62 protein-coding genes (2 of these 62 cut by a window edge) are annotated in these 57671 nt (G+C 31.1%); 60 read left to right on the forward strand and 2 right to left on the reverse strand.

Annotated elements, in window-relative coordinates:
* The 21 genes from CXP39_RS00445 to CXP39_RS00545 all read left to right on the forward strand — a co-directional run.
* Positions 1–1473, forward strand: partial view of a hypothetical protein gene (locus CXP39_RS00445; protein ID WP_027048384.1) — the 3' portion only. 405 nt of this gene lie to the left of the window's left edge; only the last 1473 of its 1878 coding nucleotides appear in the window; its start codon lies beyond the left edge, outside the window; the stop codon is at positions 1471–1473.
* Between the two features lie 15 nt (positions 1474–1488).
* The gene (locus CXP39_RS00450; protein WP_027048385.1) at positions 1489–2439 is read left to right on the forward strand and encodes a DHHA1 domain-containing protein; all 951 of its coding nucleotides are present in this window, start codon (positions 1489–1491) and stop codon (positions 2437–2439) included.
* A gap of 1 nt (position 2440) precedes the next feature.
* Positions 2441–3052 carry a thymidine kinase gene (locus CXP39_RS00455; protein ID WP_051591888.1) on the forward strand — a complete coding sequence of 204 codons (612 nt, stop codon included), beginning with the start codon at positions 2441–2443 and terminating at the stop codon, positions 3050–3052.
* A gap of 16 nt (positions 3053–3068) precedes the next feature.
* On the forward strand, positions 3069–4163 hold the full coding sequence (prfA, locus tag CXP39_RS00460) for a peptide chain release factor 1 (RefSeq protein WP_027048387.1): 1095 nt from the start codon (positions 3069–3071) through the stop codon (positions 4161–4163).
* Complete coding sequence (gene prmC / locus CXP39_RS00465) at positions 4147–5001, forward strand: peptide chain release factor N(5)-glutamine methyltransferase (RefSeq protein WP_036256389.1); 855 nt, start codon at positions 4147–4149, stop codon at positions 4999–5001. The genes prfA and prmC overlap by 17 nt, the downstream gene beginning before the upstream one ends.
* Positions 5002–5013: 12 nt before the next feature.
* Entirely contained in the window at positions 5014–6537 is a 1524-nt protein-coding gene (locus CXP39_RS00470) for a hypothetical protein (protein WP_027048389.1), read from the forward strand.
* Positions 6527–7030 carry an L-threonylcarbamoyladenylate synthase gene (locus CXP39_RS00475; protein ID WP_051591889.1) on the forward strand — a complete coding sequence of 168 codons (504 nt, stop codon included), beginning with the start codon at positions 6527–6529 and terminating at the stop codon, positions 7028–7030. The genes CXP39_RS00470 and CXP39_RS00475 overlap by 11 nt, the downstream gene beginning before the upstream one ends.
* On the forward strand, positions 7030–7731 hold the full coding sequence (locus CXP39_RS00480; RefSeq protein WP_027048391.1) for a hypothetical protein: 702 nt from the start codon (positions 7030–7032) through the stop codon (positions 7729–7731). The genes CXP39_RS00475 and CXP39_RS00480 overlap by 1 nt, the downstream gene beginning before the upstream one ends.
* Positions 7732–7820: 89 nt before the next feature.
* Positions 7821–8738, forward strand: a complete 918-nt coding sequence (locus CXP39_RS00485) for a hypothetical protein (RefSeq protein ID WP_027048392.1) — start codon at positions 7821–7823, stop codon at positions 8736–8738.
* 58 nt (positions 8739–8796) lie between these two features.
* Positions 8797–9525, forward strand: coding sequence for a hypothetical protein (locus tag CXP39_RS00490; protein ID WP_027048393.1), 729 nt, complete (start codon positions 8797–8799; stop codon positions 9523–9525).
* A complete protein-coding gene (cls, locus tag CXP39_RS00495; RefSeq protein WP_027048394.1) occupies positions 9509–11050 on the forward strand; it encodes a cardiolipin synthase in 1542 nt (513 codons plus the stop codon). Before CXP39_RS00490 ends, cls begins: the two co-directional genes overlap by 17 nt.
* 30 nt (positions 11051–11080) lie before the next feature.
* Entirely contained in the window at positions 11081–11674 is a 594-nt protein-coding gene (locus CXP39_RS00500; RefSeq protein ID WP_027048395.1) for a hypothetical protein, read from the forward strand.
* A 3-nt stretch (positions 11675–11677) separates the two neighbouring features.
* Entirely contained in the window at positions 11678–12208 is a 531-nt protein-coding gene (locus CXP39_RS00505) for a hypothetical protein (protein ID WP_101305112.1), read from the forward strand.
* Between the two features lie 116 nt (positions 12209–12324).
* The gene (rpsL, locus tag CXP39_RS00510) at positions 12325–12738 is read left to right on the forward strand and encodes a 30S ribosomal protein S12 (protein ID WP_027048397.1); all 414 of its coding nucleotides are present in this window, start codon (positions 12325–12327) and stop codon (positions 12736–12738) included.
* Between the two features lie 91 nt (positions 12739–12829).
* The gene (gene rpsG, locus CXP39_RS00515; protein WP_027048398.1) at positions 12830–13297 is read left to right on the forward strand and encodes a 30S ribosomal protein S7; all 468 of its coding nucleotides are present in this window, start codon (positions 12830–12832) and stop codon (positions 13295–13297) included.
* A 34-nt stretch (positions 13298–13331) separates the two neighbouring features.
* Complete coding sequence (gene fusA, locus CXP39_RS00520) at positions 13332–15401, forward strand: elongation factor G (protein ID WP_027048399.1); 2070 nt, start codon at positions 13332–13334, stop codon at positions 15399–15401.
* A 135-nt stretch (positions 15402–15536) separates the two neighbouring features.
* Positions 15537–16724, forward strand: a complete 1188-nt coding sequence (gene tuf, locus CXP39_RS00525; RefSeq protein WP_027048400.1) for an elongation factor Tu — start codon at positions 15537–15539, stop codon at positions 16722–16724.
* 105 nt (positions 16725–16829) lie between these two features.
* Positions 16830–20297 carry an ABC transporter permease gene (locus CXP39_RS00530; protein WP_027048401.1) on the forward strand — a complete coding sequence of 1156 codons (3468 nt, stop codon included), beginning with the start codon at positions 16830–16832 and terminating at the stop codon, positions 20295–20297.
* An 89-nt stretch (positions 20298–20386) separates the two neighbouring features.
* Positions 20387–21736 (forward strand): M17 family metallopeptidase, encoded by a 1350-nt coding sequence (locus tag CXP39_RS00535; protein WP_027048402.1) that lies wholly within the window; start codon positions 20387–20389, stop codon positions 21734–21736.
* A gap of 66 nt (positions 21737–21802) precedes the next feature.
* Positions 21803–22489, forward strand: coding sequence for a hypothetical protein (locus CXP39_RS00540; RefSeq protein WP_027048403.1), 687 nt, complete (start codon positions 21803–21805; stop codon positions 22487–22489).
* A gap of 275 nt (positions 22490–22764) precedes the next feature.
* Positions 22765–24798 carry an ABC transporter ATP-binding protein gene (locus CXP39_RS00545; protein ID WP_027048404.1) on the forward strand — a complete coding sequence of 678 codons (2034 nt, stop codon included), beginning with the start codon at positions 22765–22767 and terminating at the stop codon, positions 24796–24798.
* Positions 24799–24891: 93 nt separating this feature from the next.
* Here the strand turns inward: CXP39_RS00545 and CXP39_RS00550 are convergent, their stop codons facing one another.
* Entirely contained in the window at positions 24892–25773 is an 882-nt protein-coding gene (locus tag CXP39_RS00550; protein ID WP_027048405.1) for a Cof-type HAD-IIB family hydrolase, read from the reverse strand.
* A 155-nt stretch (positions 25774–25928) separates the two neighbouring features.
* On the opposite strand from CXP39_RS00550, the gene alaS reads away from it, so the two are divergent.
* The 24 genes from alaS (at position 25929) to CXP39_RS00670 (ending at position 43065) form a co-directional block, all read left to right on the forward strand.
* A complete protein-coding gene (alaS, locus tag CXP39_RS00555) occupies positions 25929–28610 on the forward strand; it encodes an alanine--tRNA ligase (RefSeq protein ID WP_027048406.1) in 2682 nt (893 codons plus the stop codon).
* 48 nt (positions 28611–28658) lie between these two features.
* Positions 28659–29678, forward strand: coding sequence for a hypothetical protein (locus tag CXP39_RS00560; protein WP_027048407.1), 1020 nt, complete (start codon positions 28659–28661; stop codon positions 29676–29678).
* Positions 29679–29837: 159 nt separating this feature from the next.
* The gene (gene rpsJ, locus CXP39_RS00565) at positions 29838–30146 is read left to right on the forward strand and encodes a 30S ribosomal protein S10 (protein ID WP_027048408.1); all 309 of its coding nucleotides are present in this window, start codon (positions 29838–29840) and stop codon (positions 30144–30146) included.
* Positions 30147–30236: 90 nt separating this feature from the next.
* Positions 30237–30938: a 50S ribosomal protein L3 gene (gene rplC, locus CXP39_RS00570; protein ID WP_027048409.1), complete on the forward strand. Its 702-nt coding sequence runs from the start codon at positions 30237–30239 to the stop codon at positions 30936–30938.
* Between the two features lie 11 nt (positions 30939–30949).
* Positions 30950–31576 (forward strand): 50S ribosomal protein L4, encoded by a 627-nt coding sequence (gene rplD / locus CXP39_RS00575; RefSeq protein ID WP_027048410.1) that lies wholly within the window; start codon positions 30950–30952, stop codon positions 31574–31576.
* Entirely contained in the window at positions 31576–31860 is a 285-nt protein-coding gene (rplW, locus tag CXP39_RS00580) for a 50S ribosomal protein L23 (RefSeq protein WP_027048411.1), read from the forward strand. The genes rplD and rplW overlap by 1 nt, the downstream gene beginning before the upstream one ends.
* 64 nt (positions 31861–31924) lie before the next feature.
* On the forward strand, positions 31925–32764 hold the full coding sequence (rplB, locus tag CXP39_RS00585) for a 50S ribosomal protein L2 (RefSeq protein WP_027048412.1): 840 nt from the start codon (positions 31925–31927) through the stop codon (positions 32762–32764).
* 18 nt (positions 32765–32782) lie between these two features.
* Complete coding sequence (gene rpsS, locus CXP39_RS00590; RefSeq protein WP_027048413.1) at positions 32783–33043, forward strand: 30S ribosomal protein S19; 261 nt, start codon at positions 32783–32785, stop codon at positions 33041–33043.
* A gap of 20 nt (positions 33044–33063) precedes the next feature.
* Positions 33064–33402: a 50S ribosomal protein L22 gene (rplV, locus tag CXP39_RS00595; RefSeq protein ID WP_027048414.1), complete on the forward strand. Its 339-nt coding sequence runs from the start codon at positions 33064–33066 to the stop codon at positions 33400–33402.
* Between the two features lie 14 nt (positions 33403–33416).
* Positions 33417–34115, forward strand: a complete 699-nt coding sequence (rpsC, locus tag CXP39_RS00600; protein ID WP_027048415.1) for a 30S ribosomal protein S3 — start codon at positions 33417–33419, stop codon at positions 34113–34115.
* Between the two features lie 2 nt (positions 34116–34117).
* On the forward strand, positions 34118–34531 hold the full coding sequence (rplP, locus tag CXP39_RS00605) for a 50S ribosomal protein L16 (protein WP_027048416.1): 414 nt from the start codon (positions 34118–34120) through the stop codon (positions 34529–34531).
* A complete protein-coding gene (gene rpmC / locus CXP39_RS04095; protein ID WP_027048417.1) occupies positions 34531–34932 on the forward strand; it encodes a 50S ribosomal protein L29 in 402 nt (133 codons plus the stop codon). The genes rplP and rpmC overlap by 1 nt, the downstream gene beginning before the upstream one ends.
* Complete coding sequence (gene rpsQ / locus CXP39_RS00615; RefSeq protein ID WP_084340193.1) at positions 34929–35189, forward strand: 30S ribosomal protein S17; 261 nt, start codon at positions 34929–34931, stop codon at positions 35187–35189. The genes rpmC and rpsQ overlap by 4 nt, the downstream gene beginning before the upstream one ends.
* A 23-nt stretch (positions 35190–35212) precedes the next feature.
* Complete coding sequence (gene rplN, locus CXP39_RS00620) at positions 35213–35581, forward strand: 50S ribosomal protein L14 (protein WP_027048419.1); 369 nt, start codon at positions 35213–35215, stop codon at positions 35579–35581.
* A 13-nt stretch (positions 35582–35594) separates the two neighbouring features.
* Entirely contained in the window at positions 35595–35921 is a 327-nt protein-coding gene (gene rplX, locus CXP39_RS00625) for a 50S ribosomal protein L24 (RefSeq protein WP_027048420.1), read from the forward strand.
* 19 nt (positions 35922–35940) lie between these two features.
* Complete coding sequence (rplE, locus tag CXP39_RS00630) at positions 35941–36483, forward strand: 50S ribosomal protein L5 (protein ID WP_027048421.1); 543 nt, start codon at positions 35941–35943, stop codon at positions 36481–36483.
* 19 nt (positions 36484–36502) lie between these two features.
* Entirely contained in the window at positions 36503–36688 is a 186-nt protein-coding gene (locus CXP39_RS00635) for a type Z 30S ribosomal protein S14 (RefSeq protein ID WP_027048422.1), read from the forward strand.
* Between the two features lie 25 nt (positions 36689–36713).
* On the forward strand, positions 36714–37103 hold the full coding sequence (rpsH, locus tag CXP39_RS00640; RefSeq protein ID WP_027048423.1) for a 30S ribosomal protein S8: 390 nt from the start codon (positions 36714–36716) through the stop codon (positions 37101–37103).
* Between the two features lie 19 nt (positions 37104–37122).
* Complete coding sequence (rplF, locus tag CXP39_RS00645) at positions 37123–37665, forward strand: 50S ribosomal protein L6 (RefSeq protein WP_027048424.1); 543 nt, start codon at positions 37123–37125, stop codon at positions 37663–37665.
* 25 nt (positions 37666–37690) lie between these two features.
* Entirely contained in the window at positions 37691–38041 is a 351-nt protein-coding gene (rplR, locus tag CXP39_RS00650) for a 50S ribosomal protein L18 (protein ID WP_027048425.1), read from the forward strand.
* An 18-nt stretch (positions 38042–38059) separates the two neighbouring features.
* On the forward strand, positions 38060–38716 hold the full coding sequence (gene rpsE, locus CXP39_RS00655) for a 30S ribosomal protein S5 (protein WP_084497587.1): 657 nt from the start codon (positions 38060–38062) through the stop codon (positions 38714–38716).
* A gap of 17 nt (positions 38717–38733) precedes the next feature.
* The gene (gene rplO, locus CXP39_RS00660; RefSeq protein ID WP_027048426.1) at positions 38734–39171 is read left to right on the forward strand and encodes a 50S ribosomal protein L15; all 438 of its coding nucleotides are present in this window, start codon (positions 38734–38736) and stop codon (positions 39169–39171) included.
* Positions 39172–40617 (forward strand): preprotein translocase subunit SecY, encoded by a 1446-nt coding sequence (gene secY, locus CXP39_RS00665; protein ID WP_027048427.1) that lies wholly within the window; start codon positions 39172–39174, stop codon positions 40615–40617. It abuts the gene before it with no gap.
* A 144-nt stretch (positions 40618–40761) separates the two neighbouring features.
* Entirely contained in the window at positions 40762–43065 is a 2304-nt protein-coding gene (locus CXP39_RS00670; RefSeq protein WP_101305113.1) for a lipoprotein, read from the forward strand.
* Positions 43066–43232: 167 nt separating this feature from the next.
* Here the strand turns inward: CXP39_RS00670 and CXP39_RS00675 are convergent, their stop codons facing one another.
* Positions 43233–43778 carry an AAA family ATPase gene (locus tag CXP39_RS00675; protein ID WP_027048429.1) on the reverse strand — a complete coding sequence of 182 codons (546 nt, stop codon included), beginning with the start codon at positions 43776–43778 and terminating at the stop codon, positions 43233–43235.
* A 162-nt stretch (positions 43779–43940) separates the two neighbouring features.
* Between CXP39_RS00675 and CXP39_RS00680 the strand changes: the two genes are divergently transcribed.
* From CXP39_RS00680 to CXP39_RS00750, 15 genes are all read left to right on the forward strand, one after another.
* Positions 43941–44582: an adenylate kinase gene (locus CXP39_RS00680; protein ID WP_027048430.1), complete on the forward strand. Its 642-nt coding sequence runs from the start codon at positions 43941–43943 to the stop codon at positions 44580–44582.
* 2 nt (positions 44583–44584) lie between these two features.
* On the forward strand, positions 44585–45340 hold the full coding sequence (gene map, locus CXP39_RS00685; protein WP_027048431.1) for a type I methionyl aminopeptidase: 756 nt from the start codon (positions 44585–44587) through the stop codon (positions 45338–45340).
* A 10-nt stretch (positions 45341–45350) separates the two neighbouring features.
* A complete protein-coding gene (infA, locus tag CXP39_RS00690; RefSeq protein ID WP_027048432.1) occupies positions 45351–45590 on the forward strand; it encodes a translation initiation factor IF-1 in 240 nt (79 codons plus the stop codon).
* A gap of 90 nt (positions 45591–45680) precedes the next feature.
* Positions 45681–45794, forward strand: coding sequence for a 50S ribosomal protein L36 (rpmJ, locus tag CXP39_RS00695; RefSeq protein ID WP_027048433.1), 114 nt, complete (start codon positions 45681–45683; stop codon positions 45792–45794).
* Positions 45795–45845: 51 nt separating this feature from the next.
* On the forward strand, positions 45846–46211 hold the full coding sequence (gene rpsM, locus CXP39_RS00700; RefSeq protein WP_027048434.1) for a 30S ribosomal protein S13: 366 nt from the start codon (positions 45846–45848) through the stop codon (positions 46209–46211).
* A gap of 18 nt (positions 46212–46229) precedes the next feature.
* Positions 46230–46619, forward strand: a complete 390-nt coding sequence (gene rpsK, locus CXP39_RS00705; protein ID WP_027048435.1) for a 30S ribosomal protein S11 — start codon at positions 46230–46232, stop codon at positions 46617–46619.
* Between the two features lies 1 nt (position 46620).
* The gene (locus CXP39_RS00710; protein ID WP_027048436.1) at positions 46621–47574 is read left to right on the forward strand and encodes a DNA-directed RNA polymerase subunit alpha; all 954 of its coding nucleotides are present in this window, start codon (positions 46621–46623) and stop codon (positions 47572–47574) included.
* Positions 47575–47595: 21 nt separating this feature from the next.
* Positions 47596–47955, forward strand: a complete 360-nt coding sequence (rplQ, locus tag CXP39_RS00715; RefSeq protein ID WP_027048437.1) for a 50S ribosomal protein L17 — start codon at positions 47596–47598, stop codon at positions 47953–47955.
* A 457-nt stretch (positions 47956–48412) separates the two neighbouring features.
* Positions 48413–49279 carry an energy-coupling factor transporter ATPase gene (locus tag CXP39_RS00720; RefSeq protein WP_342744653.1) on the forward strand — a complete coding sequence of 289 codons (867 nt, stop codon included), beginning with the start codon at positions 48413–48415 and terminating at the stop codon, positions 49277–49279.
* 32 nt (positions 49280–49311) lie between these two features.
* Entirely contained in the window at positions 49312–50226 is a 915-nt protein-coding gene (locus CXP39_RS00725; protein ID WP_027048439.1) for an energy-coupling factor transporter ATPase, read from the forward strand.
* Positions 50227–50240: 14 nt separating this feature from the next.
* Positions 50241–51197, forward strand: coding sequence for an energy-coupling factor transporter transmembrane component T family protein (locus tag CXP39_RS00730; RefSeq protein ID WP_027048440.1), 957 nt, complete (start codon positions 50241–50243; stop codon positions 51195–51197).
* Position 51198: 1 nt separating this feature from the next.
* Positions 51199–51945: a tRNA pseudouridine(38-40) synthase TruA gene (truA, locus tag CXP39_RS00735; RefSeq protein ID WP_027048441.1), complete on the forward strand. Its 747-nt coding sequence runs from the start codon at positions 51199–51201 to the stop codon at positions 51943–51945.
* Between the two features lie 229 nt (positions 51946–52174).
* Positions 52175–52900, forward strand: a complete 726-nt coding sequence (locus tag CXP39_RS00740) for a hypothetical protein (RefSeq protein ID WP_027048442.1) — start codon at positions 52175–52177, stop codon at positions 52898–52900.
* A 32-nt stretch (positions 52901–52932) separates the two neighbouring features.
* Positions 52933–57042 carry an ABC transporter permease gene (locus CXP39_RS00745; protein WP_157823746.1) on the forward strand — a complete coding sequence of 1370 codons (4110 nt, stop codon included), beginning with the start codon at positions 52933–52935 and terminating at the stop codon, positions 57040–57042.
* Between the two features lie 431 nt (positions 57043–57473).
* Positions 57474–57671: the 5' portion of a hypothetical protein gene (locus CXP39_RS00750; RefSeq protein WP_027048444.1), read on the forward strand. The gene runs 963 nt beyond the window's last position; the window shows 198 of its 1161 coding nt (coding positions 1–198); it begins with the start codon at positions 57474–57476; the stop codon falls past the right edge of the window.

Consider the following 57671-nt stretch of genomic DNA (forward strand, 5'->3'; position numbering starts at 1 on the left):
CGCAAAATTGACTCAGTAATTTCACACTTTATTGATACAACAAATATTGCTGAGAATAAATTATTGAATAAGTTTAATTCTGAAATATACAAATATGACGTTTCAAAAATCAAACAGCTGTATTCAAAATTTCCTCCTCAAGTTGGAGTTTTGGCTAAAGAAATTTCGCGTATTGAAGCAATGCTTGAAAAGAGCCAAGCAATGCTAACTTTTTCACAAGTTTTATGAGATAACATTTTTGCATTAAACGAGCTTAGAGATTCATGTACATGTGAGTATAATGCCAAAAAGTCATCAAATAAGTATGTTCGTAAGTATTGGAAAAAGTTTTCATATACTCAGACCAAATATATGATAATTAAACAGTTAAAATTTTTGAACTTTAATTTATCAGAATTGCGTTATAGTATTTGAAGAAATAAAAAGTTACATAAGCAGTTAACTAGACAATTTAATCTTGAGCTTAAAAAATTTTATGAGATTGAAAATATTTCTAAAGAATCACAAATAGAAGTTGCTGAGCAACATCTTAAATGAAAACGTGTGGTCTTAGATCAACGTAAAGAGTTTGAAGAGCAACAAAAGGAAATTTTGTTTCAATTGCTGCCTTCTGAAGGTTATATGATTGGTAAAAAGATTACTTTTTTGATTCATGATTATCATAAAAAGTTGCTGAGTGGTAATGTTAAATATGGGAATCAAAATGAATTTTTGATTTTAAAAAAACACTACAAAAAGGAAATTCACTCAACGTTTTCTCAAGCCCTTGAATGAACAGAACAACACTTGGAAAAACTCGACATGAAATTTGATTGATTTATTAAGCAAGGATTTAAGATTTCTTCTTTGAACATTATTTACTTAAAAATTTTGAAAGCCATTAATTTACAGAAAAAGAATATCGTATTTTCAAACATCTTAGACTACTTAAGTCAAAAGGATTTTCATGATTTAATGAATACTATTCAGAAAATTCAAAAAGTTTATCCAGACTTAGCATTTATTACTTTAAATAATAGTCTAGAAACAATTTGGGATTTGCAAGAGCCAATTTATTCAGTAGAAAAAAATGAGCTAAAAAAAATGACAGGCTCAGAAATCTTTGAAATTAATGCAAACCACATTTTTTCAAAAGTTCATAATTCTTCAAATGTTTTAAATTATCGCAAAGTTCGTCAAGGAATTGAAGTTGAAAATAAGTATTGAAATATTACCGACTGATCATTAAATGATAAGGGAAAAATTTTTGTCAATCTTTTTAAAGTCAATTTGGAGCCATCATCAGATCGCGATGATGAATTACCAATTGTTCTAAAAATTATTAAACAAAATAAATATAATGATCCAAGAGTCTATTTGGGATTTAATAAATTCAAGCATTTCATCTTTTTCTACGATGAGCAAGGTGAATATCTTGAGAATAAAGAAGTAATTGTCTATATCAATCGAGAATCAATTAGTAAAATAATATAAAAATTTATAGGAGAAATTATGAATAAACATGCAGCAAAATTGCTATTAAAAAAAATTAAAGAACATCAGAATATTATTATCGTTAAGCATAAAATGCCCGACTGAGATGCTCAAGGAAGTGCTTTGGGAATGGCTAATATTATCGCAGAAAATTTTAAAAATAAAAATGTTTTTGTAGTTGGAGAGCGCTTAACTAAGGACGAAACATTTTTGCCAGAAACATCACTAACAGATGAATTTGTTAGTCAAGCGTTAATTATTACAGTTGATACTGGAAATAAAGCAAGACTAGACTTTGATCGCTTTGATATGGCAAGAGAGTCATTTAAAGTAGATCACCATTTAAATGTTGATCCCTATGCAACAAATGACATTGTTGTTGAAGATGCAATTGCCTGTACGCAAGTTGTCGTATTATGAGCGCAGTTAATGAAACTAAAAATAAATAAAACGGCAGCCCATAATTTATATCTGGGCTTAATTACTGATTCTGGAAGATTCTTATTTCCCAGAACAGACGAAGTAACTTTTAGAGTAGCGGCTTCTTTAATTGAAGCTGGAGCAGACTTAAAGGCAGCTCACGATTTCATATTTGTATCAAGTTTAAAAATGCGTAAATGAACTAACTTTGCTTTTAGCAAACTACAATTAACTAAACATGGAGTTGGTTATATCGTAATTACAAAAGCAGATCAAGATGGTTGAGGTTTAGAATATTCAGAGGTTAAATCAGCATTAGGAACAATGGCTGGAATGGATGAAATTAAAATATGAGCCTTAGTAGTTGAGTTAGATGATATGATTAAGGTTTCTTTGCGAAGCCGAGACTTTAGTGTTAATGAAGTCGCAGAAAAATTTGAAGGTGGAGGGCATAGATTGGCAAGCGGTGCCCAATTATCTTCACTAACAGATGTTTCAAAATTAGTAAAAGCTTTAGATAAGCTTATTGTAAAAGGAGAAAAATAAAATGCTTACAGGTCAAGAAAAAATTTACAGAGAAACGAATTTGGGATGAGTTGAGTTAATTACTGGATGTATGTTTGCTGGAAAAACAGAAGAATTTATTCGCCGTTTGCGTCGTCACGATTATGCTAAACACAATGTAATTGCTTTTAAGCCCTTAATTGATCAACGTTATTCAGTTAATTCAATTGCCTCTCATTCGGGAACAATGCTGCCATCATTTCCTGTTGCCTCAACAAGTGATATTCGTAATATTTTTGAGAGAGAAAATCAAAAACAAAAAATTGATGTTGTGGGAATTGATGAAGTTCAGTTTTTGGACCCATCGATTGTTGATTATATTGATGAGTTAGCAAATCAAGGTATTATTGTTATTGTAACAGGATTAGATAAAGACTTTAAAAGTCAACCATTCCAAAACGTTGACAAACTTTTACCATTGGCAGAATTTGTAGAAAAGTTAACAGCAATTTGTCACAAGTGTGGAAACTTTGCCAATCGAACACAAAGGATTATAAACGGTCAACCTGCTGCAGCTGATTCACCAATTGTATTGGTCGATGGAAAAGATAGTTATGAAGCAAGATGTCGTAATTGTTACAAAAAGCCAGAATAGAAAGTAAGAGGTACAAATGAATCCTAAAACAGTCGAAGCATTAGAAACAATGCAAAAAAGATTAGGTCAAATTAACCATGACTTACAAAGTGAAGAACTCTTAAAAGACATTAAAAAATTTACCGAGTTAAATAAAGAACGTGCTTCCTTAGAAGAAGTTGTTGAAAAGTTTGAACAATATCAAGTGGCTGTCAAAATGATCGAAGAGGCGAAAGAAATTTTGGCAAACGAAAAAGACCCTGAAATGGTTGAATTAGCAAAACTTGAATTAGATGAAAATTCTGCTTTGCTACAGCCTTTAATTTCTGTGATAGAAGAATTACTATTACCAAAAGACCCCAATGATGATAAAAATGTTATTGTAGAAATTCGTGGAGCAGCTGGAGGAGACGAGGCAAATATTTTTGCTGGAGATTTGTTTAGAATGTATAAACTATATGCTGAAGAACAAAACTGAAAAATTACAGTTTTGGATGCTTATTTATCTGAAGCAGGAGGTTATTCTCAAGTATCATTTATGATTAAAGGAGAAAGAGTTTACTCAAAATTAAAATTTGAATCAGGTGCACACCGTGTTCAACGTGTTCCAAAAACAGAAACAAAAGGAAGAATCCAAACATCAACTGCAACTGTGGCTGTTTTACCAGAAATGACCGATGTTGAAATTGAAATTAAAACAGCTGATTTACGAATTGATACATATCGTGCTTCAGGAGCCGGAGGTCAACATATTAATACAACTGATTCGGCTGTGCGTATTACTCATATTCCAACAGGAGTTGTTGCAGCCTCTCAAGATGGGCGTTCGCAACATGATAATAAAGATATTGCTATGACAATGTTGCGTGCCCGCATTCATGAGGCAGAGTCTCAAAAACAACAAGCAGAAGCCGATGCAACAAGAAAATCTGCAGTTGGGACTGGAGCCAGATCTGAAAAAATTCGCACATATAACTATCCACAAAATCGGGTTACAGACCATCGTGTTGGCTTGACATTAAATAAGCTTGATCAAGTTATGGAAGGCAAAATTGATGAGTTCATTACTGCTCTAATTAATGAAGAACAACGTCAAAAAGTAGCTGAGCAATTAAATGAGTCACAAAGTTAATTTTACGATTCGAGATTTATATTATAAATTTATGAGTTTAAACATCAGCCTTAAAAAAGCTGATGTTTATCAAATATTGGAGTATTTACTAAAAATGGACTATTCTGACATTATTAGTAATTTGGAGTTTAATGTTGAAATTGATGAGGAAAAAATTCGCAGTATTATTACCGATTTGCAAAATCAAAAACCTTTGGGATATATTTTAAAATATCAATTTTTTTACAAAAGAAAATTTTACATCGATAATCGAGTATTGATTCCTCGTTCGGACACAGAAATTTTGATTGATGTAGCTTTGAAATGAATCAAATATCGCCAAAATATTTTAATAGCCGATATTTGTACTGGCTCAGGAACTATTGGAATTACTTTAAATTTGGAAACTAATAATCCTGTGATTTGTACTGATATTTCTGAAGAAGCATTAACTGTTGCAAAAATTAATAGCCAAAATCTTCAAGCAAATAATACGAAATTTTATTTGGGGAATTTTTTGAATCCATTAATTGAGCGAAATCTTAAAGTCAATCTTTTAATATCGAATCCGCCTTACATTGATTGTAATGATCAAGACATAAGTTCAAGTGTAAAAAATTTTGAACCTCATTTGGCGTTATATGCTGATAATAACGGATTATGATTTTATCAAAATTTGGTAGATAATTTGAACAATATTGTTGACTTAAATGAGCCATTTGCGGTTATCATGGAATTTGGATGAAAACAAAAAAATCAAATTAATCAGATTTTAAAAAAATCTAAAATAAAAATTGCATGAGAATTTATTAGAGATTACTCAGGCAATTGAAGATGTGTAATAATTACTAATGGATAGAAAGGTAATAATATGGAACAACGATGAGAATTTAAATTAAAAAATCGGCTAAATTTTAAAATTAATGATCAAAATGAAGACTTGAGAAAACGAAATCTGCGTTTGTACTTAATGTCATTTTGATTCGCCTTTATCTTTTTAGTTACCTTATTGCCATTTTATGTTTATATTTACATTACCTTAAATAATGAAACTTTAAGTTATTATTTTGAACATCATCAGACAATTTCTCAATTTATTGATGTACCGAATAAATCAATGATAATGGGAACGTTGTGAAGTTCATTAGCATTAACTTTTTTGGCGTTTGGAATGTTTATGTTATTCAAACCAGTTATAACTTCGCGAGCAATTCATAAAAATAGCAAATTGGCATATATTACTGCGATTATTGGTATTGGAATGGTGGTGTTACTACTAGCTGCTTTGTCACAGTACTTTTATTCAGCTTTTCAAGATTTTTATATTTATGAATCTAAAACAGGTAGCGAGGGCAAACATCCAGCAATGATTGAAATCAGTGATTGATATTTTAATAAAGCCGGTGATGGAGAGTTTGTTCCAATTTTCATGTGACAAACTTCGGATGTTGTTTGGTGAATTATGTTTATTCAAATTATGATTTTATTTGCTATTGGAATTGCCTTGCAAAATATGGCTTTTGGAACTGCTAAATCAGAGGGTATTGATCGCTATGTTAGGTGAATTTCTAAAAATAAAAAAATTACTGGTTCAAAGTTTAAAACACTTTGAAATCGTATTTTTAGAATTGATGATAAAACCTTGTCACTTTGGACGGTTGTTATTACTTTAACAATTGTTTTGCCACAAATTATTTATATTATTTTAAGTTCGGCATCAACAACGGGAATGGGTTCTATCGTCAATTGAACTTATAACGTTGTTAATTTGGTAGGTGACTATGAAGAAGCTCACCGAATTAATGAGCTTTTCAGTAGCGCATTTAACGGATATCAATTAAATCCTTTGTTTATAACATCATTACCTTTAATTGCCTTAGGAATTACAATCTCTTCAACATTCTTTTTTGTTTCAGTGAGTGTTAAAGGAGAAAATGTTTCTAATCGAATCTTTATTACTCAATATGTAGTATTGTTTTTTGAATTAACATTGTTACTTTGTTTAACAACTTACTCTAAATCAGAGATTAATCGCACCACGAATTTATGAAATCATGTGACAGTTTCAGGAGACGAAACTATTGGAATTAAATTATTAAATGAAATAAAAAATGTTGTGACAAATAACGGAGAAGCAATGTATGATTGAGATCGGTTGATAGAAATGTTTCCTTTGAACGGAATCAATGAAGTTAATGGAACTTTTATTTGACTAGGAAAGTATGGAATAATTGCAGAAGCAATAATTAATTATTCATTACTACTTAGTTCATTTGGAATCTTGAGTAATGGAATTTGAAAATCCGCTGAATTCAAAAGCTATTTAAAAAAACAGTTTGTCGCTAAAAAAATTGCTCGCTTAAATGAGATTAGAAAGGGCCGAGATGATGCTTAATTCAGTCCAAATTGACCAAGCCATAAAATCTTTAAAAAAAAATCAAGTCATTATTTTACCAACTGACACAATTTATGGTCTGTCAGCACTTGCGACTAAATCAAACGAAATAAAAATCAATAAATTAAAGCAGGCCAAATTTAGTAAGCCTTTAATTATATTATTTAGTTGTTATCAACAAATTGATTTTTTAAATATTTTTGATCGTAGTTTATATGAACTGCTAGATAGTTCAATTCCGACAACTGTTATTATTGAATACAATCAACAAACTTATGCTCTTCGTAAAGTTATTCGTGAAGATATAAAAAAAATTGTTGATAGTACCGGATTAATTTATTCGACATCAGTTAATATTCATGGGCAGCAGCCACTTTGAAGTGAGCAAGACCTTGAACAATTTAGTGATGATGTTAAAGTTTATTTTGATGAACCACTTTATGGAGAACCATCAAAAATTTATAACTCAGTCACAAAGAAATGAGTACGCTAATGGCTAAGTATCAAATTAGTGACTTAAGTCAGGTTTTAAGCTATAATGAAAAAACTTTTAAATATGATTTAGCAAATTTGGATTGGGAAGTTGATTATCATATTAAACAAATTATTAAAAAAAGTTCAAATCAGGGTGTTTTAGCAATAGCAACTATTAGTGAAATTGTTAATGAAGTTTATCCCTTTGTTGATAAACAAAATACTGAAGTCATCCAAAATTTAATTAATAGGACAAGAAGAATTAAGACATTGGTTTTTCAGGCAATCAAAAATCGCCGCGGAGCTGAATTTTATTTTGAAGAGCTGGATGAAAAGGATAAATTTATCATTAAAATAGCAAAATCAATTGTTCATGATTTAAATAAGTTTTTATATAAATATGAAATTAAGCAGGTATTTTCCAATTTAATTTTAATTAATAATGATGTAAACAACTTGTTTGTTGGGAATATTGATTTTTTGGCTACTAATGGTAAAGAATGATTTTTGGGTAGTTTTAAAAATAGTCGCTCGGGATTTAATCAAAAGTATTCTGCTGAGCTTTATTTGCAAAAACAGTTAATTGAATCAAATACTAACTATAAAATTAATAAAATGTTCATTTTTAATCCACTAGAACAGCGAGTTGTTCTTGAAGCAAATATGCTTTCGAATTACGAACTTTTTAAAATATCTCAAACCGAAATTAAGAAAAGTTAGTGACTTTTGAAAATTTTGTGTTTGTAAAAATACCCCCTAAGTTGTATAATTTAGTAAGATTATTCTAACGAATAGTCGCTGGGGGCAATATGAACTCTTATGAATTAATTTATGATTTTAAAGAAAATAAGCACTATAATAACGAATTATACAATATTATTAAAAAATCGCCAAAATCTTATTTTGAAGATTGAATGCTGAAAGGGCACTGGGATGAAAATTATTATCCAATTGCTTTAATCAATGAAAAAAATGATATTGTAGCAGCAGTATGTATTATTAGACTTAACTTGTCAATTAACGAAGTTAAATGCAATGCAATTCAAGTGGGACGAATTTTTATTCGTGATGGCTACGAAAAAGATGAGGTCGATAAAAAGCTTTTAAATCTTGTTGCTGAAAAGTATTCAAATGTATCTGATTTGATTTACTCTTTTAGTGATTCTGAAACTGATGCACTATTTTATAATAGCGAATTTCAGAAAATCCAAGAATTTATTTATTATATTCCTTGAAACTCATCATTTGAAACTGAAAAGACCGCTATCAAAAAACTTGATACCGATTCAGTTAAGGACATTGAATTTATTCAAGATCATATCAAACATGCAACTAAGACTCCATCAGTAATTGCAAGTAATGGAGATTCAAGCGTGAAACTTTATAATATATTAAAATTTTATCGACGTAATGTATATTACATCTCTGAAATTGATGCGGTGGTCGTTTTTACGATTAATCAAGTCAAAAAGCGTTTTACATTAGTGGCGATTTATTCATCGAACAAAATTGATATTATGGATCTCTTAAAAATTTTAGTTCCTGATGGAATTGAAAGAATTGAATTTATGTTTATCCCAAATTTAAGTTGTGGAGTTAATATCCGTAGATTATCTTTTATTGAAACACCTGAGGGTAATGTTCCTTCATATTTGTATATGAAAGAAATTACAACTGCTCTTGCAGGTAAAAGAATATTTTTCCCTGTTTTGGGAAGAGGAAAATAAGCTTTTTGCTTATTTTTTTTATAAAGAGATATAATTATTTTATAAAGGGAGAATAAAGATGAGAATTAAACGTAATATTACAGCGCGAATTTCTTACATCAAAACCAGAAACAAAAAGTTTGACAAGTTTTTGCAGCGTAATGAAATTAATGACAAAGATTTTAACAATTTTTCTGTTATTGACAGTAAAAATATTCTTTTAAAAAACTTTATTCACTTATTACGTTTGGAAGAATTAAATGAGGAAATTCAAATGGATCATATTAACTTTGTTAAAATATGTTCTCGTTATTTATTTGCAACAACAATTAAGCAAGATAATGAAGAATTAATTCAAAATTTGGAAGCAACTATTTGAAAATTAGTATTGGAAAATAATTACGCATATTTTGTTGAAAATCTTGAGGAAAAAGTTTTAAATGAGAATGAATTTGAATTTTCAAAAATAGAAGTAAAAAAGTATTTTAATTTTCACAAAATTTATGCCTTAATTGGAAACGTATTTGCTGCACCTTTTTCAGTAAAAGAGCGCAAAAGCTATTATGAATATGGTTACTATTTGGCGATGTATTTAAACTTGCATAACTTTATTAATAAAAATTCTGTTCATGACAATGTAGATATGTTTTTAATTAAAATATTAGTTAATAAAAAAACAATCCAAGCAATTTCAGATCTCAGCCCTGACTTTTTTAATTTGTTTGTAATCAAAAATAATAAATGAATTAATCATATAAATAAACGAAAACTCATTAAGGAGGCGCAAGAATATGAAGAAAAAAATTAATATATTTTTAAGTATGTCTTTAATGTTCATTATTGTGTTCTTGGGAGTTATTCTTTTAGCAATTTTTCAAAATTGAACATTCTCACTAATTTTTTTAGGAGTATACGCTGCCTCAATTTTATTTACAATTGTAATTATTAGAAATAAGAGTCGGCGTTTTGAAACTCGCTTACGCTGAAGTATTTTTATTATAGCAGTCCCATTCGTTGGCATGGCATCATATATTTTATTTGGTCGTTCATATAAATATAAAACTGATAATGAATATCGCTACAAAAATTTTAGTGAATTTGCAACTAGTCATGATCGTGAAACATCAAGACATGCCTTAGAAACTTTGGCTAAAGAATCCCCACAATATAAGCGTGCATTTGTTTTAGGAAATAACTTACAAAACGATACAATTTACGACCAAACTAATACAAAATTATTGGATAATGGCGCAGATTTTGTTGTTAGCTTGTTTAGAGATATTAAAAAAGCAGAAAAATATATTTTGCTAAACTTTTATGTGATTAAAGATGGAGAGCTCTTAGATAATTTAGTAGCACTTTTAAAAAGCAAAGCGGCGCAAGGTGTTAATATTTATATAATTTATGATTTTACAGGATGTTATACAGACTTTAAATATGAAACTCAAACCAAGCTGCAAGAAGCTGGAATTCGCTTAGTACCATTTGCACCACTAAACTTGCCATGAATAAATTGAACAGCAAATTATCGTGACCATCGTAAGGATGTTTCTATTGATGGAAAAATTGGTTACATTGGTGGAATTAATTTAAGCGATGAGTATATTAATATGAGTAGCAAATTTGGTTTTTGAAATGATGCACACGTAAGAATTGCTGGAGCAGCTGTTCAAGGAATTGAAAAAATTTTTGCTAGCGATTGAAATTTTTGTCATCGTCAACAAGAACGAATTACAGATTTAGAGCCAAGTGTTGGTACTTTACATTCAATTGAAAATTATTCAAATGACTTAACTCAAATTGTTTCTTCTGGACCCAATCATAATACACCGATGCATTTTGATTTAATGATGAGTTTAGTGAATTCTGCTCAAAAACGAATTTGAATTTCTTCTCCATATTTCGTACCACCAGTAGAGTTGATTAACGCCCTATGTACGGCAGCTAAAAGTGGGATTGATGTTAAACTAGTTATTCCTGGTAAAACAGATAAGAAATTGCTGTTAGAAGTTTCTAAGCGCTGAACACGTCAATTATTTGAAGCTGGAGTAAGAATATACTCAATGAATAATACCTTTAATCATACCAAAGCTTATTTATTTGATGACAATATAGCTTTTATCGGATCAACTAATCTGGATTTTAGAGCTTTCTTTTCAGATCAACAAACTATGGCTCTGATTAAGTCTGAAACTTTTAATAAAGAGCTAGAAACTAGATTTTTGTGAGATTTTTCAAAATCATTTGAGTATACTTTTTTACCAAACGATGAGCTTCCAACAGGAAAAAAAGTATTAGTAGCAATGTTCAATATTATTTCACCATTGTTATAAATTAAACGGTAATGAGAGAGAAGGGATATCATGAAGTTTAAAAAAATTATTTACCAAAAAGTTAATTCAACTTACCATGATTTTAAATTGTTAGATGGTTTAAAATTTTATAAAAGTTATAGATTTTTTTTAAAAAGCAATCAAATAATTACGAATTATTCACAAATCATTGAGGTTTTGAAAATTATTGATAATTTGCGCTTGGAGGAACCTATATTTAAAATGGAACTTGAAAAAATTCACAGTTTATTTTTATCTTACTTAGAAATAATGGTGAGCCTTGATAAATTTTCAACTTTAGAAATAGTCAATAGAAATTATTTAAATAATTTTGCTGTGAGATTTTATGGAAAATATAGTCAGCAATTTCTTGAGTTTGAAATACCGGAATTAACTAATTGAATCACTACGATGTTTAATAATGAAATTGTTGAGTTTGACTTGAGTTATTATTTAAAAATCTATAAGAACTTGAACGAACTAATTAAAGTAAGTTTTCAAAAAGCAACTTTTGATGGGAAGAGTAAATTGGCAAACTTTTATTGGGACTTAGAAAAACAGGTTCCAATATTGAACTTACTTAATAATTTGACTGAAATAAATATACAGCAGGGAGAAAAATAAATAATGCTACAAGAATCTTGCATCAATTGAGGACAAATAATGTGTGAGTATTTTAATGTTCGTGAATATATGTGAAATGATAATTCGACAATTTATTTAGTAGAAGAGGCAAAAACGGATAGAGAACATACTTTGTTTGAATTTGTAGGCGTTCGATATTATTTGTGCGAGAAATGTTATTTAAGTTATCTAGAAATAGATGAAAATTTTTTTAAACTTGCTAAAGCTATTAATTATTCTAAAAAGCTAGATTTGGATAAAATCCCTGCTTTTGCTAAAACATCACAAAGATTTGTTGATTTAAGGCAATGTAAGAAAGTTGTAAATGAGAATTTTAAACTTTTGCGATTTGATATTAAAGAACTAAAAGAACAGCGCAAAAGATTAAGTCAACTCAATGAAGATGATTATCAAAGATTGCTTGGAGAATTTAATGATTCACCATTAAGAATTAATGGACGCGAGGCAATGAACATTTCTTTGAAAGAACGTTTAAAAATCACTGATTTAATTTTAGAAAATTTAATAAAATAATTCTTTTAACAGGATTATTTTTTTGTTAAAAAACTGTTTATCTTGCATTTTATTTCATATATAATATATATTGTGTGAGTTCGATACACACGGCAATGTGAAAGGAGGAATATTCTATGCCTACAATTAATCAATTAGTAAAAACTAACCGTAAAGCTAAAACTTGAAAAACTAAAGCGCCTGCCTTAAACCGTGGGGTAAATACTTTAAAGAAAAAAGTTACTAAAGTTTCAGCTCCACAAAAAAGAGGGGTATGTACACGTGTCGCTACAATGACACCTAAAAAACCCAACTCAGCGTTGCGTAAGTACGCTCGTGTTAGATTGACAAACGGAATGGAAGTAAATGCATACATCCCAGGAGAAGGACACAACTTACAAGAACACAGTGTTGTCTTAATCAGAGGAGGACGTGTTAAAGATTTACCTGGGGTACGTTACCACGTTATTCGTGGAACTTTGGATACTCAAGCTGTAAACAAACGTATGCAATCTCGTTCATTATACGGAGCTAAAAGACCTAAAAAATAATTTTTAAAAATTATTTCATCAAACTATTAATGTCGTGAAAATACGAACCACAATAGTATCAAAACAATAAAAAAAGAAAGGGGACACAATCATGCGTAAAAATAGAGCTGAAAAAAGAGACGTTTTGCCAGATCCAGTGTATAACTCAAAATTGGTTACACGTGCTATCAATAAAATTATGTTAGATGGTAGAAGAGGAACTGCTCAAGGGATTATCTATGAAGCATTTGATCTTATTAAAGAAAAAACTGGTGAAAATCCAATTGATGTTTTTAACAAAGCAATTACAAATATTGAGCCACATTTAGAATTAAAAGTTCGTCGTATCGGGGGAGCTAATTATCAAGTACCAGTTGAAGTTTCAGACGAAAGAAAAGTCACTTTAGCATTACGTTGATTAATTAACTATGCAAGACTTAGAAATGAAAAAGTTATGACAGTTAAATTAGCAAACGAAATTATCGATGCTTCAAACAACATGGGTGGATCAGTTAAAAAACGTGAAGATACACACAAAATGGCAGAAGCTAACAAAGCCTTTGCTCACTACCGTTGATAATTATCAACCAAAAATATTAGAATAGGAGAAAATTATGTCAAGACAATATAGTTTAAAAGACACTCGTAACATTGGGATTATGGCCCATATTGATGCGGGTAAAACTACAACTACTGAACGTATCTTATTCCATACAGGTAAAATTCATAAAATTGGAGAAACTCATGAGGGTGCTTCACAAATGGACTGAATGGCTCAAGAACAAGAACGTGGTATTACTATTACTTCAGCTGCCACTACTGCTCACTGAAAAAATCACCGATTCAACATTATTGATACTCCTGGACACGTAGACTTTACAGTTGAAGTTGAGCGTTCATTAAGAGTTCTTGATGGAGCAGTTGCTGTTCTTGATGGTCAATCAGGAGTTGAACCTCAAACTGAAACTGTTTGAAGACAAGCAACTACTTACCGTGTTCCTCGTATCGTTTTTGTAAACAAAATGGACAAAACAGGAGCTGACTTCATTTATTCAGTTAAATCAATTGGTGACCGCTTGGGAGCTAAAGCTGCACCAATTCAATTGCCAATTGGAGCTGAAGAAAATTTTTCAGGAATTATTGACTTAGTTGAAATGAAAGCCTGACACTTTGATGGTAAAGCTGATGAGATTGCTCAGGAAATTGAAATTCCTGCAGATTTATTAGACCAAGCTAAAGACTTAAGAAGTCAACTAGTTGAAACTGCTGTTGAGTACGATGAAGAATTAATGATGAAATTCTTAGATGGTGAAGAAATTACTATTCCTGAATTAAAATCTGCAATTCGTAAAGGAGTTATTGGTGCTGAATTTTTCCCAGTTTTAGCTGGATCAGCATTTAAAAACAAAGGGGTTAAATTATTATTGGACGCTGTTGTTGATTATTTACCTTCACCATTAGACGTACCTGCAATTAAAGGGGTATTACCAAATGGAGAAGAATCAGAAAGACATGCAGATGATAACGAACCATTTTCTGCATTAGCATTTAAAGTCATGACAGATCCATTTGTTGGAAAATTGACATTCTTCCGTGTATATTCAGGTGTACTTGAAAAAGGAAGTTATGTATTAAACTCAACAAAAGGTCAAAAAGAACGTGTTGGGCGTATTTTACAAATGCATGCCAACAACCGTACAGAAATCGAAGTTGTTTATGCTGGAGATATTGCTGCAGCTGTTGGATTGAAAAATACTACAACTGGAGATACTTTAGTTGACGAAAAACACGAAATTATCTTAGAATCAATGATTTTCCCTGAACCAGTTATTCAGCTAGCACTAGAACCAAAAACTAAAGCTGATCAAGAAAAAATGGGAATTGCTTTAAACAAACTTTCAGAAGAAGATCCAACTTTTAGAACTTATACTGATGAAGAAACAGGACAAACAATTATTGCCGGAATGGGTGAATTACACTTAGACATTATTGTTGATCGTATGAGACGTGAATTTAATGTTGAAACAAACGTTGGAGCACCTCAAGTTTCTTACCGTGAAACAGTTAAACAACCGGCAAAAGCTGATGGTAAATATGTTAAACAATCAGGAGGACGTGGATCATACGGTCACGTTGTTATTGAGTTTGAACCAAACCATGAAAAGGGATTTGAATGAGTTGATAAAATTACAGGAGGGCGTGTTTCAAAAGAATATATTAATGCTGCACGTACTGGTTTAGAAAACGCTTTACAAAATGGTATTTTAGCAGGATTCCCAATGATCGATGTTAAAGCAACAATCGTTGATGGATCAATGCATGATGTCGATTCAAATGAAATGGCATATAAAATTGCTGCTTCATTGGCATTAAAAGAAGCTGTTAAAAAAATGAACCCAGTTATTTTAGAACCAATCATGAATGTTGAAGTTACTGTTCCTGATGAATACTACGGAGATGTAATGGGAAATATTTCATCTAAACGTGGATTAATTGAAGGTTCAGAACAAAGAGGAAACGCTCAAACAATTAAATCAAAAGTTCCTTTGACAGAAATGTTTGGGTACGCAACAGAACTACGTTCATTTACACAAGGACGTGGAAACTATACAATGATCTTTAGTCATTATGCTGAAGCACCTAAATCAGTTGCTGAAGAAATTATTAAAAAATCAGGAAAATAGTTTTTTAAAAAAACTCAAATCTGTTTAAAATATATTAAAATTATATAAATTAAGCAGTCGCCCCTACGGGGGCGGTAAAGGTACTAGAAAGTAAATCTAAATACCGCTATATTAATTTAAAAGGAGACCAAAAATATGGCAAAAGAATTATTCGACCGTAGTTTACCTCACGTTAACATTGGTACAATTGGACACGTTGACCACGGTAAAACTACTTTAACTGCTGCAATTACTAAAGTATTAGCAGAACAAGGTGGAGCAGAATTCAAAGATTACGCAAACATCGATAACGCACCTGAAGAAAGAGAACGTGGGATTACAATTAATACATCTCACGTTGAATATAAAACAGCAAACAGACACTACGCACACGTAGACTGTCCAGGACATGCCGATTATGTTAAAAACATGATTACTGGAGCTGCACAAATGGATGGAGCTATCTTAGTAGTAGCTGCAACTGATGGGCCAATGCCTCAAACAAGAGAACACATCTTACTTTCAAGACAAGTTGGAGTACCAAAAATTGTTGTTTTCTTAAATAAATGTGACATGGTTGATGATGAAGAAATGATCGACTTAGTTGAAATGGAAGTTAGAGATTTATTATCTGCTTACGAATTTGACGGAGATGGAGCACCAGTTATCCGTGGATCAGCTTTAGGAGCATTAAATGGTGATGCTAAATGAGTTGGAGCAATTAATGAATTAATGGCTGCAGTTGATGAATACATCCCAACACCAACTAGAGATGCTGACAAAACTTTCTTAATGCCAGTTGAAGACGTTTTCACAATTACTGGACGTGGAACAGTTGCTACTGGACGTGTTGAACGTGGAACAGTTAAAGTTAACGAAGAAGTTGAAATCGTTGGATTACACGAAGATGCAACTAAAACAGTTGTTACTGGATTGGAAATGTTTAGAAAATTATTAGACTTTGCTGCTGCAGGGGACAATGTTGGAGCTTTATTGCGTGGAGTTGACCGTGATACTATTGAACGTGGACAAGTTTTGGCTAAACCTGGAACAATCAAACCACATACAAAATTAAAAGCATCAGTTTATGCTTTAACTTCTGAAGAAGGTGGACGTCATAAACCATTCTTTAATAATTACCGTCCTCAATTTTACTTCCGTACAACTGACGTAACTGGTGAAGTTACTTTACCAGCTGGAACAGACATGGTTATGCCTGGAGATAACGTTGAATTAGAAATAACACTAATTAAACCTGTTGCGATTGAAGAAGGAACAAAATTCTCAATCCGTGAAGGTGGAAGAACTATTGGAGCTGGAACAGTTATTGGAGTTATTGCTTAATAATTTCAGCAAATTTATAAATTACTTTAAAAAGGCCTTGTGCCTTTTTTTATTTGTGAAAAACATTTAAAATCTTACTAATAATAAAAGACAAAGGAAGAAACTATGAGACTTAAATTACTACTTAAACAATCGATTAATGATTTTTGAAGCAAAAAGCTTTTATATCTTTCCTTTACGTTATTTTTATCAATTGCATTGTCACTAGTTTTGGGATTGTTTTCATTTATTACATATTTTAGTGATGTTAGTAACAAAATTCTTGGCGATCACAATCATAATATTCGCTTACAAAATAATTTTCAAGTTGCCAAAAAGGGAACGTCTTTAAACAAAGATAATAACTTTTGAATCGATGAGGACAATCAAGTTCGAGATTATGTTTTTAACATTTTAGATGAAGCAAAATTTTTTGATGATCCTGGTCTTAAAGAAAAATATAAAAGCTCCGATGAGCAAAAAGCTTTAGCTGCTGACTTTGTTGATCTTGAGGGAATAACTCATAATTGAACAAATGTTTATACAGATGAAGAAGTCCTGAACTATTATAAAGAATTAACATTAGATCGAGTTAAAGACTTGCGCCTTTTAACTAAGAGTTTCTTAAACAATTCTACTAAAGTATCAGATAATTTAATTACAAAGTTTTTTTATGAACGTTTTAATCCTCGCTTTAATGGCACAGGATTTTCAGATTCTTATGCAACTTTGAACTACGACATATCAACCCAACCACTTGCTAAGGCACCAAAATTAGCATTAAAAGTTACTGGAAATCATCGTCAGTGATTTGCAACTGAAATGGAATATCAACAAGCACAAAGTCAGTTTAAGTTAAATGCTATGAATGATATTTATATTGATGGAGAAATTAATTTTCGCAATTTAAATGATGAACAAAAGTCGGCTCTTGATGAAGGTCGCTTCGTGTATGTTTCTCCAAAATATTTGAAAGAACAGAATTATCAAATAGGAAAGTTTATTAAACTAAAAGCGGCGAATAATACGAAAAAAGATACTGAGTTTCTAATTGCTGGAACAGCAATAGACCGTTTTTCTATTATTAAAGAGGGTGATCAAGCATCTCAAAACTTACAGGGATACCTATATATGTCAGCACAAGGCTATGAAAAAAATTATGCCAACTTGAGTTATGGATGAAAAAATATTTTTTTCTATGACTCAATTAATTCTAATGAGCAGGCTCAAAAAAATGTCGAAGAAGAAGTTAATCAAATTTTTAAAAGCTCATCAAATTATGAAAAATTCCTAATGTTTAGCAATCAGTATCAAAGTTGAAGTTCACCATTCGTGACTAGACAAGCCTTAGTTATTATGTCACTTATTTGTTATGCAACTGGTGGATTAGTGGTTTTATTAACGATATTAGTGTTTTTCTTTATTACTGATCAGTTTATCAAAATGCAACGTCAAACGCTATTCTTTTTAAAGTCCTTAGGAGAAAGGAAAATGCGACTAGCGTTATTGACAACATTTGCTGTTTTAATTCCCTTGATAGTTGCTTTAGGCTTTTCACTCTTGGGTGCAATTTTGGTAAATGGATTTATGACAAATGCCGTTGCTTCTACATACTTAATTGCTTTCCCAAAACTTAGTTTAAATATCAAAATGACTTTGGGAACCGGATGCCTAATTTTAATTTTATTGTCAATGTTTTTTATTATCAATTTGCTAATTATTAATGGTAAAACTTTGACGTTATCTGGAATGAATTCTACTAAAACACCAGCGCCAATATTTATGAAAATTAAATCTAAATTGCCGCTGATTTCAAGTAAGACCAGAATCGGACTATCGTTTGCAATTAAAAATGTTTATAAAAATTTGGTCACTTTTGTAATTTTAACGCTAAGTTTTACAATAATTTTATTTTCAATTCAATTCAATAAGTCAGTTGATTATGCTTCAAAAATTGGGTCGCTTCATAATGCTCCTTATAATTCTGTTAAATACGCTAGCAACGAAAATATTTTTTATAGTCCAGATTATAAAGAAAAGTATGGTCTTAACTATTCAACAGATATTGTTTATGACCTAAAAGAATTAAATTCAATTGATGATATGGACGAATTTTTAGAAATTAGTGTGGCATCAATTATTGATTCTAAAATTGGAAGTCAGCAGCCTACAAATATTAGCAATTACTATTTATCTTCAAATGTGGTCAACGAAATTATTAGTTTGGATGCAACCGAGTTTGATGAGATCATAAAAGTCAAAGTTAAAAATATTCCTCAACTGGCTGCCCTTTATGAAAAAAATCGAGCAAAAATTTTGGAATCATTTAGCGACTTTAAAGAGCAAATTGATAAGACTATCGAGAGTATAAAACTAATTGGAGGCAATGAATTAGAGCTTAACCTTTTATTTGGTAAGCAATACATACCATTAGACAGTCGCAGTTATTGAACTAATGACATAAGTCTTTCAGGAACAAAATGAGATTTAATTATTGGTCAGGGAGCTTCAAGAAAGCGCCTAGATAGCTATAAATTTGCGCTACCCGAAGTTTCTAAAAAAACATCATCAATTTCCACTTTGAATAGAAATGAAACTTATACAGTAGACCAAATAAAAAAAGTTGACAAAGTATTGGATGTTGAGATATCGCTAAATTTGGCAAATTTATTTAATTATCGAGTAGGAGATTATATAAATTTTAGTATGAATGGTTTATATGATGATTTAGGAGAACCAATTTCTGTACCCAGTAGAATTGTTAACATTCAAAAAACTGAAGTTGCTAAATCGATAATATATTTTGATAAGGATGACTACTTATTATTGGCAAAAGAAGCTGTTGTTGAGCAACTTCATGACAAAAATTTAGCCGTTGCTTTAGCTGTGGCAAGAATTGATGAGTTGATTCAACGCTCAAAAGCTGATTCAACAGGGACGTTTTTAAATAACACTGTATTTTCAAAAACCAACTTGCCTTGAAATATTCAATATATTACGCTTCCAAAAGTTAATAACAATCAATTAACAAATGACTGAGAAATTGAAGAAGCAGAAGATTTTAGTGATTTTGGAAAAAGTGTTGTCAACTATTATAACAAAGATCAGACAAAAGAATACTTTGAAGCTTTTAGTAGGAATACAATGGTATATTCATTAATGCAACAAGCCATTAAACAAAAAGCACAAGAGTATACTGAAATTATGCAAAAATTTTCTTATATTGCGATTGCTATTACAATTTCAATTTCAATAATTGTGGTAATGTTAATACTGCTAGAAAATCGACAAATTGTTTTACTATTTAAAGCAATGGGATATCGTTCAAAAGAAGTTAACATGTATTTGGTAGGTGGATATATTTTGTCGGGAATTCTAGCGTTGATTGTAAGTTTTTGAATTTCATCTTCGCTAATATATATAGCTTCTCCAATCATTCAGCAAGCCATTTCAGTTACTTTGATTTTTGTATGATCAAGTCAATTAGTAATTACAGGAATTCTCATGTTGTTATTTTTTATAACGTTAGTTGTAGGTTCGATAATCGGATATACCAAAAAACAACATCCAAAAGATGCTTTTTCAATATTGTAAAAACTTTAAGAGTTTGCTACAAAAGAAACTTATATTAAAAATAACAAAGTGATATAATAAATAACAATAAGTAGAAAAGGGGTAATAATATGATTACTTTAAATCAGAAACACGAGGAGCTAACATTAATTGCAATTGATGGTGAACAAGCTCCTAAATATGTAATTGCTAATGAAGGTGCAACAACACTAATTGCTAATGAAAATAAAATTTATTTAGTTTTAAAAGCAGGTAATGCCAATCCTAAAAAACAAGTTGCTAATGCTTTGGCAAAATTTGTAGGAACTAACAAATATAATGTAAATATTGATTTTGATGCAATTTTGAAATTAACTGGAGTTGATAAAACAGAATTGTTTAATACTATTGTTGAAACAATTTCATTTGTCTCTCACAAACAAGTTAACTTTAAAAAAGACAAAGATACAGCAAATGTTGTTTATAATATTTTGACTGCTGAGGACTTTTCAAAAGTTTATGAATTGGCAAAAATTAAAACAGAATTTATCAACTTTGCGCGTGATTTGCAAGATACACCGCCAAACTTGGGAACAGCAATTGACTTGGCAGATAAAATTGTTGATGCTGCTAAAGAAATTAAAAATCTTAAAATCACAGTTTTAAATAAAAAAGATATTGAAAAATTAGGAATGGGATTATTACTATCAGTTAACGCTGGATCAAGTGTTGAACCAAGAGTAGTAGTTGCCGAATATATTGGTGATGAAACAAAACCTAAAACTGCTTTAGTTGGAAAAGGAATTACTTTCGATTCTGGAGGGTATAACCTTAAACCTTCACAATTTATGGAAGGAATGAAATTCGATATGTCAGGTGCAGCAATTATGCTGTCAACAGTTATGGCTTTAGCTAAAGCTGAAGCTAAAACAAATGTTGTTGGTGTTGGTTGTTTCACAGATAACCGTATTGGATCAACTGCAACATTACCAGAGTCAGTAATTACTTCAATGAATGGACTAACAGTTGAAATTAATAATACTGATGCTGAAGGTCGTTTAGTATTAGCAGATGGAATTACTTACGCAATTCGTGAAAAAGCTGCAACTAGAGTTATTGAGGCATCAACATTAACAGGAGCAATCACAATTGCTTTAGGACGTTGAGCAACAGGAACATTTACACACGATGACGCTTTATGAAATGAACTTGAAGGTTTTTCAAAAATTACGGGAGAGCAATTATGAAGAATGCCAATTTTTTCAGAACATTTAGAAAAAGTTAAAAAAGATACTGTCATTGCTGATTTAACTAATGCTGCTAAGGGAAGAGAAGCTGGTTCATCAACTGCAGCTGCTTTCTTAAACGAGTTTGCAGAAGGAAAGCCATTTGTTCATTTGGATATCGCTGGAACAGCTGATGTTAGTGAACGTGGAACTGGAGTAATGTTAAAAACATTATTTGAAATGTTAAGCAAATAATATAATTAAGCACTCTTAGGAGTGTTTTTATTTGTTAAAATAAAAGTATTAGTAAAGAGGTACATTATGAAATTTAAAACATGAAGCTTTTATTTAGCAAACGACTTATTGGATGTAGAAGGAAATTCACTGATTAAGGGAGAATTTATTTTAGTTTGCTTACGACCTGATGTATTGAAACCAAATCGAATTTTGGGATTCGGGATTGAGAAAGAACTGGGAACTACAAAAGTAGTTGATTTGCAAAATCGTATTTTAACAAATCAAAATGTAACTGATATATTTACCAATAAAATTGGAGTTGTAGAAGCATCTTCAATTAAAGAATTAATTGTTAAGGATGAAAACTTGTCGCTTATTTCAATTAGAGAAGAAAACATCAAAACAATTATTGAAACATACAGCGTTTTTGTTAAAGGTAATGTAATTGAATTTGATTCAAATGATTTTGATTCAATTGATAAACTTGAAGCTGCTAATGAAATATTTACAGAGCTAAATTTAAAATCAATGTCAATTAATCAATTATTAAACACAATTAACTCAGGAATGAATGACTATTATGGAAAATTAAATGAATTGCGAAATCCTGAAATTTCAGAAACTGATAAAATTCAAAAAACTTTGGGATTGTCAACTTTGCAAGGGAATCTAATTTTATTTTTTGAAGAAACTTTGCGCAAAATGGATGGCTTAATTGGAAAACAACATGAAGAGATTGCCGAACTTAAAAAACAAATAATGAAAAAATAAGTTTTGCGACTTATTTTTTTTAAACGACAAGAACTAAACAAAAATAAAAATTATATTTAAACTATGAAGCATTTAGCACAAAAAAAGCATATAAATCTATATTAAGTGACAAATTTTTTTAAAGTTTGCATATAAAAAATAGACTTTTTCAATTTATTTTGAAAAAAGGCTTTTTTTTTTTTTTTTGGTAGTCTCAATAACAGGAACCAATATTCAAATTTAAAATAAATAACGCTTTAGTTCTATTTTAAAATAAAAATGTTTTAAGGAGAATTATGAAAAAAACTGAGCTACTACAAGCCAATTTATCAAAAAAAGATGCATTTGCTGAAAATTTAAAACTTAAAACCAGCGGATTTTGAAGTCTATGGTTTCACTATTGAGTTAAATATCGCATTAAAGCCTTTTTTTGTATTTTGTTTATTTTTTTTGTATCCGCATTTTCAGTATTTAACATTTTCATAGCACAGCAAATTACAGCAATCTTGACAGCAGAATCATTAGTAAACACTTTAAATAATAAAGAGCTGTTAGCATTAATTATTGGACACTATGTCACTGATCCTGAAATTTATGAAGCTCTAATAAACTTTTTGAATTCACAAGAGCAATCTCTCGATTACCAACTGATCAATCAAATAATTAACATTTTTTACTTTTCATTTATTTATTATGATGGTTCACAAATTACGACGACGTTTTTGGGAATTGCCATTTCAAGAATGCAATGAATTTATATTTTGATTTCAGATATTATTTTTTTGGTACTTTTTATGTATGCAGCGTATTCGTTGTGTGGGCTAATTAGTGAAGAAGTTCATACGGATTTAAAAAATAAATTAATCGGTGCCTTACTTATTAAAGAAATTGACTTTTATGAGAAACGCACTAGTTCTGAAATAATCGAAATTATCACAAAGGATTCAAAAAATATTGCTGATCAATTTAAAGTTGCGCCCATCATTATAATTTATATCTTGTTTGCTTCTTTTGGCGCGCTTGGTATGCTATTTTATATTGATATGATTGTGGCGTCTTTAATGATTGCATTGATGCTTATTATCTTTTGCATTTTATTGTTAGTAGTATTTTTAATTGCCAATCCCGTTAAGCAAAGTCTTCAAAAACGCTCAAAAGTTGATGCCAAAATTGTTGAAAAAATTTTGGCAATTCGCCTTATTAAAACAAGTGGAACATGAAAAGAAGAAATTTCTGATTTTCAAACTAATAATAATCAACTAAATCAGTATGACAAAAAGTTGAATTTTGGAATTTCAATTATTCCGGCAATTGTTGTTGGAGCCGTTGGATGCTTGGCGCTATCTTCAATCGTATTTGGGGTTTTTGTTTATAACCAAGACACAACAAAATTAATTACAGTTTTTTCATCGTTTACAGCTGGAATTATTGTTATGATTACACCAATCTTTCAGCTAAATACAATTTTGCAAAGTATTAGCACAACAAATAACTCGGCTAAAAATATTAGCGACATTTGCGCGATAGAAGAAAAAGAATTTAATTTTCAAACTAATATTTTGTTATCCGCAAATCACTCTAAAATTGACATTGAAAAACTTAGCTTTAAAAATGTTGACTTTGCATATCCCAGCAATCCTGACAAAAAAGTTATTAAAAATTTGACAATTGAATTTGAGCAAAATAAAACGTATGCATTTGTGGGTCCTTCAGGATGTGGTAAGTCAACGGTCACCAAATTGCTATTAAAATTTTATAAAAATTACAAAGGCCAAATTTTTATTAACAATAAATATGACTTAAATGAAATTGATACCGAAACCTGAATTAATAGTATTGGTTATGTTGACCAAGAGCCTCAAATTTTATCTGGTACTGTTTTAGAAAATATTTTATATGCAAAAAAATCTGCAACAACAGCCGAAGTTATTAAAGCCTGCAAAAAGGCAAAGATTCACGAACTAATTATGAGCTGACCAAATCGTTATAATACGTTGCTTTCAGAGCAAGGGAAACAATTGTCAGGTGGTCAAAAGCAACGTTTGGTAATAGCACGAATGTTTTTAAAAGATCCTAGCTTTTTAATTTTGGATGAAGCAACTAGCGCTCTTGATAATATTTCAGAACAAGAAATTACTAAGCAGCTAAATAAGTTGTTTGTTGGCAAAACTGTTATTACAGTGGCTCACCGTTTGAATACTGTCAAAAGTTATGATCAAATTTTTGTTTTCAATGCGCATCAAGAAATTGCTCAGCAAGGAACTTTTGAAGAACTTATTAGCGTAGAAGGCCTATTCAAAGAGCTTTATTTAATTGAAAATAGTATGTAAGTTAATTTATTTTTTGATTTGCTCCTGTACAACTACTGGAAATAATAAAAAACGAGATTGCTCTCATTTTTTTACTATATTTAAGGAAAAACCCTACATTTCATTTCCAATTAATAGTTGTTCAAGATATTGTCCTAAACCACCTTCGTCGTTAGTTTTATAAGTAATTCCGTTAGCAACAAATTTTAGTGAATCAGAAGCATTTTTCATAGCAACTCCATGACCGGCCTTTTGAATCATCTCAAAGTCATTTAGTTGATCACCAAAAGCAATGACATCACGTAAATCCTGATTATAGTACTGGGCTAAAATATCAGCTGCAAAACCTTTAGTAGCATTTTTATTGGTCAAAGTAATAACAGGTTTTTCAGAAGTGCTAACTACTCCATATAAGATATCACTTTGAATTTTAACAGCATCTTGATATTTTCCCAAAGCCCGAAGAACTCGATTTTTGTAGGAATTATCCTTTAGCTTTAAAACAATATTTGTTGAAGGGCCCCTTCATTCAGTGTAAGGACTTCCAACAATTAGCGGATCTGTTAAACTGTCGCGTAGATCGGACAAGTGAAAAAAGTCATTCAAATCTTTGTCCTCTTTTCATATCAAAGTTTTATCGTAATATTCAATTAAAATATTTTCAACAGAATTGGCAATGTTGGGTTCATTTATAATTGCTTGAATTATTTCGTTGTTAATAGCTAAAACAATACGCTTAAATTCTTTTTTGTAAGGATCATGAATATGAGCTCCATCAAAATTACATAAAAGTGTTGTCAAATTTAACTCTTCATAAATATGTTTGATTGCTCGAAAAGGACGTCCGGTTACAATACAAACTTTATGACCATTATTAGAAGCCTTCATTAATGCATTTTTAGTTAAAGGATGAATTTTGTCATCCTTATTCATTAAAGTTGTTCCATCCAAATCAATCATAATTAAGCGTTTACGGTCTATATTTTTTAGTTTCATAATAATATCCTTTCATGTAAAATAATTTTCTCATATTTGCGAAATTAAAATGTAAACTTTTTAAGAAAAAACCAGTTTTTGGTTTTAAAAAAGTCTAATAATATTTAGTTATAGTTGTATAATTAAAAATATAGAAATTAATAAAAAGGATTAAAATGAAAAAACTTACTACTAATGAAATTCGTCAAATGTGACTAGACTTTTTTCAAACAAAACAACACCATTTTTTGGCACCAGTTTCATTGATTCCTGTCGATGATCCTTCTTTGCTATGAATTAATTCTGGAGTGGCTACATTAAAACCATATTTTGATGGAAGAAAAACTCCGCCAGCACCACGCTTAACTAATTCTCAAAAGGCAATTCGTACAAATGATATTGAAAATGTTGGAGTAACTGCACGTCACCAAACAATGTTTGAAATGTTAGGAAACTTTTCAATTGGAGATTATTTTAAAAAAGAGGCAATTGAATTTGCTTGAGAATTGCTGACTTCTCCACAATGATTTGGTATTTCACCAGAAAAGTTATATATTACAGTTTTTAATGAAGACGAAGAAGCTTATCGAGTTTGAACTGAAGTGATTGGAATCCCTAAAGAAAGAATTTTTGCTTTAGGTCGTGACACTAACTTTTGAGATGTTGGACAAGGACCATGTGGTCCAAATACTGAAATGTTTTTTGATCGTGGTTCACAATGAGATCCTGAAAATATTGGTCCGCGTCTGATTGCAGATGATATTGAAAATGACCGTTACATTGAAATTTGAAATGTTGTATTCTCACAATTTAATAATGATGGGAACAATAACTATGCTGAATTACCAAGAAAAAATATCGATACGGGAGCTGGTTTAGAAAGAATTGCTTCAATTTTTCAAGATACTCCTACAAATTTTGAAACTGATATTTTTTGACCAACAATTCAGAAAGTTGAAAGCTTGTGTGATTCAAAGTTTAAGTATTCAATTGAAAACTATCGTCACCCTGTTAAAGAACAAACACGTATTAATACTGCTTTTAAAGTAATTGCAGATCACGTTCGTGCGACTACATTTGCAATTGCTGATGGAGTCTTTCCTGGTAATAAGGATCGTGGATATATCATTCGTCGTTTAATTCGTCGTAGTTCAGTTTATGGTCGTGAATTAGGAATAACAACATCATTTTTATATAAATTAGTAGACGAAGTAATTGCAGCGATGGGAGAATTTTATCCATATTTAAAAGCGAAAAGAGATATGATAGTTGAAGCAATAAAAACCGAAGAAGAAAAGTTTTTAAAAACTTTAACAAAGGGATATGACACTTTAGAAAAAATTATTAATGATGAACAGACAGTTTCAGCTAAAAATGCATTGCTATTGTTTGAGTCATTTGGATTCCCCATTGAACAAACTTTAGAGTTAGCAGCAGATCGTGGTGTTGAAGTTGACTATACTGGTTTTGAAAACCTTTTGGAAGCTACTAAAATAGCTGCTCGTGATGCTCGTAAAGACTTAAAAGCATGAGATAAACAAAATGAGTTGTTTACAAAACTAACTATCAATTCAGAATTTACTGGTTGAGAAGAAACAACTCGTGAAAATAGTCAAGTTGTATTTATGTTTGCAAATGATCAAGAAATTCAAGAAATTACTGATCAAGAGGGTTTTGTAATTCTTGATAAAACTCCATTCTATGCTGAAAAAGGTGGTCAAGCAGCTGATGCTGGAATTTTAATTGGTGATAATTTTAAAGCCGCAGTTATTGATGTTCAACAAGGACCACAAAAACAAAATATTCATCGAATTTCAGTACAAGGTACTTTAAAAGTTTCTGATATAGTTAAAGCTATTGTTGATGAAGATAAACGTATATATACAATGAAAAACCATTCTGGAACTCATATGGTTCATTATGCTTTACGACATGTACTTGGTGATACTGTTATGCAATCAGGATCTTATAATGATGAACATGGACTAAGAATGGATTTTACCTTTAATCGCAATGTTACTGATGAAGAATTGAGAGCAACAGAAATTGAGGTTTTAAAACGTATAAAAGAAGGTCACCCACGTGAAGTTTACTTTTGTAATATGGACGATGCTATTAATAAATATCAAGCATTGGCTTTCTTTACAGAAAAATATGATGAAGAAGTTAGAGTTGTTAAATTTGGTGATTTTTCTTCTGAATTATGTGGAGGAACTCATGTTGACAATACTAAAGATATTGAAGATTTCATTATTACTGGAATTGAGTCTAAAGGTTCTGGAACATTTCGTATTAAATGTTTAACTTCAAACGAAACTGTTAATGAGTATCTACAAAATCAATTTAAAAATTATTCTGACGAAGCTGATAAAATAATAGATAAATATAACACTTCAAAAGAAATTTTAAAATCGGCAAAATTGGAAATTATTTACCAAGAACTAAAGATTTTAGAAATTTTAAAAGATAATTTAGAAATAGTTAAAGAAAAATTAGAGTTATTAAAAGAAACTTTTAAAAGTTACGAAAAAGAAGCAAATGATTTGATTACTGCAGCTAAATTAGCACAATTTCAAAATGTTGAGCCAATTATTAATCAAGATGGTATTAACGAAATTAGACTGCATACATCTGGATTAACTATTAAAGATTTAAAAGAATTATCAGATCAATTTAGAAATAAATTTGTTGATTTAATTGTAATCTTATCATCAACAACCAATGAAGAAAATTTTCTTGTTGTTGGGGTCAGCGAGTCACTTCAAGATCGCTTTAAGGCTATCGAAATTTTTAAAGGAATGAAAGATATTAATCCTAAGGGCGGAGGAAATGCTAACTTAGCTCAAGGCAAGTATTAAAAATTAACTTGTGAGACTTCTCACAAGTTTTTTGTAGAAAGGATCGCAATGTTTTATTTTGATCATCAATCAGTCTTAATTGAGATTAAAGTGTTGCAAACAAGTGAAAGTAATGTTTATCTAATTGGTGATGAAATTTATGAAAATGTTCCTCAATCAATTTTAGATTTAGCATTTGTAAGTGCAAACTGAAATCGGGCTTTAAAATTTTTTGCAAACTCCGAAATTACTAATTGCATTCAAACTGGATATTATATGATTGACTTTGATATTTATTTAGACTTTAATATCCAAGATATAAAATTATTGACAAAAACTTTTTTCTTTCAAAAAATTTTAGAGCAAACTCGTTTTAAAAAAGAATTTATGAAAAATATTTTTAAATTTAAAAATCGCAATAAGCATATTGATGTTATTAAACCAATCACTAATGAAATTGTTGAGACCTATAATTTGCAAAATCTTAAACATAATAAACGCAATTTTAGTTTGCAGCGTAACTTAGTTACTAAAACAATGAATTTAACAAAGTATCGTTTTAAAGACTTATTTATCTTAGATGATAAATTTTATTTAGAAATTACAAATAAAAATCAGAGAATTTATCATATTCCTGCTCATGAACTAGAATATGAAGTTTTGTCACTAATTGATTATGTAGATCTTAATAATAATACTTTTTATATTAACACTGAGTTAGAATGAAACCACAATATTAAAAGCGAGTTTTATTTTGAAAATCAAAAACTGGCTCAAGAAATATTGATAAAAATTTCTGCAACTATTGAAAAATATCTTGATGATAAAAATTTATTTTGGCACTTATATAATATTTCCAATGATAAAAAATATTTATTAAAAGGAATTAAAGATATTTTTGAAAATACAGATTTTAAAAATGGGATAGAAAAACTAGAATCAAGCTTTCGAAATTTAAAATTAAATTATTTAAATTTTATATTAGAACAAGAAGAAGTCGTCACAAAGTTTCAAAGTTATGTAACCAATCAAGAAGAACAAGAACTTTTTGATAGTGTTCTGGTTCGCTATAAAAAACAAACAAAATAATGACAAAAAACGTCATTATTTTTTTATTTATTTTTTTTAAAAAAGACTCTTTTATTCTAGTCAATTTATGAGTATAATTAACCTTGCATGTATATTTTGTGTGCGCAATTACAACACTCTGGAAAGAGTTGTCAAGAAAAATTAAAATAGGAGGTTAGCATGGCAGAACAAAAAATGAAAATCAAACTTAAAGGTTATGACCACGCAATCGTGGATCAAAGCATTTTAAAGATCATCGAAGCTGCTGAAGGAACTGGAGCCAAAGTTAGAGGGCCAATTCCTTTACCAACAGATAAGCAAATCATTACAATTCTTAGAGCTGTTCATAAGTACAAAGATGCTCGTGAACAATTCGAAATGAGAACTCACAAAAGATTATTAGAAATTTTAAATCCAACACCTACAACAATGGATGTTTTAAAAAGAGTAAAACTACCAAGTGGTGTTGATATTGAAATTAAACTTTAATAATCACTAATTCTTAAAAAACAATTAAAAACAAACACAAAATACAAAACCAAGATATACATGGTTATCAAAAATTAGGAGGAAATTAAGATGAAAGGAATCTTAGGACGTAAGGTAGAAATGACACAAATCTTTACTGAAAACGGGAAATTAGTTCCAGTTACAGTAGTTGAAGTTTTACCAAATACAGTTTTACAAGTTAAATCTTTAGGGTCAGACGGTTACGTTGCAACTCAATTAGGAGTTCAAGACAAAAGAACTAATTTAGTAAATAAACCTGAAACAGGACACTTTAAAAAAGCTGGTTCAGCACCTAAGCGCTTCGTAAAAGAAATCAGAAACATGGAAGGTTTCACATTCGGTCAAGAAATTAAAGCCGAAGATATCTTCACTTCTGGTGAATACGTTGACGTTACAGGTATATCAAAAGGAAAAGGATTTGCAGGAGCAATCAAGAGACATAATTATTCACGTGGACCAATGGGACACGGATCAGGGTACCACCGTGGTATTGGATCAATGGGTGCAATTATTAACCGTATCTTCAAATCTAAAAAAATGGCTGGTCACATGGGACACCAAAAAGTTACAATTCAGAACTTAGAAGTTGTAGCAATTGATTCATTAAACAACTTAATGTTAATCAAAGGATCAATTCCAGGACCAAAAAACCAATTTGTTCAAATCAAACAAAACGTTAAAGGGTTAAAAGCTTTAACAGCAGCTACATTATTAAACAGAAATGCTAAGGTTGAAACTCCAGTAGTTGAAACAGTAGCTGAAGAAGCATAGGAGAGGGCCAAATGAACTTAAAAGTATTAAACGTTAAAGGTGCTGAAGTAAAAGACATCACTTTAAATGACAATGTTTGAGGAATTGAACCTCACCAACAAGCAATTTACGATACGGTAGTATCACAACAAGCTGCATTAAGACAAGGAACAAAGAAAACAAAAACTCGTGCTGAAGTTTCAGGAGGGGGACGTAAACCTTGAAAACAAAAAGGTACAGGTCGTGCTCGTCAAGGATCAATCAGAGCACCTCAATGAAGAGGTGGAGGGGTTGCGTTTGGGCCAACACCAGACATTAACTACAAAAAATCTGTAAACAAAAAAGTTAAAGCATTAGCTTTCAGATCGGCTTTATCTTTAAAAGCTAAAGAAAGCAATCTTGTAATCGTCGATAAATTTGAATTTTCAAAACCATCTACTAAGGAAATGTTAGAAGTTATGAAAAACCTAAAAATTGACAACCAAAAAACATTAATTATTACTAAAGAAAAAGAAATGTTAGTAATCAAATCTGCAAATAACATTAGCAAACTTAAAACATTACCTGCTAACCAAATTAACATGTTTGATATTCTAAATGCTAATAAATTAGTAATGACAGAAGAAGCTGCTTTAGCAGTTGAGGGGGTATACGCATAATGCATTTAACAGAAGTAATTAAAAAACCAATTTTAACTGAAAAATCTTTTGTTGGTCATGCTAATGGTGTATATACATTCATCGTTGATAAAAAAGCTAACAAAGTAACAATTAAAAAAACTTTTGAAGAAATTTTCCAAACACAAGTTGCATCAGTAAGAACTATGAATTGTGATGGAAAAGAAAAAAGAATGGGTAAATTTGTAGGTAAAACAAACGCTTACAAAAAAGCAATTATCACTTTAAAAGAAGGTCAAACATTAGACGTATTAAATGACTTATAGAAAAACCTTCCCAAGGTAAATTATTGTAAGCATAATCGTTAAAAAGCTATAGAAAGGGATAAATATGGCAATTAAAAAGTATAAGCCTACGACAAATGGTCGTAGAAATATGACAACTATTGATTACAGCAAAATCTTAACAACAGATACACCTGAAAAATCATTAGTTAGTTCATTAAGCCAAAAAGCCGGAAGAAATAACCGCGGAGTAATTACAACTCGCCACAAGGGTGGAGGACACAAACGTAAATACCGTATTATTGATTTCAAAAGAAATAAATTAGATGTAGTTGGAACAATCGCAACTATTGAATACGATCCAAATAGAAACGCATTCATTTCATTAGTAAAATATATGGACGGAGAAAAACGTTACATCTTATTTGCTAAAGGAATGGAAGTAGGAATGAAAATTGTGGCATCAGAAAATGCTGATATTAAAATTGGTAATGCTGCACCATTAAAAAACATTCCTGAAGGAACTTTAGTTCACAATGTGGAGTTAAAACCTGGTAAGGGTGGACAAATGGCTCGTTCTGCGGGATCAAAAGTTCAAATTCTTGGTAAAGACGATGAAGGTAAGTATGTTACTTTGCGTTTAGCATCAGGAGAAGTTAGAAAAGTTTTAGCTGAATGTTTTGCAACAATTGGAGAAGTTGGTAACGAAGAATACAACTTGATCAATTGAGGTAAAGCTGGACGTAACCGTTGAAGAGGTATCCGTCCAACTGTTCGTGGATCAGTTATGAACCCGAATGACCACCCACACGGAGGGGGAGAAGGACGTACACCAATTGGACGTAAGAACCCAGTAACTCCATGAGGAAAAACTGCATTGGGAGTTAAAACTCGTAACAAGAAAAAAGCAAGTACAAAATTAATCGTAAGAAGACGTACTAAATAGGAAAGGGGAAAAGAAGATATGGCAAGATCATTAAAAAAAGGACCTTTTGTTGATGAACACTTATTTAAAAAAGTGGAAACAATGGGGAAAAATGAAGTTATTAAAACTTGATCACGTAGATCAACTATTTTCCCTGAATTCATCGGAAGAACTTTCGGTGTGTACAATGGAAAAGAATTTATTCCAGTATACGTGACTGAAGATATGGTTGGACACAAATTAGGTGAATTTGCTCCAACTCGTAAATTCGGTGGTCACGGCGATGACAAGAAAAAATAGGAAGAGATAGGAAATAAATCATGGAAGCAAAAGCACAATTAAATATGATTCGTATCTCACCTAGAAAAGTTAGACTAGTTGTCGATACAATCAGAAATAAATCAGTGGCACAAGCTGTAGCAGTTTTACAAAACTTAGATAAAGTTTCAGCTGAGCCAATTTTAAAATTATTAAATTCAGCTATTGCAAACGCTGTTAATAACAACGGAATGGAAGCTGATAAATTGTTTGTTAAAACAGTTTACGTAAATGAGGGTCCAACTTTAAAACGTTTTAGACCAAGAGCTCACGGTAGAGCATACGAAATTTTAAAAAGAACAAGTCACATTACATTAATTGTAAGTGATGTTAGAAACTAGGAAGGAGCAGAATTATGGGACAAAAAGTATCACCAAACGTTTTACGTTTAGGAATCGTTAGAGATTGAGAAAATAGATGATATGCTGAAAAAGGACAATATGTAACTTGATTAAATCAAGATATTAAAATCCGTGAAACAGTTTTAAAATTATTAAAAGATGCAGCAGTTGCAAAAGTTGATATTGAAAGAACTTCAGCAGATTTAACTTTAATCATTAAAACTGCTCGTCCAGCGATTGTTTTAGGAGCAGAAGGTAAAAATATTCAAAATATTACTTTGGCTGTGAAAAAAACAGTTAAAGACAAAAACTTAGTTGTTAATGTAAAAGTTATTGAAATTAAAAATCCAGATACTGATGCAACATTGGTAGCTCGTTGAATTGGAGAACAAATCACAAACCGTGCTTCATTTAGAACAGTTCAAAAATTAGCTATTAGAAAAGCATTAAAAGCTGGTGTTAAAGGAATCAAAACATCCGTAAGTGGACGTTTAGGAGGAGTTGAAATGGCTCGTACTGAAGGTTACTTAGAGGGATCAGTTCCATTATCAACATTAAGATCAAACATTGATTACGCATTGTATGAAGCTGCAACTACATATGGTCAAATCGGAGTTAAAGTTTGAATTAACCACGGAGAAGTTTTAGGAAACAACCACAACTACGATAGAGTTATGGAAAGACCTAGATACAACAAAGGAGGTAAAAGATAATTATGTTAATGCCAAAAAGAACTAAATATCGTAAACCTCATAGAGTTAGTTATGAAGGAAAAGCTAAAGGGGCAAAAGAAATCAACTTTGGTGAATTTGGATTAATGGCATTGGATGGTGCTTGAATTGACAACCACCAAATCGAAGCTGCGCGTATTGCGATGACTCGTTTTATGAAACGTGATGGAAAAATCTGAATGAGAATATTTCCACATATGTCAATGACAAAAAAACCTGCTGAAGTTAGAATGGGATCTGGAAAAGGGAACCCTGAAAAATGAGTAGCAGTTGTAAAAACAGGAACAGTAATGTTCGAAATTGCTGGAGTAAGTGAAGAAACAGCACGTGAGGCGTTAAGATTAGCAATGCACAAACTACCAATTCGTTGTAAATTTGTTAAAAGAGGTGAAGAATAATGGGTAAATCAAATCAAATCACAGATTTAAGAAATTTATCTGTTGAAGAACTAATCAAAACTGGTGAAGGAAAAAGAGCAGAATTATTTGCCCTAAAATTTCAAGCAGCAGTTGGGAGTTTAGAACAAACTCACCGTATTAAAGAAATTAAAAAAGAAATTGCAAGAATTGAATTAGTATTATCTGAAAAACGCCTAGCAGGTGAAAATACAAATCAAACTATTAAAGCTGATTATGGTCAAGCAGTTGCTGAAGCCGAAAAATCAGGAAAAGAAGTAAGAGCTAAACAACGTAAAATGATCGAAGACATGCAAGCAGAACAATTTGGAACTTCAGTTGATGAAGATTCAATCGCTGCTGCAATGGCAAATGCAGCCGAAGCAGAAGGAGACGCAGAATAATGGAAAGAAATAGCCGTAAAGTACTAGTTGGTAAAGTAGTATCTGATAAAATGGATAAAACTATTACTGTCTTAGTTGAAACATACAAAAACCACCCAATTTATAAAAAACGTGTTAAATATTCAAAAAAATATAAAGCACACGATGAACAACAAATCGCTCGTATGGGAGATAAAGTTGAAATTATGGAAACACGTCCTTTATCAGCAACTAAAAACTTTAGATTAGTTAAAGTTGTCGAAAAAGCTGTTCTTTAATAGAAAGATAAGGAAGTAAATTTATGATTCAAAACTTATCCGTATTAAAAGTAGCTGACAACTCAGGTGCTAAAGAAGTTCGTGTAATTCGTAATTTAGGTGGATCAGTGAGAAAATTCACTGGTATTGGTGACATTGTTGTTTGTTCAGTTATCGCTGCTGCTCCTGGAGGAGCTGTTAAAAAAGGTCAAGTTGTTAAAGCTGTTATTGTTAGAACAAAACGTGAGTTAAGAAGAGAAGATGGAACATATATCAAATTCTCAGAAAACGCTGTTGTGTTAGTAAAAGATGATAAAAACCCACGTGGAACACGTATTTTCGGTCCAATTGCACGTGAAATTAAAGACGCTGGATTTGTAAAAATTGCATCTCTAGCTCCAGAAGTATTATAGGAGGAACCAGAATATGACTAAATCAAAAATCTTAAAAGGTGATGTTGTTAAAATTATCGCTGGTTCACACAAAGGTGAAGTAGGACCAATCACTCACATTACTAAAGACAAAAAATGAGTTTCAGTTCAAGGAATTAATGTTTTAAAACATGTTAAACCTTCACAAACTGATACTGAAGGAGGAATTAAAGAAATTCCTGCTAAAATTAATATTTCAAACGTAGCATTACAAGATCCAAAAACAAAGGACTTAACAACAAAAATAGGTTATGAAATTGTTGATGGAAAAAAAGTTCGTGTAGCGAGAAAATCTCAGCAACACATTAAAGCTGTTAAATAAGAAAGGAACATAAAGAAATATGAAATCAAGATTACAAACTAAATATACTGCTGAAATTGTTCCTGCTTTATTTAAAGAGCAAGAATATAAATCAGTAATGCAAGTTCCCAAATTAACAAAAATTGTTATTAATATGGGAGTCGGAGAAGCAACAACAGATCCTAAGAAATTAGATATGGCAGTTGCTGAACTAGAATTAATCGCTGGTCAAAGACCATTGGTTACAAAAGCTAAAAAATCTTTAGCTGTATTTAAATTAAGAGAAGGAATGCCAATTGGTACAAAAGTTACTCTAAGAGGGAAAAGAATGTATGATTTCTTAGACCGTTTAGTTAACGTTTCATTGCCACGTGTGCGTGACTTCAAAGGGGTTTCAAAAACATCATTCGATGGATTTGGAAACTACACTCTAGGAATTAAAGAACAAATCATTTTCCCTGAAATTGATTATGATAAAGTTCAAAAACTTCGTGGAATGGATATTACTGTCGTAACAACTGCTAAAACAAATGAAGAGGCTTTCGCATTACTTGAAAAATTCGGAATGCCTTTCCAGAAATAATACAGGGGGATAGAGAAAAATGGCTAAAAAATCATTAAAAGTTAAACAAGCTAAACACCAAAAGTTTGGTGTTAGAAGTTACACTCGTTGTAACCAATGTGGTAGACCACATGCTGTGCTGAAAAAATTTGGAATTTGCCGTCTATGCTTTAGAAAATATGCATATGAAGGTCAAATCCCTGGTATTAGAAAAGCATCTTGATAATTTATAGAAAAGGAAATAGAGAAATATGACTACAGACGTAATTGCAGATATGCTTACTAGAATTCGTAATGCTAACCAAAGATACTTAAAAACTGTAAGTATGCCAGGAAGCAAAATGAAGCTAGAAATCGCAAGAATTTTAAAAGAAGAAGGGTTCATTTCAGATTTCATCGTTGAGGGTGAAGCTAAAAAAACTATTACTATAACATTAAAATATCAAGGTAAAACAAGAGTTATTCAAGGACTTAAAAAGATCTCAAAACCAGGATTAAGAGTTTATGCACCAGCAAATGAAATCCCACAAGTATTAAATGGATTAGGAATCGCAGTAGTATCAACATCAAAAGGAATCATGACAGATAAACAAGCACGCTCAACCCAAGTTGGTGGAGAAGTGTTAGCGTTTATTTGATAGAAAAGGGAGGAAGTAATTAATGTCACGTATAGGAAACAGAATATTAGCAATCCCTGCCGGTGTTGAAATTACAATAGCAGACGATAACACAGTAACAATTAAGGGCTCAAAAGGAACATTAGTTCAAAAATTTGCTAAAGTTATTACAATTAATGTTGAAGACGGAAATGTAACAACAACTAGAGCAAACGAAGCAAAACATACGAAACAATTGCATGGAACAACAAACTCATTACTGCAAGGAATGTTAACTGGGGTAAGTGAAGGATTTAAAAAAGAATTACAAATTATCGGAGTTGGATATAAAGCTGCTTTAAATGGTAATAACTTAAACTTAGCTTTAGGATTCTCACACCCAGTAAACTATACAATTCCTGAAGGAATTACAGTTGAAGTTCCAAAACCAACTGAAGTTATCATTTCAGGGATTGATAAACAATTAGTTGGTGAAGTAGCAGCAAACATTAGAGCATACAGAAAACCAGAACCATACAAAGGTAAAGGAGTTCGTTACAAAGATGAATACATTATTAGAAAAGAAGGAAAAGCAGCTGGTAAATAAGCCAACGCTTTAAAGGAAAAGAAATATGAAATTTACAAAAGCAGAATCAAGAAAAAGAAGACACTTCCGAGTAAGAAACAAAATTTCTGGAACTACTTCAAGACCAAGACTAAATGTATTCAAATCAAACACAAACTTTTATGCTCAAATTATCGATGATACAACTGGAGTTACACTTGTATCAGCATCTACTTTAAAAATGGATTTAAATTCTAAATCAAATGCTGAAGCAGCAATCAAAGTTGCTGAGGAAATTACAAAATTAGCATTATCAAAAAATATCGAAGAAGTTGTCTTCGATCGTGGTGGATACTTATACCATGGTAAAGTAAAAGCTTTTGCAGAAGCTGCAAGAGCAAATGGATTGAAATTCTAGAAAGGGCACGGAAAAAATATGACTACAGAAAATACAACAATTGAAGTAGCAGCAACAGCTACAAAAACAGTCGAAACTCCTAATGCTCGTCCAGAAGGAAAAAAATTCGATAGAAGAAATGCTAAACCAAGAAACAACAACCGTCGTTTTGAAAAAGTGAAAGATGACTTTGAAGAAAAAGTAGTAACAATTAGACGTGTTACTAAAGTTACCAAAGGTGGACGTCACTTTAGATTTGCAGCCGTAGTTGTGGTTGGAAATAAAAAAGGTCAAGTTGGAATGGGAACTGGTAAAGCTAACGAAGTTCCTGAGGCAATTAAAAAGGCAATTAAAGAAGCTCGTAAGAATCTTGTGACAGTATCATTAAGAGGAACAACTGTACCGCATGAGGTTTTAGGATCATTTGGAGCTGGTAAAGTATTAATTAAGCCAGCTAAAGAGGGAACAGGAGTTATTGCTGGGGGACCTGCACGTGCTGTTATTGAATTAGCAGGAATTGCAGATATTTATGCAAAATCATTAGGACGTAATACTCCAATTAACATGATTCGTGCAACTCTTGACGGTTTAACAAAAATGCAAACTGCTCAACGAGTACAAGAATTACGTTATGGGAAAGCTCCTAAAAAAGCTAACCCAACAAATACAAAAGTAGAAGAAGCTAAAGCAGCTTAAGAAAGGAGTCACAATTTATGAAATTACATGAATTAAAATATACTGAAGGTAGTAAAAAAGATGCTACTCGTGTAGGTAGAGGAATGGCTTCTGGAAAAGGTAAAACTTCTACTAGAGGTCACAAAGGACAAAATTCACGTTCTGGTGGTGGAGTACGCCCAGGATTTGAAGGAGGGCAAACTCCTTTATTCAGAAGACTTCCTAAAATTGGATTTACTTCACGTAATCAAAAAGAGTTTGTATTATTAAATTTGTCAGACTTAGAAAAATTAGGATTAACAATTGTTGACCATTCAACACTAATTAGTGCTAAAATTATTAAGAATGATAAACAATTAGTTAAAGTTTTAGGAAACGGAACTTTGACTAAAGTTATTAATGTCAAAGTTAACAAAATTTCTCAAGCAGCTAAAGAAGCAATTGAGAAACTTGGGGGAACTGCAGAGGTGATTTAGATGGCAATGAAAAAAGCTACAAAACGTAAGCCCAATTTCATTAAAGCATCTAAGGGAAAAAACGATTTTGAAAGGACTAATTTCTTTACTAAAAATAAGGATTTGGTTTTTAGAATCGTTTTTACTTTATTGGTGTTGTTGATTTTAAGGGTAGGTATTTATATAACTGTTCCAGGGGTAAAAATTAATGAAGGCTTCACAAGTGGAGTTTCGGATATTCAATTTTTTCAACTGCTTTCAACTTTGGGAGGAGGAAGTATTGGTAAATTTTCAATTTTAGCATTGGGAGTTTCACCATACATTACTGCTTCAATTATCGTACAATTGTTATCTACAGATGTTATACCTGTCTTATCACGATGATCAAAATCAGGAGAACGTGGTCGTAAAAAACTTGATAAACTAACCAAAATATTGATGATTCCATTTGCAATTATGCAAGGAGAAGCAACAATCTTTACTTTACAAGCTAAAGGGTTAATTAGTCCTGGATGAAGTGACGCTAACTCAGTTGCATCTACTGGTTTTTATTATGTACTTGTACCATTAATTATGTTGGCAGGATCATTTCTAATGTTGTGAATTGCTGATCAAATTACAGTTAGAGGAGTTGGTAATGGAGTTTCAATTATTATTTTTATTGGAATTATCACTACAATGCCAAATAACTTTAAAGCAACATTCCAATTCTGAGTTTCAAACACTGATGAAGAAGCAGCAATTTTATTTGATGGAATTTTAAAATTTATGATTTATGTGGGAGTCTTTTTCTTAGTTATCTTTGCAATTGTTCTGACCAATGAAGCTGAGCGAAAAATTCCAATCCAACAAACTGGATCAGGATTAGTTGATTCAAAAGATCATACACCATACTTACCATTAAAAATTAACAATGCTGGAGTTATTCCTGTAATCTTTGCATCAGCAATTATTTCAACACCAATTACAATTTCGCAAATTATTGATGCTAAAGGAACTAGCAATAACGGGTTTGTCTACTTTGCCAATCATTTCTTATCATTTGATACATGATGAGGAATTAGTATATATGCGGTAATGATTATTCTCTTTACCTTCCTATATTCACAAGTGCAGATCAACCCCGAAAAAATTGCTGAGAACTTTCAAAAATCAGGAACCTTTATTCCAGGAATCAAACCAGGAAAAGACACTGAAAAATATTTAACTGGAACAATTAATCGTTTATCAGTTTTGGGAGCGACATTCTTATCTGGAATTGCAATCCTACCATATGTTATTTCAAAGTTAACTTCTCTTCCATCTAATTTAGCAATTGGAGGGACTGGATTAATCATTTGTATTTCAGTTGCCATTCAGACAATGCAACAACTAAAGGGTCGTTTAATTCAACAAGCATACATTGACAAGAAAAAAGAAAAATTTACTATTGAAAATGACACTTGACGCCCAACAAGCATTTGATAGAATCTTTAAAAAATTCTTAAAAAAGCAAAAAAAAGTTTTTAAAAAAACAATAAATTGTAGAAAATTCTACAACTTATTGTTTTTTTTTTTTTTTTTAAGAGAGAATATTAACATAAATAGGATAAAAAAAGAAGAGGAAGAACAATGAAAAAGTTATTAACCCTATTAGGTGCTGTTGGACTAACAGCAACAGCTGGAGCAGCTGTTGTTGCATGTGGAAATCCAAACAAGGATAAAACAGTAGATATTAGTGAATTTGCAAAGTTAGTTAAAGCCGAAGCAAATGGCAAACATGAAAGTATTGCTAAAGCTAAAGAAGCAATTGAAAAATTGGATAAACCAGAAGGAATTGAAAAAACTATCGTTACTGAAGTTAAAACATCTAACATTAGAGTAGCATTTGTTGCATCAAAAGGTTACAAAACACCGATTCCTTTGGTAGAAAAATTTGTGGAAAAAGGTCAGACACAGAAAATTTCAACTGATGATGTTCAAACTGCGTTAGATGCTAAAATTAAAGATAAAGAATTTACAGATGCTGCTGCTGCGATTGCTGCTGCAAAACAAATTTCATTAGCTGAAGGATTAGAGTTAGCTGGTGAACCAACAAATAGTGAACAAACAATTACTATTGTGGTAAAAGCAAAAGATGGATATGTTCTTAAAGAAGGATCAGAAACAACATTTACAGCTGCATGAAAAGTTGCTGAAACTGAAGTTTCAACTGATAGTGTTCAAAGTGCGTTAGATGCTAAAGTTAAAGATCAAGAATTTAAAGATGCTGCTGCTGCGATTGCTGCTGCAAAACAAATTTCATTAGCTGAAGGATTAGAGTTAGCTGGTGAACCAACAAATAGTGAACAAACAATTACTATTGTGGTAAAAGCAAAAGATGGATATGTTCTTAAAGAAGGATCAGAAACAACATTTACAGCTGCATGAAAAGTTGCTGAAACTGAAGTTTCAACTGATAGTGTTCAAAGTGCGTTAGATGCTAAAGTTAAAGATCAAAAATTTAAAGATGCTGCTGCTGCGATTGCTGCTGCAAAACAAATTTCATTAGCTGAAGGATTAGAGTTAGCTGGTGAACCAACAAATAGTGAACAAACAATTACTATTGTGGTAAAAGCAAAAGATGGATATGTTCTTAAAGAAGGATCAGAAACAACATTTACAGCTGCATGAAAAGTTGCTGAAACTGAAGTTTCAACTGATAGTGTTCAAAGTGCGTTAGATGCTAAAGTTAAAGATCAAAAATTTAAAGATGCTGCTGCTGCGATTGCTGCTGCAAAACAAATTTCATTAGCTGAAGGATTAGAGTTAGCTGGTGAACCAACAAATAGTGAACAAACAATTACTATTGTGGTAAAAGCAAAAGATGGATATGTTCTTAAAGAAGGATCAGAAACAACATTTACAGCTGCATGAAAAGTTGCTGAAACTGAAGTTTCAACTGATAGTGTTCAAAGTGCGTTAGATGCTAAAGTTAAAGATCAAAAATTTAAAGATGCTGCTGCTGCGATTGCTGCTGCAAAACAAATTTCATTAGCTGAAGGATTAGAGTTAGCTGGTGAACCAACAAATAGTGAACAAACAATTACTATTGTGGTAAAAGCAAAAGATGGATATGTTCTTAAAGAAGGATCAGAAACAACATTTACAGCTGCATGAAAAGTTGCTGAAACTGAAGTTTCAACTGATAGTGTTCAAAGTGCGTTAGATGCTAAAGTTAAAGATCAAAAATTTAAAGATGCTGCTGCTGCGATTGCTGCTGCAAAACAAATTTCATTAGCTGAAGGATTAGAGTTAGCTGGTGAACCAACAAATAGTGAACAAACAATTACTATTGTGGTAAAAGCAAAAGATGGATATGTTCTTAAAGAAGGATCAGAAACAACATTTACAGCTGCATGAAAAGTTGCTGAAACTGAAGTTTCAACTGATAGTGTTCAAAGTGCGTTAGATGCTAAAGTTAAAGATCAAAAATTTAAAGATGCTGCTGCTGCGATTGCTGCTGCAAAACAAATTTCATTAGCTGAAGGATTAGAGTTAGCTGGTGAACCAACAAATAGTGAACAAACAATTACTATTGTGGTAAAAGCAAAAGATGGATATGTTCTTAAAGAAGGATCAGAAACAACATTTACAGCTGCATGAAAAGTTGCTGAAACTGAAGTTTCAACTGATAGTGTTCAAAGTGCGTTAGATGCTAAAGTTAAAGATCAAAAATTTAAAGATGCTGCTGCTGCGATTGCTGCTGCAAAACAAATTTCATTAGCTGAAGGATTAGAGTTAGCTGGTGAACCAACAAATAGTGAACAAACAATTACTATTGTGGTAAAAGCAAAAGATGGATATGTTCTTAAAGAAGGATCAGAAACAACATTTACAGCTGCATGAAAAGTTGCTGAAACTGAAGTTTCAACTGATAGTGTTCAAAGTAAGTAGTACACAGTTAAGATAATTTCTTATATATTAACTTTGAAAATATTTAGAAATAAGAAGACTTTATTTAATTTAACAAAGAAAAAAACGGCACACGTGCCGTTTTTTTTATGAAAATACTTGGCTTTCGCTATTTTTTGCTCTACTTTATGCAGTGTTTATCATTTGTATTATTTAGACCATTGCAATATTTTCGCTATTTTTTTATATTTATATTTGGTTTCCCTTATTGAATTAAGTTTCAATACTTGACACTTCTTATTATTCATTTCTCTAGTATGTGCTAAATAAGTTCCACCTTCATTAGGATTCAAATTAGTATAATATCTACGAGATCACTCAATAAATTCATTTGTATAATTGTCATTTTCGTCAATCTCTAAAGCATCTTTTCCATAACGAGCAATTTCCCGTTCAATTAATCGCTGCATACGAGTTTCTTCATCAAGGTATAAAAAGACTAATAAATCAACATCAGCAAAACCTTCCTTATATCAGCTATAAGTTGAGCCAGCTACAATATAGCTATCAATATTTTCTGTGTCTTGCTTATACAATGCAATTTTTTCTTCAACAGTATTTTTAACAGTTTCATTTGTTCCGGATTTTCAATAATATGAATCAGTATCAATTCATTTAATATTGTGCTTTTCAGCAATATATTGAGCTAAAGTAGTTTTGCCAGTTGCGCTAGCTCCAATGATTTGAATTTTCATTTAAACCTCCGTTGTTATTTATAATTATAATATATTGAAAAGACATTACCTTATAATTATAATAATCAAAATATTTTTATTAATATAGCTTTTTTTAGTTAAGATAAAAGTTAAAATAGTAATATAGATTCATGAGAGAGAATCATAGAAGAAGGACTTAAAATGAATATAATGTTATTAGGAGCACCTGGTTCGGGAAAAGGGACACAGGCTGAAAAATTAGTAGCACGTTTGGGATATATACAATTTTCAACTGGAGATCTTATGCGTAAACAAATTACAGATCAAACTAGTTTAGGATTGGAATGTGCTAAATATATGAATGAAGGAAAACTAGTGCCTGACAAGATTGTTAATGCAATTGTAAAAGACTATTTGAAATCTAACAGTAATAAATTAATATTTGATGGTTTTCCAAGAACTTTGGAACAAGCTTTAGAATTGGAAAAAATGTTGGCTGAAGTCGATTCTAAAATGGATAGAGTAATTTACATTGATGTTGCTAAAGAAATTATATTAAAAAGAATTTCTGGAAGAATTATTTGTCCAATATGCAAAGTTAGTTATCATATTGAAACTCGCAAACCCCTTGTTGAAGGAATTTGTGATAATGATGGAGCTGCTTTAGTTCGTCGCCCCGACGATTCTCCAGAAAAAGTAGCTGTCCGTTTAAAAACATATGAAGCTGATACAAAACCGTTAATTGATTTCTATAGTAATAAACCAGGATTTATTCATATTGAAGAGGCAGCTGAACTAGATGGTGAAATTGTTTATAATATGATAGAAGAAGCACTAATTTAATAATGGTAACTATTAAAACACTTGAAGAAATCAATAAAATGCGTGTTGCTGGACAAGTATTATCAGAAGCAGTTCAGATGCTAAAAGAAATGTGTCAAGTTGGTATAAATTGTTTGGACCTTGATAAAGCATTCGAAAAATTTATTTTAGCAAAAGGATGCACTTCAAACTTTAAAGGTTATGGTGGTTTTCCTAAAACTATTTGTATTTCAATTAATGATCAATTAGTTCACGGAATTCCTCAAGATAGAATTTTAGAAGATGGTGATATTGTTAGTATAGATACAGGTTGTGTCTATCAAGGTTATCATGCAGATTCTGCATTTACTAAAATAGTTGGTACCCCAAAAGATGAAAAACATGCTATACTTATAGAGGTGACTGAAAAATCTCTTGAACTTGCAATCGCGCAAGTAAAACCGGGAACAAGAATCGGAACAATTGGATCAACAATTCAAAAATATGTTGAGTCATTTGGCTTTGGTGTTCCTCGAGATTATACTGGACATGGAATTGGTACAGAAATGCACGAAGAGCCATACGTACCAAATTATGGTACTCCAGACACTGGTATGAGATTGCAACCGGGAATGGTAATTGCTATTGAGCCAATGGTTCAGATAGGAACGTTCAAGACAAAGGTTGCATCTGATAAATGAACAGTGTATTCAGCAGACCACAGTATGGCTGCACACTTTGAACATACTATTTTAGTAACTGATAGTGGTAGCGAAGTTTTAACTCGTTATAAGGATTAGGAGATTTAATATGGCAAAAGAAGCAGAAATGGAATTTGAAGGTACGGTTGTTGAAGTGTTGCCTAGTGCACAATTCAAAGTACAACTGGAAAACGGCATAGTTATCGATGCACACGTGTCAGGTAAAATCCGAATGCATTACATTCGCATCTTACCTGGAGATAAGGTAACAGTCGTGATATCACCATACGACATGACACGTGGAAGAATTACATTTAGAACAATCGCTAAGCGAAATACTAATTCGTAATTACACAATATAAGATATAAATTTAATTAATCGGGTTTCCGATTAATTTGTTGCTTTTTAAAAGGCAAAACGAATACGGAGGTTCAAACGATGAAAGTAAGATCATCAGTCAAAACAATGTGCGACAGCTGTCGTGTTATTAGACGTAAAGGCCGCGTAATGATTATTTGTGCTCAACCAAAACACAAACAAAGACAAGGTTAATTCGTTTAAAAAGAGATTAAATTAACAATAGTTAAGAAAGGAATACGTAATATGGCTCGTATTAGTGGGGTAGAAATACCAAATGATAAAAGAGTTGTGATTTCATTAACTTACATTTATGGAGTTGGGTTATCAACATCTCAAAACATTTTAGCTAAATTAAACATTAGCGAAGATGTTCGTGTTAAAGATTTAACAGAAGAACAAATTAAAGCTATTTCTACAGAATTGGCTTCAGTAAAAACTGAAGGTGAATTACGTAGAGAAGTATCATTAAATATCAAGCGTTTAATGGAAATTGGAAGTTACAGAGGGTTAAGACACCGTAAGGGTCTTCCAGTAAGAGGGCAATCAAGTAAAACTAATGCTAGAACTGCTAAAGGACCAAGAAAAACTGTAGCTAATAAGAAAAAATAGGTAGAAGGAGAATAGATTATGGCAAACCAAAAATCACAAGGTAAAAAAAGAATCAAAAAAAATATTCCTAAAGGTATCGCTCACATTCACTCTACTTTTAACAACACAATTGTTACTATTAGTGATGAAAAAGGGAATGTACTTTCATGATCAAGTGCTGGTGCATTAGGATTCAAAGGTTCTAAAAAATCTACACCTTACGCTGCTCAAATGATTTCAGAAGCAGCATCAAAAGGTGCAATGGATAATGGGGTTAAAACCGTATCTGTAGAAGTTAAAGGTCCAGGACCAGGAAGAGATGCTGCTGTTAGAGCACTTCAAATTGCTGGGTTAGAAATTACTTCAATTAAAGATACTACACCAATTCCACACAACGGAGTGCGTCCAAGAAAACGCCCAAGAGGTTAATATGAAACAATTTATGAGACCGGAATTCACTCTTTTAAAAGAAGAGCAAGACAAATCATACGGGAAATTTATGGTTGAACCTCTAGAAAGAGGTTTTGGAACCACTTTAGGAAATGCAGTTAGAAGAACTCTTCTATCAGCAACTCCAGGAGCAAGCGTCTACGCAATTAAAATTGCTGGAGCATCACATGAATTTACATCAATCCCAGGGATTGTTGAAAATGTTTCACGTATTATTTTAAACATCAAACAATTGGTATTAAAAATTGATGCTAATATCTACACTGACGAAGAAGTTGCTGAATTAAAAATTTTAACTACAACAACTGGAGCAGTTACAGGGGGAGATTTATTACTTCCAACTGGAGTTGAGGTTCTGAATAAGGATTTACACATTGCAACTGTTGCAGATGGAGGAGTTTTAGATTTAGTACTATTTGCTAAAAACTCACGTGGGTATAAATCATTTAAAGATAATACTAAGGAAAAAAACTTAGAAGTTGGAGCAATAACAATTGACTCAAACTACTCACCAATCTTGAAAGTAGCTTATAGTGTAGATTCAACAAAAATTGGTCGTTCAATAGATTTAGAAAAATTGGAAATTGAAGTAACAACTGATGGTTCAATTTCAGCTGTCGAAGCAATTTCAATAGCAGCGAAAGTTTTAGTTGCTCATTTAGAATTTTTCATTAACTTAAACCAAGAAATTAATGGTTTGGAAGTTATTGGAGTAACTGATGAAGATGAAAAAGAGCTTGATAAAACTGTTGAGGAATTAGATTTTACTCAAAGAAGTTTAAATTGTTTAAAACGCGCTGGAATTGACACATTAAGAGAGTTAGTTTCAAAATCAGAAGATGAAATTCAAGAGATCAGAAATCTTGGACGTAAATCATTAAAAGAAATTAAAGATAAAGTTGCTCAATTGGGGTTAACTTTCAAACAAGTTTAATAGAAAAAGGGGGTACGAACAATGTCATATATTCAAAAAAGAGGTCAAAATACGGCTTGAAGAATTGCATTAATGCGTAACTTAACTACTGAACTTATCGTCTCTGAACGTTTAGAAATCACAGAAACAAGAGCTAAAGAATTAAGAAAACACTTTGATCACATGGTGACTTTAGCAAAACGTGGTGATTTACATGCACGTCGTCAAGCAGCTGCTTGATTAAGAGATGTAGAAGTTTCAGACAAGGAAACAGCATTGCAAAAACTATTTACAGATATAGCTAAAAAATACAAAACAAGAAACGGTGGATACACAAGAATTCTTAAATTAGATAACCGTAAAGGTGATAATGCACCAATCGTAATTATCGAATTAGTATAGTCTCAAAAAAATAGGACCAAAACCGGTCTTATTTTTTTGTTTCGTGGGATTTGTAGTTTATAATATTTATAAAATAGAAATATAATATGGAGGAAAAATGAAAAAACTATTTACAGAGTTTTATAAAACTAATTTAAATGACCAAGACCTAAATGAATTTAAAATAATTTTGAATAAGTTTTATATTGAAACTACAGAAAAAAGCAATACTTTTTACGCTTTGAAAGATAAATATGCTAATCGTCAAATCACAAAAGAAGAATTACAAAAAGCACGTTTGGAATATCGCGCAGTTAAAAATGAGTTTGCTAAAGTAACACAAAATAATGCTTTTAAAATTAATCTTAATAATGCCAGAAACTTATTAAAGGCAGCGAAAAAGACTAAGGCCGCTATTGATATTCAAAAGGCTCAAGAAGAGTATGTAATTGCTAAGCATTTGTATGATGAGGCAAAGTTAGTAATTAAGGAAAAAGGTCGTGGAGCGTCATTAGCAAAAGTATCTGAAAACGCTTTAGAAGTTCGCCATCTGTCATTTAAATATTCTCCAGATTTTCCTTATGCATTAAAAGATGTTAATTTTGATATCAAACATGGGGAATATGTAACGATTATTGGACATAATGGTTCTGGTAAATCGACATTGTCAAAATTGCTAATTGGAGTACTATCAGCTGAAGAAGGAGATATTAAAGTTTTTGGTAATTTAATGACTAAAAATAACTTGGATCAAATTCGTCGCTTTTTAGGAATTGTTTTTCAAAATCCTGATAATCAGTTTATTGGTTCAACAGTTGAAGCTGATATTGCTTTTGGATTAGAAAATAAGCGTGTTAATCCTGAAGACATGCGTGAAATTATTATTGAAGCAGCTAGCAAAGTACGCATGGAAAACTTTTTGGATAAAGAGCCTTTAAACTTAAGCGGGGGTCAAAAACAACGTGTGGCAATTGCTTCGACATTGGCATTAAATCCTGACATTATTATTTTTGATGAGGCCACAAGTATGTTAGATCCAAAAGGTAATCGTGAAATTAAAGAAATTATGGTGGAATTGCGTAATACAGGACTCAAAACAATAATTTCAATTACCCATGATATGGATGAAATTTTGAATGCAGATAAGGTAATTGTAATGAATGGTGGTCGTTTAGAAAAAATGGGAACTCCAGAAGAAATTTTAAAAGATAAAGAATACTTAAGATCTCGTCATTTAGATATTCCATTTTTAGCAACAGTTGAAGAAGCTTTGGAAAATGTTGGGGTTAAAGTTCAACATTCCAAAAATATGGATGAGTTGGTGAAACAAATATGCAAAAAATAACAAAAGCAGACAAAGCTTTGCAAAAAAAATACATGGATCAAATTAAAGCAGAACGTAAAGTTAAGAAAAAGTACGATTACTCTGGTGATATTGTTTTGGAAAATGTTTCTTATACATATTCTAAAAATTCACCATTTGAATTTCGTGCTTTGGATAATGCTCATTTAACTTTATCAGCGGGCATTATTACCTGTGTAATTGGAACAACAGGGTCTGGAAAGTCAACAATGATTCAATTAACTAATGGATTATTGACAACTGAAACTGGACGTACTGTAATTGGAGATTATCAAATTCCTGCGGCAATGAAAAAAATTAAAGAGGTTAAAGAATTGCGTAAAGAGATTGGTCTTGTTTTTCAATTTCCGGAGTATCAATTATTTAAAGATACAGTTGAAAAGGACATTTCCTTTGGTCCTATTAACATGGGTGGAAATAAACAAGAGGCATTAGCAGCAGTTCCAAAATTGTTAGAACTAGTGCAATTGCCAGCTGATTACTTAACTCGCTCGCCTTTCGAGCTTAGCGGAGGTCAAAAACGTCGTGTAGCGATTGCTGGAATTATTGCAATGGATGGAAATACTTTAGTATTAGATGAACCAACTGGAGGATTAGATCCTCAAGGTGAAGATGATTTTATGAAATTATTTAAGCGCTTAAATATTGAACAAGGAAAACGTATCATTATGGTTACTCATAATATGGATCAAGTGCTAAAAATTGCCGACCAAGTTGTAGTTTTACATGAAGGTAAATTAATTGCTAAAGGAACACCGTTTGAAATATTTTCAAACCAAGAAATGTTAGAGAGAATTGAAATAGAGCCGCCAAAACTTTATCGTTTAATGTATAAATTAAGAGCTGAAGGAATTGATATTTTAAATAAACATGTAAGAACTGTAGAAGACTTTGCTCGTGAGTATCGTTTGGCTACTGCAGAAGAATAGGAAGAGGCATAGATATGAGAATTACATTTGGACGATATATTCCCAAAAATTCAGTTATCCATCGTATGGATCCACGATTAAAATTGGTAATGATTATTTTACTAATTGTTGCAATCTTTTTTCCAATTGGATATACTGGATACATTTTTATGAGTGCAGTAATCATGGGATTGTTTGTTTTGTCAAAATTAAATTTTAGAATGTTACTTACACTGCTTTTTCCTGTTTGCTTTATTTTTACAGTGATTTTATTTTTGAACTTCTTTTTGATGCATCCGGAGAGTTCATTATTTGCTCCAGGAGAAAAGTTGCATGATTGAGTAACACAAACTAAAACTGGTTGAATTGGGAATATCCCAGCATCGTTTAAAAATGAAACCCAAGCAATTGGTCATTTCTATAATTGAAAAGTTTTATGATTTAGTGAAAAAGCTGTTTATAGCGCATTACTAATGGGATGAAGAATTTATTTAATGATCACTCTAACATGCATCTTAACAGGAACAACTCAACCGCTACAATTAACTTTGGCAATTGAAGATTTACTATTGCCATTAAGATTAATAGGAATCCCAGTTTATATTTTATCAATGATTATTTCGATTGCTTTACGTATGATTCCAACTTTGATCGATGAAGCAGGAAGAATTATGAAGGCTCAATCATCGCGTGGTATTGACATTAAAAATGGTAAGAAAAAAGACAAACTTAAGGGATTGACTTCGCTAATTATCCCACTGTTGGTTTCTGCATTTCAAAAAGCTGAAGATTTGGCATATGCCATGGATGCTCGTGGATATGAACCGCATGCTAAACGAACACGATATGTTCAATTTGAATTTAAAATGGTTGACTTTGTATTATTTACTTTGGGACTTGCGATAGCCATTTTTGCAATCGTTTACGCATCTATGCCAGAAACTTTTAGTTTCTTACACATGCCACAATTGGATGCCCTAACAGTTTACTAAAATGAAATATTTATTATCACTTAGCTATGATGGAACAGATTATTGTGGATGAGTTATTCAACCAAAGCAACCAACAATTCAAGGAGAGTTGGAAAAAGCTCTAAAAAGAATCACTAAAACATCTAATTTTAAAGTTTTGGGAGCATCAAAAACAGATGCTGGTGTTCATGCTTTGGATCAAAAAGTTTTATTGACAATTGAGTTTGTACCAAATTTAGCACAATTTAAAAGCGCTCTTAATAAGTCTTTGCCTTCAGATATTAGAGTTATTGATATTATAAGTGTGTCGGAATCTTTTGATGTTCGTCGCGTTGCTCAAAAAACTTATCACTATTTAATTAATGATCAAATTGATGATATTTTTTCGCAAAGATTTGAACTACGCTGAAACAAACAAGCAATTGATATTGTCAAATTACAGCAAATTTTTAATGCTTTTATTGGAACCCATGATTTTAAATTATTTTCTGGGTTGAATGAATTGGAAAAAAAGACAATTAAAACAGTTCGTCAAATTGATACAATAAATATTTTTCGCAATTCCAACAATCGAATTGTAGTTGAATTCAAAGCAAAAGGGTTCATTCGCTATCAAATTCGTATGATTGTTGGAGTAGCCTTATATGCTTATCAAAATAAACAACTATCAATTGAGATAATTAACCAAAAGCTTCAAGGAATTGGTGAAAAATCACCAATTGTGGCAATTGCTAAAGGATTATGCTTACAAAAAATTAAATATTCGTAAAAAGGTGTATTATCTTATTAAGAGATATTGGTTCAAAACAATGTCGCTAAAAATAATTACCTGTTGATATAGAATATGAGTTTCTGGATGATTCGAAAGATGAGAAGGAAAGCGTAAGTTATATGAATATTTAATTACTCCAATATCTCTTTAAGAAACACTCCATTTATAAGTGTTTCTTTTTTTTATTGTCATAATTTTGATAAAATATATTAAATAAGGAGGCAATATGAAAAATCAAAAAAGTAACACAATAAATTGCTGATCAAAAATTTTTCTAATAACTTTGTTTCTTTACTTTTGCTCATTAACATCAATTGGAAAAATTGTAGTTGCAACTCCAACAATTTTTTTAGCAGTTAATTTGGCTTTTATTGCAGTTTCATTTATTTATTCTAATGTAATTTTATTGGGACTATGTAAACTTTTACTAAGGTATAAAAAAACTAAAATGGTCAATAGTAACTTTGAACTGCCATCATCTAGTTTAATTGCTCTCTCATTATGAACAGTAACGATTTTTTTTCAATTTGCAATTTTAATCGGAATTGGAACAACCTCATTAACAAGTGAACAGTTCTTTAAATTTGGAAATAGTGATGTGACAAATATGTTTATTGCTCAAGCTGTATTTGTGGCAATTACTTTTATAAGTTTCATAGTAATTAGCATTGTGACTTATATTTTGGCCAAAACGTATGATTTTATGTTGACTGAGAGCAATACATCGTTATTTGATATTTCAAATTTTATTGTTTACTTTGTAACCAAAGTCGCTGTAAGAGTTCGCGAGAAACGCAATCAGAAAGTTGCTCAAAAGGTAATTAAAATTAATGGAAAAAGCCAGTTTAGTAAAATGTTTAATATGAATGTCGAACTAAAGGTTAACGCTAAGCAGGCGTTTGCTTTAAAACAAGCTAAAAAAGGTACAACACCACCACAACTTTCACTTTAAAATAAAAAAATGAAAGGATACATATGAGAAGCATGAGACTTATTTTAAAGAATTCATTACGAAATTCTTTTAAAAACTTATCGCAAATTTTTGGTTTGACAATGTTAGTTGCGATGTTGGCATTAGTAATTTCACTTATGAGTTCAATTTCAATTAGAGTGCTGGATAACTATAATGCTTTGAAAGAAGATTCAAACCAGCATAATATTATTTTGCAAATTGACCCATTTGAAAATGTGCCAACTCAAGATGTTAGTCAAGGGGCACCCAAAAATTTAGTTGAGGCACAGCAATATTGAATGGCTAAATTACAAAAAGAATACAGTCGTGAAAGTATGGCTTTTGATTGAAGCCGAACTGAAGCCCGCAAGTTTTCTCAGGTCTATAATAATAATCACATTATGGATTTGAAGGCTATTGCAAAAACAAATTATGATGAAATAAATGGGGTTGATAAATTAGTAATTTATCAAGGAAAAGGCTATGATGATCAACATACAAGAAACGTTGTACTAGACACTACATTTGCCTTTGAAAATAAAATCGCCATTGGAAATATTATTCGATTGCAAAAAGATTCACTTGGAGATCAAATGTTAGTTGCATCTCGTGACAACAAGGGAACTACTGAGAAACAATTTCAAGCAATTGATGAATTGCAAAAAAAAGGAATTGATGAATCTTATAAAGAAGGAGAATTTAGCAACTATGACTGATACCAAGTATCAGGATTGGGAAATTCAGCTGATTTTGTAATGCCAGTTTTGGATGCAAATACTCCAATTCCAAATAAACAACATGAAGGTTTGATTTATTTACATCCAAGTAATTTTGGATTAATTAAGCAGGATAATGGTTTTTATCAATATGATCAAACATATGGTAAACTAACAGTTACTTCTAATAATGAATGAGAAGCTTTTTTCAATTTAAAAACGAAATCAGGAATTACACCAACAAATGAGCAAGTTGAAAGAATTAACAGCAGTTGAAAACAACTAATTAATATTCGCAACGAGCAAAAACGTTATGTATATGCAATTGGAGACTCTGCGTATCGTTACAATAATCGTACTAATACAATTGAGTCGACTTTGAAGATTTATCATGGAATTACCTCAGTAACAGTAATTTTATTGTTCATTGTTTGTTTATACACAATTGGACTAATTACTAGAAAACAAATTGACAAATCTAAATCTCAAGTTGGAACCATGAAGGCGTTGGGATATCGAAGACGACAAATTATTTTCAATTATGTTACGACACCATTTATTACTGCAGTTATGGGTTCAATTATTGGATTTATTTTGGCCCAACCAGTTCAAATTGTTTTGATTGATCAAGTTTCTAATTATTTTTCATTAAACTTTTCAACTTGGAAGTTTGATTACATTGGATTTTTAAATGTGGCAGTCATTTTATGAATTTTTCTAACAGTTATTGCCTTCTTAATTGCGCTGCTAATTTTTAAAAGTTCAGCATTGAATTTGATGAATGCAAATAAATCAACTAAAGTAACCAGATTTGGAATTGCTATTAAACGTTTAAACTTTAGAAATAGCTTTGGGTCAAAAATTCGTACAGCATTATTAATTAATTCATTTGGGAAATTATCTTGTGTTGGAGCAGTTGTTCTAATTGCTTCTGGAGTAATGACAGTTGCTTATGCTGCACCGAATGCTTTAAACATTAACCGTCATGCTGCCTACAACGGAATTGACTATAATCAGTTGGTTGAATACAATGAACCAATTTCTAATAACCCCTATACATTTTTAAAAGCGTATAATAAGTCAATTCCTAATCCCGAATATAAAAAAGCAAAACTTGCCAATCAATCGGGAGAATATTGAACAAATGCTCCTTTAAAATCTTTTGATAATACTTATGATATGAACAAAATAATTGATGCTTATATCAATAGACAAATTCCAAGTGATTACTTTTCATTAATGATTGAAGATGATGAAAATTTTGCATCTGGAGTTTTAGCAGCAAATATGAAATTGACTAATTCATATGGTTTAAACATTGGAATTAACTTGCAAAAATTAATGGCTCAAAAAGCTACTAGACCAATTCCTGGAGATGGCTCAGAAATTATGTATATTTTTGCTTTAAATCAATGACCAGATTTAGTTAAGTTTTTTGACAATATTAAAGATAATAAGGATGATCAATTACGTGCGACTAAGATTTTACAGGGATTTTATAAGAAATATGTTAACTCAATTTTCTTGTCGCTGCCTGAAATAGGAGATGAAGAAAAGTCAAATTTGCAAAAAATTTCTGAGTTTAATCAAGCAGATGGTTCACAACAGTATTTAAAAACCGCTGATCAATTGCTTGATAGTTATAAAATTGCTATGGAAATTAGCCCAGCTATCAAGGAGTTTAATAAATTCAATCAATTGATTAATGCTAAAATTTTAACACCGCCAGTATTTAAAATTTCAGACGGTACTAACGTTTTGGGTGAAAATCGCATGTATGATACTGAAGAAGAACAAAATTCTAAAGATGACAAATATGAGACTATTGATTTGGAATCACTATCTGATCAAGAAACTTTGGATGCTTACACATATAAATATATGAAATGATTTTTAATGTATTTTTTCGGAAGAATTGACCATGTTATTATTCAAGCTGCATATTCACGTTCTCCTTATTTTGTACAACAAAATATTAAAGATGCTGTCAAAAATGATCGAGAATTTAATACTTCATTTTCATTAGTACCTTTAGATGATCTTGATCAAATTGGAACATATATGAATGCTCAAAGTAAGAATAGTTTTAATTTTAAAATTTATGGGCTAGACAATTTAGAAGATCCCTTTATGAAATTATATGATGAAAAAAATCACTCATTAAATCAGAAGCTTTTCAAAGACTCTAATGAAAATGAAATTGTCATTAATCAAACTGTTGCTCAAAAAATGAGTTTGAAAAAAGGTGACATTGTCGATTTAAATGTCATTAAAAAAGTTTTAACAGATGAGAATAACAGTCCATATACTCTTGATCAATATTCAGGAGGGAATGAATATGGAAGTTCACCCTATGATCATCAATTTAGACAGTATTCTGATACAACTTCAAATTCAAAATCTGTAAAATTAGCTGGCAAGACATTAGCGGGGGGCTTAGCAAGTATTGGAGAAGTTTATCAAGCAATACTTGACGGTGAAGCAGATATTGTCGATCAAAAATCTTTAACAACTTTCAAGGTAGCTGGAATTCATGATGGATACGGAACAGCTGCGGCTTGAATTAGTAATCAAAATGCTAATAAAATTTTGGGATATGATCTTGTTGAAGATTATCTTTGAATAAAACAATTTTCTCGCCAATGAGGAAATGAGTTTAAAAATTCGAAAAATGAGGCAATTTACTTAGAGAATTGAAAGTTGGGAATGTCTTTAGAAGAGTTTAAACGAGACTATTTGAATTCAAGTGATATAAATACAGCAACAAAATCGCAAAAAATTTATCAGATGTTCAAAAATTCTAATCCTATTTTTAACTACAAGTATTCACTGAGTGAAGATATTGGAGATTTAAAAAGTACGATTTCAACATATCAAAGATATGGAGATTATTCACCATTTGGAATGAATGGTGGTTATAAAGATGGAGTGCTAGCAGATGGAGCCGCAGAAGGCTCAATTAAGTCGATAGTTCCAACACAAATTAGTAAAGATATATTAAACCAAATGTCAGATTTAGTTTTAATTGTAATGATTTTTGCAATTGTTTTGGTATTAATTATTACATTTGTTATTATTCTCTTGACAACCAATTTGATTATTACTGATAATGCCCGTTTTATCGCGACAATGAAAGTTTTAGGATATCGCAATAACTACATCGCTAAAACAATTTTAGGAATGTACTTTATTGTTATTGGAATAACATTTGTAGTTGGAACGGCAATTGGATGATATATTTATATGTCCGCCTTAAGAATTGTAGCAACCAATTCAAATATGGTTCTACCAATGGTCTTTCCGTTCTGACTAGTTTTAACAGTTGCCTTATCAGTTTTAGGTATTTATTTTGTAACAATTGCTTATGGATTTAAAGCAATAACTAAAATAAACACAATAAAAATGTTACAAAATACAGAACTGTAATAAAAAAATGTTTCAGCTATGAAGCATTTTTTTAATAGTTTTTACAAATTATACCAAATTGATTTTCACTACATATGACAAAGTTGAAAGACACATTAATTAAAAGAAGGCAATATTATGAGAAACAAAAAAGGCTTTGATTTGTTAAGGCATTCTTAGGGCACAGTAAATAAATATAGATTTAACTTTATTTAGTTAAAAACTGCAGTTTGCAACTGTTACGAAAGAATTCAGGAAACAAAAATAAAACTAGTAAATGTATCAAAATGATACATTTACTAGTTTTTTCCTTACAAAATAATTAAAAAATGGTATGTTAATAATATAAAACTAATTTTTAACTTTTAAAAATCCGTAAAAGTTTTATTCATATAAAGGAGAATAAAATATAGTGGGAGCAGGGTGGGCTTAAGTTGGAAAGGAATCAAAATATGAAGTTATTACTTAGTATTTTAGGAGCTACAGCATTAATTTCTGGGCCAACAGTAGCAACTTTTGCTACAGTTCATGAAAAAAGTAACTCCAAAAATGAACTTAATATTTTAGATGATCTGACAGATGCAAAAACAAATATTACGACTCTGAAACCAAATGATGTTCAAGTTAATTTGGCTTTTGTAGAAGAAACA

Source organism: Mesoplasma syrphidae, assembly GCF_002843565.1.
GTDB lineage: Bacteria > Bacillota_I > Bacilli_A > Mycoplasmatales > Mycoplasmataceae > Tullyiplasma > Tullyiplasma syrphidae.